Consider the following 57,671-nt stretch of genomic DNA (forward strand, 5'->3'; position numbering starts at 1 on the left):
GAAACTCATTTCCCGAGAAATCTGAAGATGAGATTAAAGAGATAAGAAAAAAGTTCTACCTTAATTTTTCAGATTATCTGGTAGAGACTATAAAATCTTTCAGCATTTCGGAGACAGAGGCCCGGGTGAGAATGCAGCATATCAACCAGGATCTTTTTCATGAAGCCAAAAAGGAAGGTAAAAATATTATCTTGCTGGCAGGGCATGTGTTTAATTGGGAGTGGATCAATGCATTGGCAAAGATTGTTCCCCAGGCTCACTGCCATCCCGTATACAGAAAGGTAAATAACGATTTTTGGGAAAATCAGATGAAGCAGGTCCGAAACAAATTCGGAAATGAAGCATTGGAAGCCAATGAAGTTATTCTGAATATTTTCAGATCTAAAAATAACGGAGATTCTGCTTATATGTTTGTAGCAGACCAAACTCCTCATCACGCCCATGTTACCTACGGATTAGAATTTTTGAATCAGCGCACTCCTGCTTTTATAGGATATGATAAACTGGCAACAAGAATGGATCTTGTCTTTATCTATTGTGAGATGAAAAAGGTGAAACGCGGTTATTATCAGGTTAATTATCATAGAATATATCCGGATAATGAAAAATTCACAGAAAATGAGGTCGTGAGAAAATTTCATAAATTATTGGAAAATACGCTACACAAAAATCCTGACAACTACCTTTGGTCACACAGAAAATGGAAATATCAGAACTCTATCAAAAATTTTGATTCTGAAAAAAAATAGATTGACATGCAGAAAAAACTGGCAGTTGCCATCTTAAACTGGAACGGCAGAAACTGGCTTGAGAAATTTCTTCCGGGTGTGGTTCAATTTTCCCAGAATACCGATATCTATGTGATAGACAATCTTTCTACAGATGATTCCATTGAGTTTCTAGAAAAGAATTTCCCAACGGTAAACATTATTAAAAATGATGAAAACTATGGGTTTGCAGGCGGTTATAATGAAGGATTAAAATCCATCAAGAATGAATATTACTGTCTTCTCAACTCTGATGTAGAAGTTACTGAGAACTGGACGGCACCTGTATTGGAATTATTGGAAAACAACTCTTCCATTTCAGCCATACAGCCTAAAGTTTTATCTTATCATAACAGAAACTATTTCGAATTTGCGGGTGCTGCCGGAGGATTGATAGACAACCTTGGATATCCGTATTGCAGAGGAAGAGTTTTTGATGATCTGGAAGAAGATAAAGGTCAGTATAATGACCAAACAGAGATTTTCTGGGCCTCAGGCTGCTGTTTTTTTATCCGTTCAAAAGATTTTTGGGACCAGAATGGCTTTGATGCAAGATTTTTTGCCCATCAGGAAGAAATTGATCTGTGCTGGAGGCTTATCAACGCTGGCAAGAAGATTTATTATACCGGAAAATCAAGTGTTTATCATGTAGGGGGTGGAACGCTCAACAAACAGAGTGCTCAGAAGACTTATTTAAACATCAGAAATAATCTTTCTATGATGCTTAAAAACCTTCCTTTTCCTCAATTGATCTGGCTCATCTTTTTCAGGTTATGTCTGGATAGTGTTGCCGGAATTTATTTTGGATTAAAGCATGGTTTCCCACATCTTTGGGCTGTTGTAAGAGCTCATTTTGGGTTTTATGCTCAGCTTCCGGGAACATGGAAACTTCGTCAGAAACACCAGAAGAATGACTTCTACCAATCAAAATGGTTGATTTTTAAACACTTTTTGGGCGGAAGGTGATAGGTGGCAGATGATGGGTAATAGGTTGCAGGGATTAGGGATTAGGGATTAGGGATTAGGGATTAGGGATTAGGGATTAGGGATTAGGGATTAGGGAAAATTACTACTTTCTATACTTATTTTGAACTAAGACTCATTAGAGTAAAATTCCATTACTTCAATTAACCTTAAACTTTAAACCAAAAACCTTGAAAATCAAATTCTAAACAAGAGAACCAGTAACCAGTAACCAGCAGCAATAACAACCAAGCAACCAGCAACAACTAACAACTTATAATTTAAAACAATGGATTTCTGTGCAATAGATTTTGAAACGGCCACTCACGAGAAAAGTTCAGCTTGTGAGATGGGAATTTGTGTGGTACAGGATTCTAAAATTGTTGAAACAAAAACCTGGCTGATAAAACCTCCGAGTTTTCCTTATTTCAGTAAATTCAATATTGCAGTGCATGGGATTCTTCCTGAGGATGTGAAAGATGCTCCTACTTTTGATGAAATATGGCATGAAGCTCAGGAAATGATGTACGGTAGCCTTATGATTGCTCATAATGCGGGTTTCGATGCTTCTGTTTTAAGAGGATGTCTGGAGCATTACGGGATGTTCACCCCAAAATTAAATTATTTGTGCAGTATTCAGCTTGCTAAGAAATCATGGAATTATCTTCCGAAATACGGACTGAAACCATTAGCTGAATATCATAAGATTGATTTTACCCACCACAGAGCAGGAGCTGATGCTGAAGTATGTGCCAAGATTTCTTTATTGGCATTTGAGAAACTCTTCCTCACCAGTAATGATGAAGTTAACGATTATATGAAAGCAAAAATCAAAAAGCTTTAATAGCAGACTATTGACCCCGGGTTCTTGGTCTGCAATCTATATCAATCATTAATTACTCAACACTTCAGACAGGAGATTGAATTTTGGAATATCAATCTCAAAAGTCTCTTGTGTTTCCAGGTTTTTAACCAGGTATTTTCCGCTCATATTTCCTACTCCGGAACGAAGCATTACATTTGAGAAGTAAGCGAAATTTTCGCCTGTTCCAATCTCAGGGGTCAATCCGATTACTCCATCGCCTATAATTTCTGTGTATCCGAATCCGACATCGAAGATCAGCCATTTTCTTTTTAATACTTTGATAGGAAAGCTTCCGTCATTTTCTATCGTAATATTGTATTTAAAAACGTAACGGTTTTCGGATGGATAACTGTTTTTACTATCATATTCAGGTATAACTGAAACTTTGATATTGGAAGTCATTTTTGAAAACATCATTGTAGCATTTTCTTAATAAATACAAAAATCTCGCCTTTTTTGAGGCGAGATTATATATTATGTTATAATTTCATTAAAAACTATAATCCAAGGCCTTTTCTTTCGTCACCTCCCATTAGTATTTCAACAGGATTGTCGATACCTTCTTTTACCGCTACAAGGAATCCTACAGATTCTTTACCATCGATAATTCTGTGGTCATAAGACATTGCTACATACATCATTGGTCTGATTACTACCTGTCCATCAACAGCTACTGGTCTCTGGATGATGTTGTGCATTCCTAAGATTGCAGATTGTGGAGGGTTGATGATTGGAGTAGACATCATAGATCCGAAAGTACCACCATTGGTAATTGTGAAAGTACCACCAGTCATTTCATCAACAGTAATTTTACCGTCTCTTACTTTTACAGCAAGATCTTTGATGTTGGCTTCAACTCCTGCAAAAGACATATTTTCAGCGTTTCTCAATACCGGAACCATTAATCCTTTAGGACCTGAAACCGCAATTGAGATATCACAGAAGTCATAGTTTACTTTGAAGTCTCCGTCAATAGATGCGTTTACATCCGGATACATTTGTAATGCTCTTGTCACTGCTTTTGTAAAGAAAGACATGAAACCAAGTCCTACTCCGTGTTTTTGAGCAAATTCTTCTTTATATTGTTTTCTTAATCTGAAGATTTCAGACATATCCACTTCGTTGAAAGTCGTCAACATTGCCGTTTCATTTTTTACAGAAACCAGTCTTTGAGCGATTTTTCTTCTTAAAACTGAAAGTTTAGTAGTAGTGGTAGTTCTTGCACCTGTAGCTGTCATAGGGCTTCCTCCTAATGCAGGAACCGCTGCTAATTCAGCATCAGTTTTAGTGATTCTTCCGTCTCTTCCTGTCCCTGAAACCTGAGCAGCATCCATTCCTTTTTCGTCAAGGATTTTCTTAGCAGCCGGAGATGGAGCTCCTGTTGCATAAGTTTGTGGTGCCGCTACCGGAGCAGCAGCTTTCGGAGCTTCTTGTTTAGCAGGTTCAGCAGCTTTTGGAGCTTCTTCCTGTTTTGGAGCTTCAGCAGCAGGTGCAGCACCTTCTGGTCTTGCAGCATCCATATCAATTAAACAAACTACCTGACCTACTTGTACTACATCACCTTCTTCTGCTTTTAAAGTGATAATACCACTTTGTTCTGCAGGCAATTCAAGAGTTGCTTTATCTGAATCCACTTCGGCGATAGGTTGATCTTTTTCTACATAATCACCATCTTTTACAAGCCAAGTTGCAATTTCAACTTCTGTAATTGATTCGCCCGGGGAAGGAACTTTCATTTCTAAAACTGACATATCGAGTATTTTTTATTTTTTAATTGGATATTATTTAAATTAAGCTGTAACTGGTCTTTTTGCAGGAGCATCATCTCTGTCGAAAACTCTGTTGATCACTGCATTTTGGTTTTTCTCAAACATTTTGTGGCTACCTGGAGCCGGAGCACCACTTGGTACCGGAGCAACTACCTGGATTCCTGTATCTCTGAAGTTTCTCAGGATATAAGACCAAGCCCCCATGTTTTCAGGTTCTTCCTGAGCCCATACTAATTGTTTTCTGTTTTCGTATTTGTTGAAGATGGCTTCAATAGCATCTGCCTGTAGCGGATATAACTGCTCAAATCTTACTAATGCGATATTTTCACAGTTTAGCTCTTCTTTCTTCGCTAGCAATTCGAAATACAGTTTACCTGAACAAAGAACTACTTTTTCTACTTTTTTAGGATCTGCTGTTGGATCGTCCAATACTGGCTGGAATACACCGTTTGCAAAATCTTCAAGCGGAGAAACCACTTTAGGATGTCTCAATAGAGATTTAGGACTCATTACAATCAATGGTTTTCTAAATGCCCATTTCAACTGTCTTCTTAATAAATGGAAGTAGTTGGCAGGTGAAGTAATATTCGCTACCACCATGTTTTCGTTAGCACAAAGGGTAAGGAATCTCTCCAATCTTGCTGAAGAGTGCTCTGCACCCTGCCCTTCTGAACCGTGAGGCAATAACATTACCAATCCGTCCTGGATTTTCCATTTTTCTTCTGCCGCAGCTAAATACTGGTCAACGATAATCTGAGCACCGTTCACGAAATCTCCGAACTGAGCTTCCCAGATTGTCAATGTATTTGGAGAAGCCATTGCATATCCGTAATCGAAACCTAGAACACCATATTCTGAAAGGTGAGAGTTGAATACATCAAATCTGCTTTCAGAAACGTGTCTTAATGGGATATATTCTTCTTCTGTATCTTCAGTTTTTACCACAGCATGTCTGTGAGAGAATGTTCCTCTTTCAACATCTTCCCCTGAGATTCTTACATTGTGACCTTCTACAAGAAGTGTTGCATAAGCTAACCACTCTCCTAGCGCCCAGTCTAATGAGTTTCCATCAATAGCTTTGATACGGTTATCGAAAAGTCTTGTAATTTTATTGATGAACTTTTTATCAGCTGGAAGTGTTGACATTTTAAGCGCCAATTCTTTCAGCTTCGCTAAGTCATATTTTGTATCTACCGGTAACTGAACAGCTCCTCTCTTACCAATTGGATAATTTACCCAATCTTCAGCCATGAACACATCCATTACGTTTTTCTCAATCTCTTTAGAAGCATCAAAATCTTTATCTAAGAGCGCTTTGAATTCCGTTTCCATTTTAGCAATTACATCGTTGGAAGTAATGCTGTCTTTAAGCAATTTATCTTTATAAATTTCTCTTGGATTCGGGTGTTTTGAAATGGTTTTATATAGATTAGGCTGAGTGAATCTTGGTTCATCACCTTCGTTGTGACCATATTTTCTATATCCTAAAAGATCGATATACACATCTTTTCCGAATTTTGCTCTGAAATCAGCAGCAAAGTGGATGGCGTGAACAACCGCTTCAGCATCGTCAGCATTTACGTGCATTACAGGAGATTCTGTAACTTTTGCAATGTCTGTACAGTACGTTGAAGATCTTGCATCCATGTAGTTCGTAGTAAATGAAACCTGGTTGTTTACAACGATATGAACGGTACCTCCTGTTCTGTATCCTTCCAATGTCATCATCTGAGCCACTTCATAAGCAATACCTTGTCCAGCAATAGCACCATCACCGTGGATGATGATTGGCAATACTTTAGAATAATCTTTGTATTTGTCATCTACTTTTGCACGGCAGATACCTTCTACAAGGGCAGCTACTGTTTCAAGGTGAGATGGGTTTGGCGTAAGGTTGATGCAAACTTCTTCTCCTGAAGCCGTTTTGATTTTTTTAGATGATCCTAAGTGATATTTAACATCTCCTGAGAATACATCTTCTTCGAATTCTTTTCCTTCAAATTCTGAGAAGATCTGCTTGTAAGATTTTCCGAAGATATTCGTCAGTACATTTAGTCTACCTCTGTGAGCCATTCCTAATACCACTTCATCTACTCCTAACTGAGAAGATCTTGAGATCAGCTGATCTAAAGCAGGGATTAATGTTTCACCACCTTCCAATGAGAATCTTTTTTGTCCTACAAATTTTGTGTGAAGATAGTTTTCAAAAGCAACCGCCTGGTTTAATTTTAATAAGATTTCTGTTTTTTCGTTTGCAGAAAGGCTTGGGTGGTTTTCATTTACCTGAAGCCATCTTTTAATAAAATCTTTTTCTTCAACATTGTTGATGTACGTATATTCTACTCCGATAGAATCACAGTAGATGCTTTCAAGGTGTTTGATCAAATCTGCTAAAGTAGCAGGTTCTTTCATTCCTGTTTCTACAGCACAGTTGAATTTTGTATTTAAATCTTCTTTAGAAAGACCGAAGTTTTCGATGTCTAAAGTAGGTGTATAGTGTCTTCTTTCTCTAACTGGGTTAGTCTTTGTAAAAAGGTGCCCTCTTGTTCTGTAAGCCTCAATAAGGTTTACTACTTTAAATTCTTTCTTGATATGTTCAGGAACTTCTCCGTTTGATACTGCCTGAGAAATCTGTTGTTGTACTGCCGGGGCAGCGTTGGCCGGAGCCTGAATAAACTGAATGTTATCGTCATCTCCGTAGTTCTCCAAAGCAAAATCGAAGCCTTGAAAGAAAGCTTTCCATGATGGTTCTAGAGAGTCCGGGAATTTTAAGTACTGTTGGTATAAATCCTCAATTAACTGAGAATGAGCTGCGTTTAGGAATGAAAATCTGTCCATTATTACAGTTTATCTATTTATTAAAATTTATTTGTAGAATTAATCTTCAAATTTAATAAAAAAAACCGAGTTAGAACAGTCTGAAACCGTTAAAAAAACTTAAGAAAAAATAAATTAAGAAAAAATTACTTATACACTGATAATGAGAGTTTAACATTCACCTCCTGTCCTTCCATCGGACGTTCAATAAAGGTCTGACGGATATCTCCGAAGCGCATCTCATCTTTTTTGGCTTTCTGAATCAGTTGCTGGATTGCCCGAATTCGTCCCTCATAGTTCCCTTTGTAGTACATTACGTAATTTTGAGACGGATTTACGGACCTAAAATTGAAATTATTGTCAGACACTCCAATTTTCTTAGAAAGTGGAATTCCGAGGAAATAAGAAACCTCTTTGTCTTTGTAATTATCTGCGTCTGTAATCAGAATAGGATATCCGAATTCATCATCTCTTTTTCCAAGGTCCATCGTTACGAAATTATATACTTTGTTATAATTCATCACAATATTTTTGTAGAGCGCATCTTTTTTATTCGAAGTACTTACATTGATTCCCAGCAACAGTTTGTCTTCTTCATTTTCTACCATGAGACTGTCGTACTTAATAGCCGCCATTTGGTTATCTTTTTCTACTTTATTTTCTAAAGAGTTTTTAAGGTTCGCCATACTTTTATTGATATTCTCAGCAAAACGGTCTTCAGTCCAGAAGTTTTCCACCCTTTTCCAGACAGAAAGTTTCGGGGTGTGTACGTACCAGATGATCTTTGTTTTTTCTGCAGAAACCGGCTTAAATTTAACGTCAACTAATGTTGGATTTTCATTTTCATCCTCAAACAGCTGATATTTCAATGTTTTATTGAGGTTCTCATACCTGATGAACATTTCTCCATCGGTATTATTTTTAGGATCTACATAACTGATGGCACTTCCCTGCCCTTCATAAGGCGTATAATAATCAATATCTATAGAAGATGAGCTGGTAAAAAAGTTATTCCATCTCGTAAAATTCTGAAGGTTATTAAACTGAACAAAAACCTTCTCCACCGGATAATCGATCTCTTTTTCTATGGTAAAGTTTTTACTTTCATCCACAAAATAATACATGGAAGCAGCATAAGCTCCTCCCAAAAGAATAATAATTACCGCTAAAATTTTAAAAATACGCATCGCACAAAAATAATACAAATAAAAAGAGTGAACAATATACAGATTGTTTTGAAAAAAAATAATGCATTAAAAAATATTGATTTAATGATTAATATCAAATAATCTGTGGTATGTATGGTATGCATATTGTTTTTTGGAACGCCTTAATTTTATTTTTATGAAGAAGTTATGTACATTTCCATTGGTTTTGTTATCATCAGTTGTATTTTCCCAATACTCAATTTCTGAAATCCCACAGGATGGATACCTGAAAGACTTTGATATCGCAGTTGACATCATTCAGAAACAGCATCCAAATCCTTACAGATTCCACAGCAAGGAAATTATTGACAAAAAAATAGATTCTCTCCGTAATATTGTTAAAAAAGATCCAGGCTATATCAGCCTGCTTATGAACAATCCTGCGAGAATCATTGGGGACGGACACAGTTCCTTCAGTGCAGATTCCAATTATTTTGAAAACATTCTAAGTTCTCTTTATTTTTTTCCTCTGCAGACTTACGTACAGAATGGCCAACTATTTGTGAATGGATCCAACCCTTATGCTATTGAAGTGGGAAGCGAGATTATTGAGATTAATAATACAAGTTCTTCAGAGCTTTTAAAGGCTGTTCCTAAAGCTGCGGACGGAAATATTAAAGTGGAAGATGTAGATATGTCTTTTTACATTCCTTTTGTCTTAAAAAACCAGACCAATGATTTCACCTTGACATACAAAACACTTAAAGGAGAACAGAAAACTGCAAAAGTGAAAGGAATTAAGTATCCGAGATACTATTATGAAAGCAGGCATTCTGTATTGCCTGTTGATCTGATTTCAGAAAGCTATGGAATTTATGGTTATTCCATTGATTCTGAAACGTACTATTTGTCTGTAAAATCTTTTTCTTATGATGAAAGCTTTTTATATGAAAGGCTAAAGAAATTTTTCCAGGAAATGAAGGATCTGAAAGCTAAAAAACTCATCATAGACATCCGTAATAATTCGGGTGGAGCTATCAGCAATGTCCCTTTGCTGTATTCGTTCATTGCTAAAGATAAAACATTCAATAATGAATATCAGTACGGAACTAAGGTTGTTGACATCAATTACAAAGATTATCTGGTAGATCCTCAAACCAGCCGTTATTATTCTGATAAAGATATTGCGGATCAGAATAATTTCATGAGACAGCGATTTGACAAAGCAGAAAAAGGAGATTATTATTTTGGAAACTCAAGGCTTGATAATACGTATATAAAAAGTTACCCGAGAGACGGAATATTTTTTGACGGGAAAATTATTTTACTGATCAATAACCGTACTTTCTCTGCAGCCACTTATTTTGCATCGTTATTTAAAAGTGAAAAAAGAGGGAAAATTATAGGAAAGGAAACCGGCTCTTGCAGCAATTTCACTACAGCCGCATGGTTTCTTACCTACAGACTACCCAATACCAAGTCTGTTATTTCTATTCCAAGAACGGAAATCTTCTTTAACAGTAATGATAAAGAGAATGTTGCCAAATGTACAGGTGTAATTCCTGATCATGCCGTTAGTACCAGCTTTTTCTTAGAATCGTTAAAAGAGCAAAAAGATCCTGAATTAGAATACTCATTGACTTTGTTTTCCAAATAGAAATACTTAGCAAAAAAAAGAAACCAATTTAGGTTTCTTTTTTTTGCTTTTTGGTTAAAAGTTTCACCACTTAATCAGAAAATCTTTCTCTGATTCTTTGCTTTTCTTATCCAATATGTGTTCCCGGAGCAATCACAGCTCCTTTTTTTACAACGACAATCCCATCCTGTACGGAATAAGTACCATAATCTCCGTCCGGAATATGTTTTCCGCCTATGATTTTGACATTGTCACCAATGTAACAGTTTTTATCAAGGATTGCTTTTTCTATATAGCAATATTTCCCAATTCCCATATTAGGGCGGCCGCCTCTGTCATTCAGGACGATTTCCGTTGTGTTTTGGTAGAAATCAGCTCCCATGACGTAAGAGTTTACGATGGTACTTCCTTTATCAATTCTTGTTCTGTTTCCGATCACGGAATTTTCAATTTTATCTGCCATGATAATACATCCGTCTCCAAAAACAGCCTTACTTACATAGGAACCGTTGATTTTTGATGGCGGAAGCATCCTTGCTCTGGTATAAATAGGAGAAGAAGAAAAAAGGTTAAACTGTGGCAGATCCAGACAAAGATCTAGATTCGCCTCGTAGAATGACTCTATGGTTCCGATATCCGTCCAGTAGCCTTCATACTGATAGCTTAATGTCTTATATTTTCCAATAGAACTTGGGATGATATCTTTTCCGAAATCATCGCCAGCACCTTCATCAAACATCTTTTTAAGGATATTTTTGGTGAAAATATAGATTCCCATAGAAGCCAGAAACTCTTTTCCGGTGTTTTTATTTTCATCTGAAACTTCAGATTTCATACCTTCCAGCATATCATAACCCGGCTTTTCATAGAAAGAGGTAATATTTCCTTCGTCGTCGGATTTTAAGATCCCAAAACCTGTGGCATCTTTTGCATTCACCGGAATGGTAGCAATAGTAAGATCGCCTCCGTTTTCAATATGAAAGTCGAGCATTTCCCTGAAATCCATTTGATACAGCTGATCTCCTGAAAGAATAAGAATATAGTCATAATCATATTTTTCAAGATGTTTCATCGACTGGCGTACAGCATCTGCAGTTCCCTGGTACCAGCTTTCATTTTCCACGTTCTGTTCGGCTGCGAGAATATCCACGAAACCTTTGCTGAAGATATCAAAATGATAAGAGTTCTTAATATGTGAATTGAGAGAAGCAGAATTAAACTGCGTTAAAACCAAAATTTTATTTAGTCCTGAATTCAGGCAGTTTGAAATAGGAATATCAACCAGTCTGTATTTTCCTGCGATAGGAACAGCCGGTTTTGATCTGGAATATGTTAACGGGAATAGTCTTGTCCCTCTGCCTCCTCCTAAAACAATGGAGATTACATTTCGATTCATAAATATCTTGCGTTTTTTATTTTATTAAGTTTACGGTTCTGTTTTTAGTGTTTACTGCTAATTTAAAGCATTCTTTATTTTCATATTTCAGATTTGAATTGATCACTACCACTTCATACTCTCCCTGATCATTCAGTTCTTTAACCTGTTTATCCACATCATCAATCGGAATGTTATAGTCTCTCAACTTGCTCCTGAATAATTTGTTTACAATCAGAACATCCATTACATCTGCACTTTTCATAACAAAATTTTCTAAATCCTGATGATATTTTGCTTCCCAGCCTTTACCATATTTCTTTGTGATAGCAGCCAGTGTTTTTTTATTGGCTCTGTTTATCTTTTTTTCCAATTCATCATTAATAATACATCCTCCGGCATGCACTGTTTTTATTTTCCATTTCTCAGAAATACCATAAGCTGCTTCTTCGCCATACCTATCTTTAAGACCGGATCCGTACAGCCAGAAATAGCCATTACGAAGTCCGTCATCTTCTTTTTTACAGGAAGAAATTAGCATTATGATGAGTAGAAAGAAAAAAAACTTTCTCATATTTAGCTATTATATAAAGCTATGTATTTTTCTGCAGATTTCTCCCATGCAAAGTCAAAATTCATGTTGGCATGGATAAGATCTTCCATGACCCCTTTTTGATTATAAATCGCCATTGCCCTGTTCATCGCATGTACAACATCATCTACACCGGGATAAGTAAAGTTAAGCCCCGCTCCTCCTGTTGAAATATCTTCCACAGTATCTCTGAGTCCTCCTGTATATCTTACCACCGGCACAGTTCCGTATCTCATGGAATACATTTGATTCAGCCCGCAAGGTTCTACTCTGGAAGGCATCAGAAGAAAGTCTGCCGAGGCATATATCTTATGGGAAAGATGTTCTTTATATCCCAGATCCAGGGCAAAATTGGTATATGTATAGTCGTATTCTTTCAGTTTATTTTCAATATACGTATTTCCTGAACCCAGGATCATTATATTTAAAGCTCCATAGCTTTGCTTTATACTTCGCCATACAACATCCGGCAGCAGGTCTGCTCCTTTTTCCGTGGCAAATCTTCCGATAAAAGCAAATAAAGGAAGTTCGGGTTTCAATCCATATTCCTTACAGAGTTTTTCTTTATTTTTTTTCTTCTGAGCAACAGCATTTTTACTGTTAAAATTAAAATCCAGCATCGGATCGGTTTCCGGATTCCAGACTTCAGTATCAATACCGTTGATGATTCCATATGCTTTTCCGAATTCCTGACGAACCAGACTTTCCAGTCCGCGGAAGCTGATGAAAAGTTCTTCAAGATATCCTTCGGAAACGGTGGTAAAAGCATCGGCACATTTAATCATACTTGCCAGAGGATTCATGAATCCGTTCCAATCCATCAGTCCCCATTTGTAATGATCAAAAGAAGGCATATAATTGGCCATTCCCCAGCTCATCATTCCCTGATATTCTCCGTTATGAATGGTTCCTATTGTTTTTACGCCTTTTAAGAATCTGAATTCGGAACAGTTTTCTACCATAAAAGGCACTAATCCTGTATGATAATCATGACAGTGCAGTACATCCGGACGAATCTCCATCGCACACAACCAATGGAGCACTCCATGCTGAAAAGCCATAAACTGGAAGCTCTCATCCTGATAGCCGTAAGGATTATCCCGGTCTAATAATCCGGGAACTCTTACCATATAGAGTTCAAATCCCAAAACATTGGTCTTTTCTTTCAACACCTGAACCTGCAGCATATTCGTACCCTGATGGATAAACCCATCAAAAACCACATCGAATTCGTGATCATGAACAAAAGGTTTATTGTAATAAGGCATCACTACTTTTGCCTCTATTCCTTTTATTTTATTCTGATACTTTGGTAACGCTCCGACTACATCTGCCAGGCCACCTACTTTTGCTACAGGATAACATTCTGTACTTAAATGATAAACAACCATTCTTTATCTCTTGTGTTTAATTCTATGTAATTTATACTTTTTATCTTTCTTCTGCCGTAAAATAATTCCTGCCAATGGAGGTAACTTTACCGTCATTGTCTTCGGATGCCCTCTCCATTCTTCATATTTCTCTTCCAATATTTCAGGTTCTACTCCGCTTCCGCTAAATATTTCATCATCGGAACTTAAAACAACTTCCCAGTGTGTGCCTGCAGGAATCCCGATTTTATAATCCAATACTTTTGGGGCAAGGTTTAAGGCAACCATCATCACATCATCTCTCTTTTTACCTTTCCTTAAATATACATATACTGAGTTTTCCAGATCGTCTGCTTCTACCCATTCAAAACCATGCTTATCAAACTGATTTTCATAAAAGGCTGTTTCTGACCTGTACAGGTGATTAAGTTCTTTAACAATCTCCTGCATTCCTTTATGAACAGGATATTTCAATAAATGCCAGTCGAGGCTTTTGGTAAAATTCCACTCACTGGTCTGCCCGAATTCATCCCCCATAAAAAGCAGCTTGGCTCCTGGATGGGTATACATATATACATACAAGGTCCGCAGATTGGCAAATTTCTGCCATTCATCGCCTTTCATTTTATAGATCAGACTTGCTTTTCCGTGTACGACTTCATCGTGTGACAAAGGCATCATATAATTTTCATTATACATATACATAGAAGCAAATGTTAGTTTATGGTGATGGAATTTACGGTTTGGAAAGTCTTCTTTGAAATAATCCAGTGTATCATGCATCCAGCCCATCATCCATTTCATTCCAAATCCTACACCACCATCATGAACAGGTTTTGTAAGCATAGGAAAATCTGAACTTTCTTCTGCGATTGTCATGATATTATTTCCAAATTCTTTGTAAACTGCTGTATTGAACTCCTGCAGAAAAGCTTTTGCTTCCAGATTTACATTAGTTCCATATATATTAGGCTCCCATTCGCCTTCATTTCTTGAATAGTCTAAATGAAGCATTGAGGTTACCGCATCCACGCGTAATCCGTCTGCATGATAACGATCCAGCCAGAACATGGCATTTGAAATCAGAAAAGACTTGACTTCGTTTCTTCCGTAATTGAAAATATGTGACTTCCAATCGGGATGAAATCCTTTTCTCGGATCTTCATGTTCATAGAGGTATGATCCGTCAAAGCGGTGAAGCCCGTTAGCATCTCCCGGAAAATGGGACGGAACCCAATCCAGAATAACACCTATTTCATTGTTATGAAGTTCATCAATGAGAAACATGAGATCCTGTGGAGAACCAAAGCGAGAAGTTGCTGCATAAAATCCTGTAATCTGATATCCCCAGCTTGGCTCGTAAGGATACTCCATTACGGGCATAAATTCTACATGGGTAAATCCCATTTCTTTTATATAAGGCACCAGCTTTTTAGCAATGTCCCGGTAGTTCAGAAAACGGTCAGGATAATCACCGTCTCTGACCCATGAACCAAGGTGCAGTTCATATACGGATATAGGAGCATCCAGCTTATTTCTTTCCCAACGGGAGTTCATCCATTCCTGATCCTTCCATTCATACCAAGTGGTAGAAACCAGAGAAGCTGCCTGAATATTTTGTTCCCAGCTCAATGCATAGGGATCACTTTTTTCCAGAATTTCGCCTCCTTCTGTTTCAATAGCATATTTGTATAATGTTCCCCAGGTTAATCCTTCAATAAACCCTTCCCAAATCCCTGATTCATCCCATCGGGGAAACAGAATATGATCTTTATGATTCCAGTTATTAAAATTTCCGATCACGGAAACTTTTTTTGCATTGGGTGCCCAAACTGAAAAATACACTCCCTTTACGCCATCTTTTTCTGCAGAATGTGCTCCAAATTTACCATACAGTTTATAATGCCTACCTTCTTTGAAAAGATATACATCATGATCGGTAAAAAGCGTGTAGGTCTTAACAGAATTCATCAAGATTGGTTGGTATTTATATTTTTCTTGAAACTACGAAAAATACTGACAATAGCGATGAATTATTCATCAAATAATTGTCAATTTCATTTCGTGTTTTGTCTATCTATCAAATATATCATTTTTTACCTCATATTTTTATGATTTCAAAACAATCTTTTTTATAAATTTAACCTCAACATTTTATTAAACACACACGATGAGGTTTGAAATTCATACAGAAGAAAAAGACGACAGACCGGTATTTATCACCGGAAATTTCAACAGCTGGAATCCCAAAGATTACGGTTTTCAGCTTAAAAAAATTGATCAGGCCAATTATTTTATAGAAATTGATGACCAGGCTCTTCCAGATGATATTGAGTACAAATTCACAAAGGGTGGATGGGAGAATGTAGAACTGGATCAATATGGAAATATCACTCCCAACCGGAAAGCAAAAAAATCGGCGGGTAAAACTTCTGATTCCGTAGAAAAATGGAGATTAAACTGGGGACCCTTCAAAGAAGAATATTACCCCACTGCAGAAGTAATTTCCGAAAACTTTTATATTCCACAGCTGGACCGTTACCGTAAAGTCTGGGCTCTCCTTCCTTACGATTATCATACAACTGATAAACGATATCCTGTTTTATACCTTCAGGATGCACAAAATTTATTCAATGAAGGAAGCGGTTTCGGAAATTGGGAAATTGACAAAAAACTATCTATCCTTGCAGAATATGGGCGTGGTGACCTTATTATCATCGCCATAGAGCATGGCAGTGAGGAAAGAATTAAAGAATATATTTTTGATAATGACCATGTAGCTAACGGTTCTGAAGGAAAAAAATACATCCGCTTTATTGCAGATACTTTAAAACCATTCGTGGATGAAAATTACAGGACTAAAAAAGACCGTGACAATACGGGAATCGGAGGCAGTTCATTAGGCGCACTGATCAGCATCTATAGTGGTTTTCTATATCCTGAGGTCTATTCTAAGCTATTAATCTTCTCTCCTTCTCTTTGGGTAGAACCGAATAACAACTTCCCTATGATGAATTTCCGGGTTCCTTTTAAGACAAAAATTTATCTTTATGGAGGAGGTCAGGAAGGATCCAAAATGGTCAAAAGGATTCATATTTTTGAAGAGTACCTGAAAAAATGGGAAGAGAAAAAGTTGTTTGATTTTGAATTTAAAACCAATATCAATCCTGAAGGTACCCATAATGAATTTTACTGGTCGCAGGAGTTTCCAAGGGCTATCGAATGGCTGTTCTATGACAATACAGAAAATCCTGTGGAAGTAAAGCCACAACAGCAAAGCATTAAAAACTAAACATATTAAAACCGCTGTAGAAAACTTTCTGCCGAACAGGAACACAATGAAGACAGCAGCCTATATGAATTTTAGAAAATATAACATCTATTTATGAAACTAATCAATAAAAAAAACAAAAATTACACTCAGATTTTTCACTTATTTACAGAAGAAGAGTGGACGAAAACGAGTAAAAATTTCAATAAAAATATTTCCACTTTTTTCACAGGAAAGAAGTATGAAGTCTTTGTGAATGCTCATGAAGAAGGAATTACGTATTTCATCGGATTAGGAAAATCTACCTTACAAAATTTCGAAATTCAGCAGGTAGCGGCCAAGTTTTCACAGACTCAGAAAGAAAAACTTCAGACCGTTCCTACGTTAACACTCGCTGATTTCTTGAATGAAAAGCAGTTCGAAGAATTTGTAAAAGGGCTGTTAATAGGAACTTACAACTACCCTTTTGATAAAAAACATGCTTTCTGGAATGCTAAATTTGAATTACACTTTGAAAATTTAAGTCAGAAAAAATTAGATCATATCAGCCAGAAAGCAGAAGCATTGGTTAACGGACAGACTGCCTGCCAGGACTGGCTCAACAAACCAGCCAATCTTAAAAAACCGGATATCTTAAGTGCGTACCTTAAAAATCTGGCCAAAAAATATGAATTAAAATACACTGCATTCAACAGAAAAAAATGTGAAGAACTTGGGTTAGGTGCTTATCTTTCCGTTAATCAAGGAAGTGCCTATGATGCAGCTTTCACTATTCTGGAATATAAAACTACAGTTAAAAATGCCAAAACTTTCGGTCTGGTAGGAAAATGCATTCTGTTTGATACGGGAGGAATATCAATAAAAAGCTCTGCCAACCTGCATTATATGAAATCCGATATGGGAGGTGCTACAGCTGTTTTGGGAACATTAATTTATGCTGCTGAAATGAAGCTTCCGGTGAACATCATCGCTGTTCTTCCTATTACCGATAATGCTGTTTCTGAAAAAGCCCTGCTTCCAAGTGATGTCATCACAGCCTACAACGGAAAAACCATTGAAGTGCTTGATACCGATGCGGAAGGCAGACTGATTCTTGCAGACGGATTGTCTTACCTTTCCAAAAACTACAAAACAGATTTCCTGATTGACCTGGCTACTTTAACGGGAAGCTCTGTAAGAATGTTTGGAGATACCTGTGCCGCAATGTTCTCCAATAATGAAGAGTTAAAAAATAACCTGATCAAAACCGGAGACCAAACCCATCAGAGAGTATGGAATCTTCCTTTATGGGATGTCTGGAAAGACGATATTCAGTCTGATGTAGCTGACATGAAAAACATCTCCCTAAAACCTGTAGGAGATTGTATTATCGCCGCGAAATTCTTAGAGCAATTCATTGAAGATCACCCTAAATGGGCGCATCTGGATATTGCCGGAGTAGCCTTTGGAAGTGTAGGATATGCTAAAGAAAAAGCAGCAACAGGTTTTGGAGTTCAACTCCTTGTGAATTTAATTGAAAATTATCACTAAAAATTAGTTTTTTACAAAAAAACTCTGTATAATTGATTAGTGGATTTTCAAAACCATACAATATTTTATTTTTTTCTATTAATAAAATAATAAATAAATGCTTTTATTTTTGAAAATTCACTAAATCTTAAAAAACATTATATGGAGAAGAAAATCATTGTGTGTATTTCGTGCTATTACAAAGGCTACGATTTTATGGACGAAATGAAGAAGCTCGGTAATAAAATCATCCTTGTAACCTCCGAAAACCTCAAAGAAAAAAACTGGCCTTGGCATGCTATTGATGAGGTATTCTATATGCCTGAGCTAAAACCTTCCGTCTGGAATCTGGATCATCTGATCCAGGGGTTTTCCCACCTAATGAAAACCAGAAAAGTGGATGCTGTGGTAGCCTTAGATGATTATGATGTAGAAAAAGCTGCATTGATCAGAGAAACCTTCCGTATTCCCGGAATGGGACAAACGACACACCGTTATTTCAGAGATAAGCTTGCCATGAGACAAAAAGCGAAGGATTCCGGAATCAATGTTCCTGAATTTACAGCTATATTCAATGATAACGAAGTTGATGAATTTACAGACCGTATTTCGGCACCATGGGTTCTGAAACCCCGTTCAGAAGCCTCTGCATCCGGAATCAAGAAAATAACTTCCAAAGAGCAGCTGTATGAGGCATTGGAAACATTAGGAGAAGAACGTCATCTTTTCTTACTGGAAAGTTTTAAACCCGGAGACGTTTATCATGTAGACAGTCTTACTTTTAATAAAAAAATTGTCTTTACTTCCGCTTCAAAATATCTGGCTCCTCCTATGCAGGTTTCCCATGAAGGCGGAGTATTCCGGTCCAAAACTTTAGGAAGATACTCAGAAGATTTTAAAGCACTGGAAGAAATAAATGCCAGAGTTCTTTCCAATTTCGGACTGATTAACGGGGCCACCCATACAGAATTTATCCGTGGGAAAGAAGATGGAAAATGGTATTTCCTTGAAACCTCATCACGAGTTGGCGGTGCTCATATTCCAGATTTGGTAGAAGCTTCAAGCAGCATTAATATCTGGAGAGAATGGGCCAAAATTGAAGATGCCCTTCTGAGAGGAAATGATTACAGTGTTTCTCCGCCTACAGGATACTACTCTGGACTGATTGTCGCCCTGATCAAAGATAAAGAACCCAACTACAGCAGTTTTGAGTGTGAAGAGGTGGTAAAATTCCTTCCGATAGACTATCATGTAGGAATTGTTTATAAATCCGGAGATGCTTCCGTTGTACAGGACAGATTAGATTCAGCCGCCGAAATAATTCATGCAGATATGCTGAACATCCTTCCCCCCAAAAGCAATAAATTGAGTTCCTAAAGAATCAAGCGTGACATTGATATTCAAAATGTTATTGAATTCATAATATACAATCTGCCTGAAGATTCCATGCTAAAATGTAATTTAGAGAGCATAAGTTCTGGAAAATGGCAAAACATATTATCGGTTCGTAGATAAAGCACAATATTAAAACCAAACAAGGAAAAATGCCTCACATAGAACATACAGAGTATTATTCAAATATATTGGGAACAAGTCTCAAGGTAGAAGTGACCGGGCATTACGGCCATCCTATCATTATGTTTCCAACTTCCCAGGGACAATACACCCAGAATCATGATTTTCATCTTAACGGAAGTATCAACTGGTTTATAGAACAGGGAAAAGTAAAACTTTACAATGTACAGACCATCGACAGCTGGAGTTTTTATGATGATAAGATATCTCCTCAACAAAGGATAAGAAACTATGAACGATATGTACAGTTCCTGATCAAGGAATTTGTTCCTTACATACAGAAGCTTCACAAGACCCATCGCGTAGCTGTTGCAGGAGCTAGTTTTGGAGGGTATCATGCCGCCAATTTTGCTTTCAGGTTTCCCGATGTGGTTTCCCATCTGTTTTGCCTTTCAGGAGCGTTCACCATAAGAAATTTTATGGAGGGTTATTCTGATGATCTGGTCTACTTCAACTGTCCAAGAGAGTTTATAAGAAACGACGAAGCCTGGAAATACAAACATATGCATATAGTACTCAGCACTTCTGATCAGGATATATGCAAAGATAAAAATATTGAAATGGCTGAAATCCTGAGAGTAAAAGGCATAGAATTCTGGTATGATGAAAGAAAATGGATCGGCCACGACTGGCCGCTGTGGAGAATGGTCTTCCCTACATTTATAGGAACATTTTTCTCTTAAAAACAATAAAAAAACAAATAGAAAAAATAACACCCACCTTAAAAACAAAAATTATGACAAAAAAAGTAGGAATTCTTTTCGGTATGGAAGACACTTTTCCCTGGGCATTGATAGACAAAGTAAATGAACTGGGAGGTGGAGACATCATAGCTGAGCCCGTTAACATTGACAAACTGGAGCAGGGAGCAGATTATGGCTATGCAGTGATCATCGACAGAATTTCGCAGGACGTTCCCTTTTACAGAGCTTACCTGAAAAATGCAGCTCTTAACGGCACTTATGTAATTAACAATCCTTTTTGGTGGAGTGCTGACGAGAAATTCTTCAACAATGCCCTGATGTCCAAACTTGGCATTCCGCTTCCTAAAACGGTGCTGCTTCCGTCTCATGAAAGACCGGATAATACATCTGAAACTTCATTCAGAAACCTGAAATTTCCTCATGACTGGGAATATATATTCAATTATGTAGGATTTCCTGCGTATATGAAACCTCATGACGGAGGTGGCTGGAAAAACGTTTACAGAGTAGAAAATCCGGATGATCTTTGGAACAAACTAGGGGAAACAGAACAGCTGGTGATGATGGTACAGGAAGAAATCATCTTTGATGATTATTACAGAGTGTATTGCCTGGGCAGGAAATATGTTCACATCATGCCTTATGAACCCAGAAATGCCCCTCATCTGAGATATGCCACTACGCATCAGACTCAAGGTGAAGAACTTGAAAAGCTATTGAAAACCATTCATGATTACACCATTACTATGAATGAGGCCCTTGGATATGATTTTAATACGGTAGAATTTGCTGTAAGAGACGGTATTCCTTATGCCATTGACTTCTGCAACCCTGCTCCGGATGCAGACCGAAATTCTGTAGGAGAAGAAAATTTTGCCTGGATCATAGAGCACGCCGCAAAACTGGCTATTGAAAAAGCTAAAGAATATGTTCCGGGGAAACCTAATATTACTTGGGGAACCTTTGTGAAAAATTCCATAAAATAACATTGAAAAAGAATTAAAAAAACACAAAAAATGCATCAGTTTACTATTGGAATTGAAGAAGAATATCAGATCATCGATGTGGAAAGCAGAGATCTGGTTTCTCACGTTTCAAAAATCATTGAGGGTGGCAAGGCGGTTTTAAGTGAAAATTTAAAACATGAAATGCATGAATCCATGATTGAAATGGAAACAGGAATTTGTCAGAATATTCAGGAAGCCAGAGCAGAATTAACAAATTTAAGGCGTCATCTCATCAATATCGCCCATGAGCAGGGACTTCGTGTTTCCGGAGGAGGCACACACCCTTTTTCACACTGGTCTGATAACAATATCACCCAGGGAGAAAGATATATAAAAATCGTAGATGATATGGGAGATGTAGCCCGTGAAAATCTTATTTTCGGACTGCATGTTCATATTGGAATTCCCAACCGCGAAGAAGGGGTAAGAATTCAGAATGTCATGCGTTATTTTCTTCCTCACGTATATGCACTTTCCACCAATTCACCTTTCTGGATTGGAAGATATACAGGCTTTAAATCTTACAGACAGGAAATTTTTGTAAAATTCCCGAGAACCGGTATCCCGAGTTATTTTAACTCTCTGGCAGAATTCGACAGTTATGTAGATCTTCTGGTAAAAACGGGAACCATCGACAATGCCAAGAAAATCTGGTGGGATTTACGTGTACATCCATTCTATCCAACAATCGAATTCAGAATCTGCGATATGCCTTTAAGAATTGATGAAACCGTATGTCTTGCTGCCATCATGCAGAGTCTCGTTGCTAAAATTTATAAACTTCATCAGCAAAACCTAAGTTTCAGAAGCTATAGAAGATTGCTGCTGAACGAAAATAAATGGCGGGCCTCCAAAAGTGGTATCGAAGCTCATCTGATCGATTTCGGAAAAGAAGAATCCGTTCCTTATCCTCATTTATTGAAAGAACTTTTAGAGTTTATTGATGATGTGGTAGACGATTTGGGATGTCGTCATGAAGTGGAATATGCATGGAAAATTCTTGAAAACGGAACCGGTGCAGACAGGCAGCTTCAGATCTTTAAAGAAACAGGCGATCTTACAAAAGTCGTTGATTATATGATCTCTGAAACGGAGTACGGCATTACCCATGGCGAACCCGCTTCATAATTTTTTGGTAACTTTACAAAAAATATGATGTAATGAAAGATATTCGAATTGCTCTGCTGGACATGAACAATAATCATGTGAACCAAGGTTTTAGAAACATTAAAGAAATTTCTGAATCTTTTCAGCAGAACTCTGAAGAAAATGTTGTGATCAAAACATTTGATGTAAGATTTAAAGATGAAATGCCGGAGATCGGAGATTTTGACATTTTCATTTCTTCGGGCGGACCTGGAAATCCACATCGGGAAGGTCTTGCCTGGGAAGACAGATTTGCTTCTTTTTTAGATGCAGTTCTTGAGCATAACAAATACAATGAAGATAAAAAATATCTTTTCCTGATCTGCCATTCATTCCAGCTGGCAAGTATTCACTGGAAGCTGGGCAATATCTGCAAAAGAAAGTCTTATTCCTTCGGGGTAATGCCTGTTCACAAAACCGATGAAGGCAGAGAAGAGTTTTTATTCAAAAATCTTAAGGATCCTTTTTATGCCGTAGATTCCAGAGCCTATCAGTTTATCGAACCGGATCATCAGCGTTTCGAAGAGCTTGGAATGACCATCATGGCGATTGAAAAATTCAGACCTCATATCAATCTTGAAAGAGCCGTAATGGCGGTTCGTTTTTCGGAGGAAATATTCGGAACACAGTTTCACCCCGAAGCTAATCCTGAATCTTTAATTGAAAACCTGAAGGATGAAAAAAACAGAGAAGCCATGATTGAAAACTTCGGAATGGAAAAATATCTTGAAACCATGGACAGAATAGATGATGAAGACAAAATCATTCTGACCAGACATCAAATTCTTCCGAGATTTCTTCAGTTTGCAAAAAAAAACATTTTGAAAAAAGCTGAAACTTTGGCTTAAAAAGCTGGAAGCTGGAAGAAGGATGCCGGAAGTTATTATCGGTTAAGGCTGCATATTTTAGAACACCTACTATAGATTATCGGCCTTGAAGACTTCCCTCTACCAGCTCCCAGCTACCTATAACAATCGGGCAGAAATGTTCGATTTTTTAACATCACAAAGAAAAAAAATATGATTCCAAAATACAGAAAACAGTACAATCAGGCGTTTTCGGATGAAAAATACAATCAACTAAAAGGTATATTGGCTGAAAAAGGCGGAATAGAACCTACGTTCAGAGTTTCAGAAAGTCCTATTTTCCTTACTAAAGAGTTTGAAGCAAAACTTATTGATGCCAGCGAAAGTATCATCAGCCAGATTAAAGCAATGCCCGCAGAATTACTTCAAAAAGCCATTCCTGATAACTGCCGGGTTCCCAATGATACAGATCAGCCTCATTTTTTCACAATAGATTTTGGAGTCTGCAAAAGCGAAAACGGAGCAATAGAACCTCAGCTGATAGAGCTTCAGGCATTTCCCTCTTTGTATGCTTTTCAAAAAGTATATGAAGAGACGTACTGCGAGGTCTATCCTTTCCTTTCAGAAATCAAAAATCCGATGTCTCATGAGACATTTAAGAACTATTTGAAAGAACTGATTGTAGGAGATGAAGATCCTGAAAATGTAATTCTCCTTGAAATCTTTCCGGAAAAACAAAAAACTGCGATTGATTTTGCTCTGACAGAAAAATTATTAGGAATTAAAACAGTATGTCTGACGAAAGTGAAGAAAGAAGGACGAAAGCTGTATTACGAAAATAATGGTAAGCTTACTGAAATCAAAAGAATCTATAACCGTGTTATATTTGACGAACTGGACAATATTCCTGATCTTACCCCTGAATTTAATTTCCGGGAGGAAGTAGATGTCAAATGGATCACTCACCCCAATTGGTTCTTTAAAATCTCAAAGTTCCTTTTACCTTTACTTCAGCATCAGTTTGTTCCAAAGAGTTATTTCCTGCATGAATTCCCGGAAAATGAAAACCTTGAAGATTTTGTATTAAAGCCTTTATTTTCGTTCGCTGGAAGTGGTGTTAATTTAAATCCTACAAAAGAAATTACAGACTCTATTCAGGATAAAGAAAACTATATTTTGCAGAGAAAAGTGTACTATGAGCCTATTTTTGAAGATATCAACGGAGATTATTCAAAAGCAGAGATCCGTTTGTTGTATATTTGGCGGGAAAATGATGAACGCCCTATCCTATTGGAAAATCTTGGAAGAATGACTAAAGCCGCCATGGTAAATGTAGATTTCAATAAAAAAGATGCCATCTGGATCGGAAGTTCAAATGCTTTTTTTGGATAAAAACTTATAAAACTAATACTACATGGAAGAAAAGCCAACCGCTTTTGCAGAATTTGAAAACCACAGTTTAACACGAAGAAGGAACTTATTACCCACCTGGATTAAAATTTTCTTATGGATCTTTTTAATCGGAGGCGCACTAGCTGCCATTTTTATGATGGCAGGCTCTCTGATGACTCATATCTCTTTATCATTATATGGGATGGATGCTAATCATCCTTATTCCATGACAGGGTTTTTGATCTGCACCCTATTCATTTTCAAAGGTATTGTTGCCTATGGACTTTGGTTTGAACAAGACTGGGCAGCACAGGCAGCAATCATTGATGCCATTATAGGAATTGCTATCTGTCTCATTATGATGGCGATTATTCCGTTTGTTAATCCAGCAATCAGCTTTACCCTCAGATTAGAACTCATTCCTTTGTATTTCTATCTTGTGAAAATGCAAAAAATAAAGAAAACCTGGGAAAACTTATAAATACAAACCTCCGAAATTTCGGGGGTTTTACTTTTTATTCCTGAAGACTTTCATCATTCATAATAAAAAATCCCCCAACAAAGGAGGACATTAAAAAAACTTGACTTGTACTTTTAGTTTATACAAACGCTGTAAATATACGGAGAGACTGTAGGTATACTCTACGGGAAACCGTAAGGATTAACTTTAATTGTTTGTACAATAGTCATCGCAGATATAGCCTCTGTTTTTAATCAAACAAATTTCGATCTGCTACAGCACAATAGATACAAAAATTGCAATACGTTTTTTGTTCCGTATTGCAATTTTAATAAGTTTTATAAAGATATCTTTACAGGTTTTTATCATCTTCCAGTAATTCCTTGGTCTGGTATTCCTGAACCAGATCAATAGCATTGGAAATAACATCACTTAAAGCCGTGATAAATGTTCCTTCTTCGGCCATTCCAATAGCATGCTTCAAGGCTTCAATTTCTTTAGGAATGATTTCATAGCTGACATCTCTGCCTGCAGCATTAATTCCATCAATAATCAACCCATTGATTTCATCTTCGGTTCTTCCGCGAAGATGTTTCTCATTTCGGATGATAATATAATCAAACATTCTTCCGGCAATCTTCCCGCACTCTCTGATATCATTATCTCTTCGGTCTCCAACACCGGATATAATACCAATCTTCTTTGTAGATTCCACATTTTTCAGATAATCTTCAATGGCTTCATATCCTGAAGGATTGTGGGCAAAGTCAATCAGTACTTTAAAATTTTTGAATTTAAAAACATTCAGTCTTCCCGGAGTAAGCTGTGCACTTGGAATAAAGGTTCTTAAAGAATTAGAAATATCCTCAATTCCGAATCCGTAAAGATAACTTGCCAAACTAGCGGCCAATACGTTTTCAATCATAAACCGGGCTTTTCCTTCCATCGTAATCGGGAAATCTTTGGCTTTTCCTATTCTGATTTTCCAGTCTCCTTTTTTGATGGTGACAAAACCTTCTTCATACACGCAGGTAATTCTTCCTTCTTTTGCAAATTTTACGATATGAGGATTGTTTTCATCCATACTGAAAATAGCTACACTGGAATCAAGATCATTCACAATCTTCATCGAATATTCATTATCTGCATTCAATACACTCCATCCGCTCTTTTTAACGCTATCCAGTACGACCCGTTTTACTTTGGTAAGATCTTTTAAGCTGTGAATATCATTCATCCCCAGATGATCTTCCTCAATATTGGTAAGAACTCCAATATCACATTGCGAAAACCCAAGTCCTGAACGTAAGATTCCTCCTCTGGCAGTCTCCAGAACCGCAAATTCTACTGTAGGATCTTTTAGAATGAATTCTGCAGAAAGCGGCCCTGTTGTATCTCCTTTTGACAACATGGTATTCTGAATATAAATTCCATCCGAAGTGGTAAATCCTACCCTGTAGCCATTACTTTTTACGATATGGGAAATAAGTCTCGTTGTTGTTGTTTTTCCATTGGTCCCCGTTACGGCAATGATCGGAATGGTAAAAGGTTTCCCCTGAGGATACAGCATATCTACCACCGGTGCAGCAACGTTTCTTGGCAACCCTTCACTTGGAGCAAGGTGCATTCTGAATCCAGGGGCTGCATTCACTTCAATAATAGCTCCACCACTTTCCTTCAAAGGCTGTGTAAGGTTCTCCGCCATCACATCAATACCGCAGACATCCAGTCCGATAATTCTGGAAACTCTTTCCGCCATGGTGATATTTTCCGGATGTATCATATCCGTAACATCAATGGAAGTTCCTCCGGTTGAAAGATTGGCTGTGGATTTCAAATAAACCACTTCTCCTCTCTGAGGAATTGTTTCCAGCGTATACTGGAGCTTTTCAAGAAGTTCTAAGGTATCTTTATCCACCTCAATCTCAGTAAGGACATTTTCATGACCATAGCCTCTTCTTGGATCTTTGTTTTCTTTCTCAATCAGTTGCTGAAGATTGAGTTCTCCATCCCCTACAACATGAGCAGGAACTCTTCTTGCAGCAGCCACCATTTTATTGTTAATCACCAGTATACGAAAATCGTAGCCCGTGATATATTTCTCAACAATGACTTTTCTTGAGTATTTCTGAGCATGTTCCATACCTACTTTAGCAGCATCCCAGTCGTTGACATTAATGGAAGAACCTTTTCCATGGTTTCCATCCAAAGGTTTTAAAACAATGGGATACCCAATTTTTTTGATCACAGCGTTTAAGCCATCTTCATCAACTACCAGATCACCTATTGGAACCGGAATGGCAGCATCGTGAAGCATTCTCTTGGTTAATTCTTTATTACAGGCAATATCTACAGCGATAGAACTTGTATTCCCCGTAATAGTAGCCTGAAATCTTTGCTGATTCACTCCATACCCCAGCTGTACCAATGAATTGGTTCCCAATCTGATCCATGGAATTCTTCTGGAAGCTGCTTCCTCCACAATACTTCCGGTAGAAGGACCAAGACGGACGCGCTCCCTGATTTCTTTTAATTTATGGATACATACATTCAAATCATAATCTTTGCTTTCAATCAGTGCTTCTGCAATCTTTACGGCTTCTTCTGCAGCAAAAATTCCGGCATTTTCTTCAATATAATTAAATACTACATTATATACTCCCGGAGTTTTTGTTTCACGGGTTCTTCCAAACCCTACATCCATTCCTGCCAGGGTCTGTATTTCCAAAGCAATATGCTCAATGACGTGTCCCATCCAGGTTCCCGTTTCCACCCTATGGAAAAAACCTCCTTCCACTCCTTCCGAGCAGCGGTGTGTGATTAATGAGGGTAGTAATTTTTCTATTCTTTCCCGGAATCCCTCAATTTTATTGGTAGGATAATTCTCCATTTCTTCTAAGTCCAACCTCATCTGTATCAGCTTCTTTCTTCTGATGCTCCAGATGTTAGGACCTCTTAGTGCCTGAATCTTTTCGATTTTCATAGTCTATTGGCATTTTAACAGTTAACAATAACTCCTTTCAAAACCAAAGATAATGTAAAACCCTAAACGAAACTATACCACATTTAAAGATTCGTTAAAAAAAAATTAATTTTAATTAACATTTCTAAAACATTAAAAATCAACTAAAGATGGCACGAATTTCGTCAAAGAATGTTAATTATTTTTTAATTTTGCACTATGATGAAACCTGTTGGAAAATTAATCGTTATCGGAGGAGCTGTAAACAAAGGAAGTTTTGCTGAAACCGACTATGATCAGAATATTGAAAAAAACCTTAATTTTTTTGAACGTGGGATCTTAAGAAAGATCATCAACGAATCAAAACTTAAAGAGAACTCTGTGATTGAAATCGTCACCACCGCTTCTCAAATTCCTCAGATCGTAGGTTCTGAATACAAAAAAGCATTTGAGTTTCTGGGGGCTAAAAATGTAAATGTTCTTGACATTCACAACCGGGAAGAAGCTAATTCTGATGCAATGGTAGCAAGAGCCAACGCTGCTGATGTTATGATGTTTACCGGTGGAGACCAGCTGAGATTGACTTCTATTCTTGGAGGAACAAGATTTCACGATACCATTTTATTAAAATATCAGGAACAGGATTTTATTTATTCCGGAACTTCTGCAGGTGCTGCAGCAGCTTCTGAAAACATGATCTACCAGGGAAGCAGTTCTGAAGCCCTTCTAAAAGGAGAAATCAAAACTACTCAAGGATTAGGGTTAATAGATAACGTTATTATTGATACTCACTTTGTACAGCGAGGCAGAATCGGGCGTCTTTTCCAGGCAGTAGTGAACAATCCGAGAACATTAGGAATCGGACTGGGAGAAGACACCGGACTTTTCATCCATAATGATGTCATGACAGCTGTAGGTTCCGGCCTTGTTATCTTAGTTGACGGAAGATTTATTAAAGATACCAACCTTACGAATATCAACCTTGGAGAACCTATTTCTATTGATAACTTAACGGTACATGTGATGTCTATGAATGACCATTATGATCTTACAACAAAGAAACTGACCATTGAAAATTCTCAATTTAATCCAATACCGCAGGATAAATAAATTGATGTAGTCAAAAAATATACTATTAATCATCATAAAAATGGAACTTCGGTTTCATTTTTTTTGTTTAAAGTTTAAGGTTCAATGTTTAATTAGAATTTATAAATTAACTTCGTAAAAGAATATCATTTATCAATCATCATCTATAATTTTATGAAAGTAATTATCCACGGAGGGTTTTTCTCTGAAAGCGATCAAAGCCACGAAATAAAAACAGCAAAACAGAATTCTTTAAAAGAAATTGCAAAAAAAGCATTTGACTATCTTAAAACCCATTCGGCTTTTGATACCGTTGCCTATGCCGTATCATTACTGGAGGATGATCCGTTATACAATGCAGGCATCGGTTCTCAAATCCAGAGTGATGGCGTTATTCGTATGAGTGCTGCCATTATGAACGGAAATACTCAGAGACTAAGTGGTGTGATTAATATTCAAAATGTACAGAACCCTATTTTTGTAGCTAAAGATCTTATCAATGAAGACGACAGGGTTTTAGGAGGAAATGGTGCTAAGATTTATGCTACGGAAAATGGTTTTGAAAATTTTTCTACAGAAATTCCTCAAAGAAGAAAAGAATACGAAGCTAAACTTGCCAATGGTGGCAAAGGAACTGTAGGTTGTGTAGCGATTGATCAGGAAGGAAAACTTGCTGTGGCAACATCTACGGGAGGGAAAGGTTTTGAAATTCCCGGAAGGATTTCAGACTCTGCCACTGTGGCCGGGAATTATGCCAATGCTGTATGTGCCGTGAGCTGTACCGGCGTTGGAGAAGATATTGTCAGCAATGCTACTGCAGCAAAAATTGTAACAAGAGTTACAGATGGGATGAATCTTCAACAGGCCTTCAGCAAGACATTTGATGAACTTAAAACTATTGATGGATTCGCAGGTGCCATTGCTATTGATAAAGAGGGAAATGTTTATCATCAGGACTCCTATCCTACTATGGTTTTCGCCAGTTTTGACGGTGAAAATTTCGAAGTCTTCTCTTAAATTTAACATTTTTTTATAGGTCAATTTATTTTTTTGGCACGTATTTTACATTATTCATAACAACAAATTTTAATATTAATACATAAAAAAATAGAAATCATGGGAAACAAAGCAAAAGGATTATTAGCTTTATTAGGTTTAGGTGCATTAGCTTATTGGAAATATAAGAATTCAAGCCCTGAAGATCAACAAGCTGTAAAAGATAAAATCAATACTGCAAAAGACAATCTTAATAAATGGGGAAATGACCTTAAAAGCAAAGCCAATGATGTTGCTTCCCAAGTTCAGAATAAAGTGGACGAAGCGAAAACAAAGGCTGAAGATTCTCTTAGCTAACCAACATAGAGCAGTTTTTTTTAACATTCATATATAGGAAAAAGTCATCGTAGTTTTAATTACGATGACTTTTTATTTTAAGTAACGATCAAGATTTTATTTTTTCTCTGCTGCCAGCGCAAATACCAACGGAATTTTATTTCCAAACTGTGGAATTCTCCATTTCCCCTTCTCAAATTCTTCTACATGTCTGAAACAAGCATATGGAGACCAGTCAAATTCTCTGAAAGTATTCAATTGTAGATCTTTTTCAATCAAATTATTGAGAACTTCAGATAAGGAATGGTTCCACATGACATATTCCTGAACAATAGGCGCAGACTGGTCCGCATACGTTCCTTCATATGTTTCTACTATAGGTTTTTCATTGAAATAGTTGTAGGCAACTTTTGTAAAGTCATCGTCAAACATCCAGACCACAGGGTGAAACTCTGCCATAATGAACTTTCCTCCCGGCTTTAGAAAATGATCGATAATACCAGCCCACTTTTCAAGGTCAGGAAGCCATCCTATCGTACCATAACTTGTGTAAACGATATCAAATTTTTGATCCAGAATATCAGGCAGATTATACACATCCGAACAGATAAACGCTGTGTCTGTTTCACATTGCTGTGCCAGATCTCTGGCTGTATCAATTGCTTTATCAGAAAGGTCTATTCCCGTAACCTTAGCTCCCATTCTTGAAAGAGAAATAGAGTCCTGACCGAAATGACATTGAAGGTGCAGAATACTTTTCCCTTTTATATCTCCAAGAAGATCCAGTTCTATTGAGTTCAGAGAAGTTCTTCCTTTTAAAAACTCATCTACAAAGTAGAAATCCGATTTCAGGTGTGATTCTACTTTTGCATTCCAAGATTTTTTATTAATTTCTAAGTAATTTTCCATGATTTTAGTTTAAAATAATATAAGTTCAGCCGGCAAATTTTCATTATCCAGCATATCGTGATTATAGCTTCTCCATCAATTTTTTCTTTTGCTCCAGAAATTCTTCTTCACTTAAAACTCCGGATTCTTTTAATCTTCCAAGCTGTTCGAGTTGGTCTAAAACACTGGGCTCCGATTTGATTTGAAAGGATTTTTCAGGTTGAGACATGAAATCCCTTACTTTTTCACAAAACAGCTCAGCATGGTACTTTCCTACTCCATCAATTTCTACAATATCATCGGTAACCTGAATATCTATGGAAGCCAGTAAAAATGCAGTTTCATATTGTATAGAGCTTATCTTGCTGTAAGAAAAATCCTCAACTTTCAATCCATACATGAATTCTTTATCTACAAAAATCAGCCTTCTGTCTGTAGCAACTAAAATGATATGATGATTGTTCAGTTTATTTCTGCCTTCTACGAGGTATACAATTCTTTCGTCTGATGAAAGGATATCCGGCAATTCATGAATTTCTTTTCGGGCAAATATAGTAGGACTGATATCCAGGCTTTTAAGTTCATCTCTTATTTCGTCAAGTCTTGATCTTTCACTCATAGCTTTAGTTTATGGATCTAAATTACTATTTATTAATTTGATTCAATAAAAAATTATTCCTCTGAAGGAATCACAACAGAAGTATGGAGGCAATACATCTTCCAGCCTAAAGTTTCATACAATAGTTTTCCTTCTTCTGTAGCCACTAAAAGGTTATTTGAAAAGCCCTTTGACAAAGCGATCTTCTCCAGTTCTTTCAATAAGAAACTAGCGAGTCCTTTCCTTTGATGATTTTTTTCAGTGATAATCCTGTCATAAACAGCAACATCATCTATAAGAGAAACACGGCCTATAGAAGCCTGCTCACCATTTTCTGCTACAACTCGGACAACAAAAGTAGTATTGTACTCAGAAAATTCTAAATGATAGCCTTCTGCAAGACTAATTTCCGGAAAATTCATTGGCTGAAAACAGGTCATCAGATATCCTTGTGGCTGTAATTTCCATCTTGCAGGTATTTTTCCTGTAAATTCATCGGGAGACGTTGATATTTTCAGATAAACCCACGGCTCATCAATAGAGTTTGCAAGTTCGAAAAAATCATCATTAAGTTCAGGAAATACAAAACGTTCTTTTTGTTTTTCATCTCCTACAAACACTCTAAATCCGGATTTATAGGGAACAGGAAAAGATACTTCTCTTGAAAGACACCATCCTTTAAGCCATTTTTCTACTATTTTTGCCAATACTTTATCTTTCATGATTGGGTGTTAAAAGTTTTATTGTAATTGTTCCAGCAATTTCTTTTTTTGCTCTGCAAATTCTGCATCGGTCAAAATCCCGTTTTCTCTCAGTTTTCCTAATTTCTCAAGTTGATTAAAAATGTCTTCTGATGAAACCGGAATATTTTTGTTTACAGAACCAATTTGTTTTGAAGACTGTTCCCGAGGACTATTATAAATAGCTTTTATCCTGTCGTAGAATTTCTCAGCATCCTCTTTATCCATGAAACATTCAAACTCTACCATTCTTTCATCAAGATGTAACTTGATAATAGGCGATCTGGAATCTGTTACAAAACTTACAGCCTTAATACTTTCATTCGGATAATCATTGATTTTTGCTGCCCCAAACATTCCTTTTGAAACAGATATCATTCTTTTGGGTGTTGCTACCAATACTCCTGCGGCCAATGTATTAACGAACTGAGCATCCGTGATCGCAATGATCTGTTCTTCTTCGGAGATCAGATAAGGAAGTTCTTTTATTTCTCCTTTGGTAAAGATGGAAAGGTTAGCATTCAACATTTCCAGTTCACTCTTTATTTTCTGATGTCTTCGTTTATAAACCTCTTTTGAGATTTGATGGGAGCCAAAATCTATAGCTGCGGGAAGATTCTGTTCTGCAATTACCACGGCCGGAACGGCTTCAGGTTTGTCTGCACTCAGCATTTTATTAATATCATCAATGCTGAATTTATTAAGATTGTACAGCAATTCATCATTGACATCACTTACTTTATTTAAACATTTATTGCATAAAACATTGCCGTCTGAAAGTATATTAGCTCCCAAAAGTGTATCCATAGATGTCAATTCTGCGTTACACAATGCACAATTATTGTTCATTTCTTTTTTACTCAAAAGTATTTAAATCTTCTCACCAATCAAAAAAAACAACCACTGAAAATATTTCCAGTGGTTGTTTTTTTTGATTGATATACTTTAGAATAAATCTGCTTTATTATTCTCCTAAGAATTCCTCTAAAGAAACAGTTTTCTGTTCCCCTGCCGCAAGGTCTTTATAGGTAACCCTATTATTTTTAATTTCTTCTTCACCCAAGAAGACAAGATTCTTTATGCCTTTCTTCTCTGCATAGGTAAACTGCTTATTAATCTTTGAATTTTCAGGATACAGTTCTGCAGAAATACCTTTTGCTCTTAGTTGTATGATCAGCTTTAAAGCTTCTGTTACTCCTTCTCCACCGAAGTTTGCAAAAAGATATTCTATTTTAGCAGAAGCCTCATCAGGAAATAGGTTCAATTCTTCCATCACCAGATAAATTCTGTCTAATCCAAATGAAATTCCTATTCCCGGAATGTTTTTCACCCCAAAAACTTCAGTCAGATTATCATATCTACCGCCACCTCCAATGGAACCCATGGCCACTTCATCTGCCTTCACTTCGAAGATAGCTCCGGTATAATAATCTAATCCTCTCGCCAGAGTAATATTGAATACCAGGTTTTGAATATCAACACCAAGATTCAGAGATTGGGTAAGAACATATTCAAGTTCTTCTACTCCTTTCAGTCCGATTTCGTTTCCTGCAAATTTCTCTTTCAGTTGAAGGAGGTTTTCCAATGCATCGTCAGACTGGCTGAATAAGAAGTCTAATTTTTCAATAGATTCCTGAGAGATTTCTCTTTCCAATAGTTCTTTAACAACTCCGTCTTTACCAATTTTATCCAGTTTATCCAATGCTACAGTAAAGTCAATCAGCTTATCTGTGATTCCTGCATATTCTGCCAATCCGGAAAGAATCTTTCTGTTGTTCATATGAATCGTTACAGGAACTTTCAGATCTGCAAATGATTTCAAATACAACTGAACCAATTCTACCTCTTGTAATAAACTTTCACTTCCTACAACATCGGCATCGCACTGATAAAATTCTCTGAATCTTCCTTTCTGAGGTCTGTCTGCCCTCCAAACCGGCTGGATTTGAGAACGTTTAAATGGAAATATCAGTTTCCCATGATTCATTGCCACGAATCTTGCAAAAGGTACAGTAAGATCATAACGAAGCGCTTTATCTGTAAGACTTTCCGCACTGAAAGGTTTTTCTAATGCTCTTTGAAAATCATGAAGCATCTGGTTCTTTTTCTCTTCTTTTGCTTCGTTGATACTTGAATTTAAAATTTTAAAAATCAAGCGGTCACCCTCTTCTCCGTATTTTCCTGTCAGTGTAGACAGATTTTCAAAACTTGGAGTTTCCAGTGGCTGAAACCCGAATAATTCGAAATTATTCTGTAAAATATTGATGATATATTTTCTTCTGGAAACTTCCTGTGCCGTAAAATCTCTCGTCCCTTTTGCTAAACTTGGCTTCATTTCTTATATGTCATTTTGATAAATGCAAAAGTACGGAATTGCATGGACTTTACACAGCATAAAAGCTGAAGAAACAATCTTCCCCAGCTTTTTGCTGTTGTATAATCAATTATTCTGAAAAATCAGACACTTTCTAGAATTTCAAGAATCTCTTCACCATAATTTTCAATCTTATGCTTTCCAAACCCTTTGATCTCCAGCAATTCTTCTTTTCTGGCAGGCTTATACTTGGCTACAGATAGCAGCTCTTTATTGCTGGCGATGAAATAAGTGGGAAGATTCTGCTCCCGGGCTTTTTCTGATCGCCAGAGTTTCAGTGCATCCAGTATCTTTTCTTCATCTGTATTCAGGAAATCATTCTCTGCAGAATATTTGACTGTCTTTGGTTCTTTTACCGTATTTTTTGCAGGCTTTGCATCTTCAAAATACAATATTACAGACCAATACCGTTCTTCACTTACAAAAGCGGTTTCCACTTTCATAATCTCGTTGACTTCCAGAAAATCATCCAGCATTTTCTGGTCTTTGTAGAGAAACTCTTCAGGAAGCCTGATTTTAAAAACTTTTACTTTCATCATTTGTGTTTTTAGAATTATTTACCGCCTAATAACAGGATCTCCTCTACACGAATTTCTGTCACATACCGCTTCACTCCGTCTTTATCATCATATGATCTGTAGGTAAGCTTTCCTTCGATGGCAATTTCTTTTCCTTTGGGAACATATTTTTCAAAAATCTCTGCTGTTTTCCCAAATGCAATAAGATTGTGCCATTGGGTTTCCTCTACCTTTTCTCCTTTGGCATTCGTGTAATGATCACTGGTAGCTAAGGATACACTGGCTTTTACATTTCCGTTATCGAAGTTTACCATTTCAACTTCTTTTCCTGTGTAACCAATTAAGGTTACTTTGTTTCTTAGTGACATAATTTTTAGATTTTAAAGATTAATAATTCAGATCAGAGACGTTCACTGTTTTCTCAAATCTCTGTTGCAAAGATTGTGATGTTACCCAATCACAGTCGGTTATAAACTATTTAAATCCGTTTGTAGTCGTTTGTAAACGGATAAAGAAATAAATAGAATTCTGTGTAAAACAATATTTATAAAGATTTAAAAGCATTAATTATCATTTTTAAAGTAAAAATTAAATGATGAAAAGCCCTATCATAAAATAAAATTCTTTTTAAAAAACATTGAAAAATAGGTGTATTACAAGGATTTTTTTTGTCTTTAATTTAATTTTTTTTTGCAAATTTGTAAAAATGTCTGATATGCAAAAAGAAAAACTTCGTACAGTAAGAAAGATGAAAGGTTTCACTCAGCAGCAAATGGCTGAAGTGATCCCTACCGATGTCTCCAACTATAGCAGAAAAGAAAGCGGTGCTGTATCTATAACACAGACAGAATGGGACAAACTTGCCCAATATTTAGAGGTTCCTGTTGAAGAAATCTACGAAGAAGAGGAAGCAAAATTCATCTTCGAGAATCCTGTATTTAATGATAGCCCAGGTTCAAACGTCGGTAATATCACCGCCAATAATGTTGGAAATATTACTAATGAATTAAGCATAGAGATTATTAAAACGATGCAGGAATATATAGGTCTGCTAAAAGAAGAAATCGAAAGACTTAAAAAATAACAGTATAAAAGTTAATTACTAAAAAAACTATCAACAGAGTTTTTTAATCTCTCTTTTTACAGTAAACAAGATAAAAAAGCGCTCAGCAAAATTGCTGAGCGCTTCCTACTTAATCATGCAACTAAAAATAAAAATTGAAATTTATATTTTTCACATTCAACAATGCTTTTTGCCTCTGTTCCGATATGAATAAGCATGGTAAACTGTAATCCTGCTTTTTCAATGATCATTTATAACCCGGTATAAGTTTTTTCATGGGATTCTGTTTCTTCAGCAAGTTTGGATATCGTCTTTGGACCAGAAGCCAGCAAATCTGCAATATTGAGTTCAGCTGCTGTTTTTACGCATCCGGTTAGCCATAAACTACCTAATATTTCAAACATTTTAAAAGTAAATTCTGGTTTAACGGGTTGTTTTTCCATGGTAAGCATTTTAATAGAGTATTTGATTGACTTTATTGGGCATACAATGATATGTACATCATGAAAACAAGAACAAACCCGATAAGTTTGTTCTTGTGTGACATGTGTCAAGTTGAAAATAAGCTTTAGTAATGAGATTAATCTTTGGCTTGGGAAATCCTTGTTATACTATCAATAGTAGCATCCAATGTGGTATCAGACTTTATTTTAATAAGATACCCGCTACCTATAGATAAAGGATCGGCAACACTTACCAGGTAAAATACCAGATTTCCGGATGTTACCCCATTGGGAGCAACTGCAGTCTGATCAATGGAAAATGTTGAAGGAGGGAGTGGATTGGAAAGATTGACCGTCACAAAGGCTACAGAACCATTATTCTTATTGGAATAACTGACAATGACTCTCCACATATGAACCTGCCCGGCAATAGGGTTTTCCAAAAAATGTCCTGTAGTAGGATTGTATATATCTCCGGGCACAGGACTGATAATATTTTCCGGCCATGTGGTTGTGGGAGGAGCAGCAAAGTCTGTGACAATATTCATCGGTGTTTGGTAAACAATATTTTGATAAGTCATTAACGGGACACCTCCGGAAGATTTAAATGCAAATGTGGGTTTCACTCCTGCTCCGCTATTCAGCTTAACAACTCCTTCATTGGCCGTTGTTAATGTCTGCGAAGAAATGACGGTACTCCAAACGGTTCCGTTATAATACCTTAGGGTCTTATTGGTGGAATCATAGATAATCATTCCTGCCGTGGGTGCAGGTACATTGGCTGGCGGGTTCGCATTTCTGGAGAGTACAACGGCTGAATTAGCTGAGGTAACATCTAGAACTCCTTGTGGAGAAGTCGTGTTAATCCCAACCTGTCCAAATACAAATGAGGAACACAGAATACTGATCAATAAATTGGATTTTTTCATGGTTTGTTTTTTTGAATCTTTATCTCAAAATTACAAAAAAAAACACAATACAGTGAAATAAAAATCGTATTTATTTACTGAAAATAAGACAGTTACATAAACAATAAAACTTTATGATTAAAAAAACAATGCAAAATGCCGACAAATACTAAATTTTTCAAAACAAAGAGAATTAAACAGAATTTCTTTTTATAATATTAATTTTTTAATCAATGAATCTTCTTCTATTGAAAAAAAACAATATTTAAACAAAACTTTCCAGAATGAGTTTATTTCCAGATAATACATGAATAATTTATTATGTTTCAGGGCTAAATAATCATTTCATTCTAAGAATAGATTTATTCCAATAAAATGATCTCCCTCTCTCGCAGCTATCCATTTACAAACGGATAATTCCGTATCTTTGTGAAAATTCATCTATGAAAAGGAACATCAATATTTTTGAGTTTCCTCTCAATTTAGGACTTACAAAGAAAGGACATGAGACAGAACCCGGAGTTCGAAAACTTCCGGATTGGCTCAGAAAATTTGATTTTCATAGCAGAATTAATCCTAGTGCCGTTTTTAGACTGGAAGCTCCGGCGTATTCTATGGACTTTGATCAAGAATCAAAAGTCAGAAATGCAGACCAGATTATTGAGTATGCTAAACAGCAGGCCGACTGTATTCTCCGCAATTATGAAAAGAATACATTTAATATTATTCTTGGAGGCGACTGCAGTATTCTCATAGGAAATGCTGTAGCTCTGAAAAAGCTGGGAAATTTCGGACTATTTTATCTTGACGGACACACCGATTTTATCCCACCCGAACTGTCTGAAACCGGAGGCGCAGCAGGAATGGATCTCGCAATCATTACCGGCACCGGACACGAAAAGCTAACCCATATTAATGGTTTAAAACCCTATCTATCTGAAGAAAATATTTTCTGTTGTGGCAATGCGGAAACAGATGATGAAGAATATGTTGCCCAAATTATCAATTCAGGTATTCATTATTTTGATCTTTATCAACTCAGAGAAAATGGTTTCAGGAAAACAGCTGAAGATTTTCTGAAAATGGTGAATGATAAAGGGTTGGATGGATTTTTCATTCATTTTGATGTTGATATCCTGAAAGATGAGATTATGCCTGCCGTAGACAGCAGAATGGAAGACGGAATCGGTTATGATGATCTCAGGGAAATATTGAATCCTTTATTGGAAGATCCATTGTGTTTTGGAATAGAGATTACCATTTTGGATCCTGATTATGATGAAAACGGAACGTATACCCGTCCATTTGTAGAAAATTTAATTCAAATTATAAAAAATAAAGAAGAATAAATGAAGAAGACTATCAAAAGAACATTCAGAGTTTCAAAATATGTGATCTACAAAGAAACGCTTGTTGATTACAAGGAGCATTTCTGGTCATTTCTGGGAGCATTTTTTGGAATTGGGATCATTGCATTTATCCAATCCCACACTTTGGCAGAAACTGAAAATATCTTCCTGATCGGTTCTTTTGGAGCATCAAGTGTTCTTATTTATGGGGCCATCCAGAGTCCTCTGGCTCAACCCAGAAATCTTATAGGCGGACATGTTCTGTCAGCATTGGTAGGCGTCACCGTTTATCAGTTTGTACCGGATATCATCTGGCTTTCCGCTCCTTTGGCGGTAGCATTTTCCATTGTACTGATGCAGTATACAAAGACTTTGCATCCACCAGGCGGAGCTACAGCCCTGATTGCGGTAAGTTCTACAGGAAAAATTCCGGAACTGGGATATTGGTACGTTCTCTCCCCTGTTCTTTCAGGATGCATCATCCTGCTTCTTGTAGCCCTGTTTTTTAATAACATTACCCCAAACAGAAGCTACCCTAACCACAGCATGTTCAAAAAACTGTTGAAAAAAAGACACACCCATCATTTAAAATAAAAATCATGAATTGCCTGGAATGTGGCGAGAAAATCATCGGAAGATCAGATAAAAAATTCTGCAACGATGCCTGCCGGAACGCCTACAACAATAAGCAGAATAAGGATTCTAACAATTTAATGCGGAATGTTAATAACAAACTCCGTAAGAATTACCGCATCCTGATGGAAATCAATACCGATGGTAAAACAAAAGTTTTAAAATCCAAACTGGATGGCTTAGGTTTTGATTTCGATTATTTTACCAATCTGAAAGTTTATAAAAACGGCTCTGAATACAAGTTTATTTATGATTACGGATATAAACTTCTGGAAGATGACTTTATACTGATTGTAAAAAATCAGGCATAACCCACACCCCACAAGTATAATATTATGAAAGAAGTTGTTCTCATCACCGGAGCCAGCGGCATGATCGCTAAAGAGCTGGCAAAAAAAATAGGTAAGGAATACGAGATTAGGTTTCTGACCCGAAAAAAAGTGCATGACTATGAGTATGAATGGGACCTCACAAAAGGAATAATGGATGAAACCGCTCTGGAAAATGTTTCTCACATCATTCATCTTGCAGGTGCCAATATTTCAGAAAAACGCTGGACTCCCGAAAGAAAAAAAGAATTGATCTCCAGCCGAATTGATTCCGCAGAATTACTCCGAACGGCTTTAAGAAAGAATAAGATAAAGCTTAAGTCTTTTATTTCAGCTTCAGGAATCAATTTTTATGGTACAGAAACTTCAGAAAAGATTTATTCAGAAAATGATCCTCCAGGTAATGACTTTCTCAGTGAAGTGGTCGTTTTATGGGAAAGAGCAGCTGATGACTTTAAAGAACAGGATCTGGCAGAAAGGGTGGTCAAAATACGAACTGCCGTTGTTCTTTCTGAAAAAGACGGCGCTTTAAAAAAAATGGTACCTCCTATTCAATATGGTATCGGATCTCCGCTGGGAAGTGGCCAGCAATATATGCCATGGGTTCATATTGAAGACATTTGTTCTATTTATGAATTTGCTTTAAAAAATCCTGAAATGGACGGAGCGTATAATGCTGTATCTCCACAACATGCCACCAATAAAGAACTGACAAAAAAAATTGCCCAGGTACTTGAAAAACCTTTGTTCATGCCTAATGTTCCGGGATTTGTTCTGAAATTGTTGTTCGGAGAGCTTGCTACTGCTATTCTGGAAGGTTCCAGAGCTTCTTCAAAGAAACTTCAGGACACTGGGTTCCACTTCAAATTTCCGGATCTGGAGAATGCTTTAAAGGATTTATTAAAGAAGCAGCCGTAGAAAAGATAGAATCTTTTAATTAAAAAATATTTATAACACCCATTGATTATAACACAGAAAATATTCTAATGAAAAACCCCAATATTACCCTATTAAACACAGAAATTCTTTCAGATAACTGGTATATTTTAAACAAAGTCACTTATTCAGTATCGAAAAAGGACGGAACCACAGAAACTCAGAGCAGAGAAGCCTACGACCGGGGAAACGGAACCGTTATCCTTCTTTATAATACAGCCTTAAACACGGTTATTCTCACCAGACAATTCAGATTACCCACATACATCAATGGAAATTCTACAGGCATGCTTATTGAAGCCTGCGCCGGACTGCTGGATAATGATAATCCGGAAGATTGTATAAAACGGGAAACTGAAGAAGAAACCGGATATAAAATCTCCAAAGTTGAAAAAATATTTGAGGCCTATATGTCGCCCGGATCTGTAACGGAAATTCTTTATTTCTTCATTGCAGAATATTCTCATGAAATGAAAATCAATGACGGAGGCGGATTGGAAGAAGAAGGTGAAAATATAGAAGTTCTGGAATTATCGTTTGAAGAAAGCCTGAAAATGATTGATACAGGAGAAATCAAAGATGCAAAAACAATCATGCTTTTACAACACTTGCGAATCAAAGGAATCATGTAGAAATCAATGATGATTGATAAATGATGAGTAAAATATTATTCATAACTTCTAATTTATAATTAAATAAAATGCTTCAAGATCATATTACAGTTCAGAACCGTTATAAAGACTTTATCAGGAAAATCAGCGAAACGGAAGTAGTGTATGCGTTAAAAGATGATAAAGGATATGCAACCTCCTACTCCAACGAAGCAGAATACGAAGATGGCGAAGAAGTACAGATTATCTGTTTCTGGTCTGATGCTGCAAGAGCAAAATCATGCATAGAAAACGAATGGAATCAGTACGAACCTTCTCCTGTTCCTCTTAATGAATTTGTAGAAAACTGGTGCCTGGGTATGAATAGTGACGGATTATTAGTGGGAACTAATTTTGACAGCAATCTGTTGGGTTATGAAGCTGAACCTTTGGAAATTATCCTTGACATTATTGAAGAACTTAAAGCTTCAGAAAAATCATTGGAACTGAGAAAGTTTAAAGACATGGAAGATCTGGAAAAACAGATCAGAGAAGTATAGGAAGAGTAATCGTTGATATAAAATGAAGGTTTTGGGAAAAAAGATCATTAAAATAACCGCTTTATTTTTAGTTCTTCTTTTCAGTATTTTAATGCTGAAAACTATTTCCCAGTACACTTCTCTTGAAAAAAATATCGGGTTTCTTGCCTTTAAGCAACAGGTTGTAAATAATCCGTACTGGATGGCTTTTTTCTATATTCATATCTTTTCCATAACGCTTTGTCTTCTGGCCGGTCTTACGCAGTTTTCAAGTCGGTTTTTGGATGAAAACAGAGATCTTCATAAGATTATTGGGAAAATATATGTTTACAATATTCTGATCATTAATGTTCCGGCATGTTTTGTACTTGGACTTTTTTCCAATGGAGGAATAATCGGAATTACAGGATTTCTGATACAGGATGTGCTCTGGGCATATTTCACCATTGCTGCCGTACTTTTTATCAAAAAGGGGAATATCAGTAAGCATAGAACGTATATGGTTTTAAGCTATGCCGTAACCACCACAGCTATTACTTTCAGAATCGTTAAGAATCTGTTTTATAATGAAACCCGCCATGATTACGAGCTTTTTTATGGATTGAATGTCTGGGCAGCCCTTTTTATCAACCTTTTGATGGCTTACTTAATTCTCAGAAAAGATTTACTGCTACCTGGAAAAATCAACAGTGGAAAAGAAAATATACAGGCTAAGAAAAGAAATCAGAAAAAATGAGGCGATAAATATTAAGGTATTAAAAAGTACTGCATATTTATTATTCCTCGTCCATTTACCAAAAAAGCGCATAATCAGATAAGAAATACCTCCAAAAAGAGCAATAATAAAAAGAAGGAAAAAATAATATATCATGGTTTCGTGTTAATTCATGTAAATCTATCATTTTAAATCTAAAAAAACAATCCATAACAGGATCACAGCTTTATAAACAGCCTTAATTCTGATGAAAATTGTTGTTAATCATTAATTTATGAAAATAAAGAACCTTGACCACCTTGTCTTAACAGTGGCAGATATTGATAAAACTATAGAATTTTATACGCATATTATGGGATTTGAAGTGGTTGTTTTTAGGAAAGACAGAAAAGCACTCCTCTTTGGAAATCAAAAAATTAATCTGCATCAGAAAGGTCATGAATTTGAGCCTAAAGCAGAGCTGCCAACCTGTGGTTCTGCTGATCTTTGCTTTATTGCAGAGACCGATATTCATGAGGTGATGGAAGAGCTAAAGCAGAAAAATGTAAACATCATTGAAGGGATTGTAGAGAGAACCGGAGCTGCAGGTAAAATCAAATCGGTTTATTTCCGTGATCCGGATCAGAATCTTATTGAAGTAAGCAATTATTATTAATAAAAACACCTCTATATCAGCTTTTTACTATTCAATTTTCAGGATTTAACGGACTGGGATTTTTAAAATACAAAGACAGCAGTATAAAATCCATATAAAATTTGCAAAAACCATTGAGAAAATCTATTTAATCCTTTATATTTTGAATTTAAAGCCTTAATTTTGCATAGAAATTCAGAAAATTCGGATTCTTTCAACAATTTATGTGCATGAAAAAAATGATGATTGGGCTTGCTTTGGCCTTATCCATTACAATCTGGGGACAAAAAACTCCTGCAAAAGCAAATAACCTGACTCCTTACAGCTATCAGACTTTTAATTGTGACAATAAGGGGTATTTTGATTCGGCTAAATATAAAAAAGAAGAAATAGACGGAATTAATAAACTTTTGTATCAGTTCAATGGCGTTGTATTTGACACCCAGCCTGTTTTTAAAATTGCCCAGCTTGAAGAAATCCGTAAAAACAGAGAAACTTATCTACAGGAGCTTGAAAAGCAGTATGAAGAAAAGAAAAAGGAATTATACAGCCTTAAAGTAATTGATCTTCCCAAATGGAAAAAATTAATGGAAGAAACCATTGATTCTTTTGAGAATGAATACCAGCTCAATAAAGAAGAAATCCTTGCTTATTCTGATCCTTCTACGCTAAGAAACAGTAAATATTATACTACCTGCAGAGAACAGATTGATGCAATATCTTCTCCCGACAGAGAAAAGATGTTTGCTGCATGGAGAAATTATACGGAGCTTAAAAGCAGAAATAATGCAGATCCAAAAGGAGTAATGGCAAGATTTGATGCCAAAATGAATGATCCCCAAAAAGAAGATTATGCATTAATTGATATGATTGGTCTTGGTTTTCACAACTGTGCCAACAGCAGTTTCAGACAGAAACGTAATGATGAAGATACCTCTTACAAAGATTTTGATAAGATCTTTACAAAACTGAAGAGAACTTGTGATGAACCCTAGGATGATTAAAAAATTGAAAGATTTAATTATTGAAAAATACAATAGCAGCACTCGGATTGAGTGCTGTTTTTTTTTATTTTAGATTGAATAAAAAATTGCACAGAGGGCTTAATGAGCTGTAAAAGTTAATTTTACATATTCAATGATTTTCATCTTTATTATTTTCTCTACTTCTTAAACCCAAATAAATTAAAAATGAATAAGTTATGATTTTGTGGATTTAATTTCTTAATTTTGCACCCCGAAAATAAGGATTAGAGATATGAAAAAAATTGGTGAGCACAGAACACTTCTTGGAGTAGATAAAAATGTTACTTTAAAAGAATTAAAGACGATTTACAGAAATGTGATGAAAGATACGCATCCTGATAAATTTATTAATGATGAAGCCGGAAAACTGGAAGCTGAAGAAAAAAGTAAATCTGTAATTGAAGCCTATCATTTTTTGGTAAGTATTAATTCTGAAACACAGGAAAAGTACAAAGAAGAATATACTGAAACCATTACAAAATCTAATATTCAGGATTTTTATCTTGAAAAATCAATTTTAACGGTTCAGCACCTGAACGGAAATATGTATGAGTATATGGGAGTTCCTAAAAACACTTACATTAAAATGATCAACGCTGATTCACCAAGCCGTTTTGCAAGAAGACACATCTACGGAAACTTCGTGTACAGAAAGTCCGGAGAAGCGATGGCAGATTAATTTTTTACATTACAATATATAAGAGCTTTCAGTTTTTGCTGGAAGCTTTTTTATTGCCAAAAAACGGAATGTTATGTTTTGGCTAAAGCCGAATGATGAATAGTATAATAGATTTAAGCGGGCTTTAGCCCGCTCCTATTGAATATTTTCTTAATGCGCAATAATCATCATCAATAGAAATGGGCTTTAGTCCATTTACAATAACAAATAGTATCCAACGGCTTTAACCAAAACCCATATAACCCAATTTTAAATCATCAAATATCAACAAAAAAGCGCCTCAGAAAATCTGAGGCGCTTTCGGTTAATTAAAGGTTTAATTTTATTTATCTATATGTTTCGAAGTAAATCCATCTTCACTTAGCTCTCTATGTACATATTCAGCTTTCATTTCAGCTTCATAATCCACTTTTTCATGTTTACCCATTCTTCTTAAGATAGAGTCAAATATTGAATAAACTACCGGTACAATAATTAGGGTCAGGAATAATGACGATGTCAAACCACCGATAATTACCCAGGCTAATCCATTGTTCATTTCTGCTCCGGCACCTTTTGCAATTGCAATCGGGATCATACCGAAGATCATCGCGATAGTAGTCATCAAGATCGGACGAAGACGTGCGTGGTTTGCCTGAATTAAAGCATCATGCGTACTTGCACCAGCCGCTTTCCTCATATTCGCAAAGTCGACAATCATAATTGCGTTCTTCGCTACCAAACCAATCAACATGATCATCCCCAGCATCGTAAATATGTTCAATGAATTTCCTGTGATGGCAAGAATAACCATTACCCCGATCAATGCCAGAGGAATAGAAAATAATACCACGAAAGGATATACAAATGAGTCATATAATGAAACCATTACCAGGTAAACCAATACAATAGCAGCCATTAATGCAATTCCTAAAGTACCGAAACCTTCAGTCTGGTTTTCCATATCACCACTCCAGATGTAGCTTACTCCGGCCGGTTTAGTCTTTTCGTTATCCATAAATTTAGCAGCCCATTCATTGGCTACATCCCCTACAGGACGGCCTACTACTTTAGATTTTACCTTTACAGAAGGTGCTTTATCTCTACGCTCCAACAAACTTGGTCCTGAACCCATTTTTACTTCTGCAAACTGGCTGAGTCTTACCTGTTCTCCTTTAGGATTGGTAAACATAAGATTTCTTACATCTTCAATAGACTTTCTGTTTGCATCACCAAAACGGATATTAATATCATATTCATATTCTCCGGCTCTGAATTTCCCATCTGTATTTCCGTTAAATGCAGTTTGCATTGTTTGTCCTACACTAGAAAGATTTAAGCCTAAAGAAGCCATTTTATCTCTGTCAATATTCACCTGTACTTCAGGACTTCCAGAGTCAGTTGATAATTCTGCATCTACAGCACCAGGAACTTTTTTAAGTAACTCAAGAATTCTGTTTGCTTCTTTATTGGCTGTTTCGTTATCCTGAGCTGTCACTACCATTTCAATTGGTGCATTGTCTGCTCCCATTAATCCAATTGGTGCTGTTTTAAATTCAACTCCAGTGAACTTTTCTTCTAAAGCTCTCTTGATTCTTGCGGACTTGATATCTGTGCTCTCATTACGTTCAGATTTATCTACCAAAATCACCTGAATCTCTGACTGATACAATGTAGCCTGCGCTCCACCAAAACCTGATGACTGCTGACCAACTGTTGTGATCATATCTACAACATCTTTGTCTTCTCTCAGATATTTTTCAACAGCAAGAGTAATCTGGTTGGTTTTTTCTACAGATGCATCCTTTGGTAACTCCATCTGAACAAGGAACTGTCCTCTATCCATTTTAGGGAAGAATTCACCTCCAATAAATCCAAATGCAACCAACATAAATGAAGAGATCAAAATGATAAATGTTACAATAACCGTCATTACTCTTCTTAATGTCGTTTTCAAGCACCATTCTAAAATTCCTGTGATCCAGTGTGTGAATTTTTCCAGTTGCTTTTCGAACCAAAGAATAAATTTCTCAAAAGGATTTTTACCTGAAAGGTGTACCAATTTACCATATCTTGAAGATAGCCAAGGAATAATAGTAAATGAGGCCAATAATGAAAGCATTGTCGCAATAACTACGGTAACGCAGAACTGTGCCAGGATATCAGCAACCAATCCTGAGCTCATTGCAATCGGTAAGAATACCACCACAATTACCAATGTAATCGCCGTTACGGTAAATCCAATTTCCGATGCACCATCATATGCCGCACGAATTCTGCTTTTCCCCATCTCCATGTGACGATAAACGTTCTCCAAAACTACAATTGCATCATCCACAAGAATACCAACAACTAATGAAAGTCCAAGTAAACTCATCAGGTTTAAGGTATATCCCATAAGATACATTCCAATCACCGTTGCAATCAATGACATCGGAATAGAAACCATAACGATAAACGCGTTTCTGATGTTATGAAGGAAGAGTAACATTACTACTGCTACCAGAATAATCGCTAAGAATAAATCGAAAATTACATGGTCTGCAGCTTCAAGCGTAAAGTCTGTTGTATCATCTACAATATTTATTTTAATCCCCTGAGTTTTGTAATTATTCTGAACATCAGCGATTGTTTTCTTAACTAAATCTGAAACGGAAACCGCATTGGCATCAGATTGTTTTTTAACCTGAAGTAAAATCGTTGAATTCTGGTTATATCTTGCCACTTTCTCCACATCTTTCTGTGTATCAAAAACGGTTGCAATATCAGATAAACGCACCTGAGCTCCATCTTTATTGGAAACTACAAGATTATTCATTTCAGCAACATTTTTATACTTTCCAGAAAGTCTGATCGTAGATCTGGAAGTTCTCGTTTTCAAAGCTCCCGTTGGGAAATCCAAGTTTGAAGAAAGAATTGCCTGCTGTACATCTGCAATGGCAAGACCGTATCCCTGCATTTTCTTTTCATCTAAACTTACCTGAATTTCTCTTTCCTGCCCACCTACAAGGTCTACCTGGGCAACACCGTTTACACGGGAAAAAATAGGCTCGATTTTTTTATCTAAAAGATCGTAAAGATCTTTATTATTCAGTTTATCACTGGCAATACTCAAAGTCATGATCGGAAGATCATCCAGTGAGAACTTTTGCAAAGAAGGAGGATCTGCATCGTCGGGAAGATCTGCCAAAATAGCATTTACTTTTCTCTGTGCATCATTCAAAGCATAGTTTACATCGGCACCGGTATTCAGCTGCACCATAATAACCGATAAACTTTCGTAAGATGAAGATTCTACTTTTTTCACGTTTTCCAAAGAACCAACAGCATCTTCAATTTTTCGGGTTACCGAAGTTTCCACCTCAGCAGGCGAAGCTCCCGGATATACCGTAGAAATGGTTACCATATTGGTTTCAAACTTTGGAATCAACTCATACCCCATCATGGAGTAACTTAATAAGCCACCCAGCGTAAGTATCGTAAATAAAACGATAACCAGCGATGGCCTTTTAATGGATATTTCTGCTAACTTCATCTTCTGCTTACTTTACGATATTGATTTTTGAACCGTTATCAAGATTAATCTGCCCGCTGGTAATTACCTGTTCGCCTCCATTCAGTCCGCTTAAGATCTGAACTTTGTCACCGTATACTTTACCAGTCTGAACTTTAATTAATTTAGCAGTACCATTATTTACAATAAATAACTGTCCTGAACTTACTCCGTTTACAAAAGCTTCTGCAGGAACAGTCAGCATATTTTGGGTTTCAGCACCGTGATTTGTTTTAAATGTAGCAGTGGCATACATCCCTGCTTTTAAGTTTCCTTTATTCTGAACTTCAATTTCAACCGGGAAATTTAAAGTAGCATCACTTTTAGGAGCAATGAATGTAATTCTACCGCTGAAAGAGTCTTCCGGTAAAACATTAACATTAATTGAAACTTCCTGACCGAGCGCAATTCTGCCAACCTGGCTTTCGTCTACCAACACAGAAAGTTTAAGACTGTTGATATTAACAATTTCAAACATGGAAGTCCCTACAGAAACCACTGTTCCCGGCTCAACCATTTTCTTATTGATGGTACCACTGATACCTGCACGAATGCTGGTGTCATTCACTCTTACTCCCTGAGCTTTCACAGCGGCCTGTGCATTTTTCAGCTGAAGTCTTGAGTTATCAACCTGCTGTTTTGTAACACCTCCTGTTTTAAAAGCATTTTCGTAACGCTGATTATCGATAATCGCATTTTGCAAATTATTCTGAGCCTGTGTAACATCCACTTCGATGGCATCTCTCTTGATCGTTGCCAGCACCTGTCCTGCACTCACTCTTGAACCTTCTTTTACCAAAACGCTTACAATACGTCCTGAGATTTCAGAAGACTGGTTCATTTCCTGCTTAGGAATGAAAGTCCCGTTGGCAGAGTAATCTGTATCAATATTTTCTCTTGTAACAGTTACAATATTAACGTTGATTTTATCTACCTGCTTGGCAACTTCTTTTACTTCCTGTGTCTGCTTTTCTTTGTTCCCGGCAATCTTGTAAGCGGCTAAACCTATCAGTACTGCTGCTACGATGATATATATTAAAGTTTTTTTCATTTTAGTTTATTATAAGTTTTGTAGTGTGTTTAGTTCACCCTTAGCTTTTATCAGCTTGATCTCGGCCTGTTTGTAATCCAGTAATGCATTAGAATAGTTCTGTTTCGCCTGTGTCAATGCATTTTCAGAATCCAGCACCTCAGTAAGGGTTGCTAACCCGTATTGATAATTTGACTGGGTATTTTTCTGAACCCTTTCTGCCAATCCTACATTATCTTTCATGCTTTCGATATTAATCAATGCATTTTCCATGTTGGTGACTGCATTTTTATAATCTAAACTTAAGCTCAACTGAGTGTTTTCAATGTCAACATCAAGATCCTGAATATCAATTTCTGCCTGATTGATCTTTGCTTTTGTAGCTCCTCCTGTGAAAATAGGAATATTTACATTCAAACCAATTGCTGAATAATCACTCCAAAGAACCCCTTTACTAAGACCGTTTGTTAACGGGAATTTTGCTCCGTTTGCTCCCCATCCGTAGTTCGCAGTAAGATTTACTGATGGATAAAGATAAGCTTCGGTTGCTTTTTTATTGAAAACCAAAAGTTCCCTGTTTTTATTCAAAACTTTGATCTCTGTACGGTCATTAAGATTGACATTGCTCGCAATCAGCTCAGGTTTTGGTTGAATTTCTTTTTCTTCAAGCTCGATGTCTGTAGAAATCGGGATTCCCATATAAAACTTCAGAGCATTTTTTGAAAGTTCAACAGAGTTGATTAGAGTCTGCTTATTGGAACCAATATTCGTAAGCTGAACATTTGTCCTGTCTAAATCGATGGACTTTGCCAAACCATTATCAACAAGGCTTTTAATAACATTTCTTACTTTTTCAGTATTGGCATAGCTGGCTGTTACCGTTTTAAGATTTTCCTCCTGTACAAACACCTGATAATAAGCGGTTGCTACATTTTCAATAATCTGTTCATTGGTTAACTGAGCATTCAGTACATAAAACTCTCTTGTAGATTTTGCCGCTTTAAGTCCTGTAAATACTCTTTGGTCAAAAATCGCCTGCTGAAGTTGTACAGAAGCTGTTGAACCCCAAGGCTGGCCAAACTGAGCCCTGATTTTTTCTCCTCCAAATTCCAGCAAAGATTCCTGAATAATCGGATTATAGGTTAAACCCGCCGTAGCAGTGACCTGTGGCAAAGCACCGGCTCTGGCTTCATCAATCTTATATTCGGCTTTTTTGACCTGTAAAGCAGCTTTTTTAGCTTCTGCCTTATTTTGAAGTGCCTGTTTTATAGCTTCCTGCAGGGAAACCTGCTGCTGGGCAGACATCAATGTTGAGCCGAAAATCATAAATGCTGAAGCTATCCCAATTTTTAGCTTTGTAGCAGTTATACGTTTTCTATTCATAATTTTATACTTCGTTTATTTTTTATTTAATTTTCAGTCATTATTTACTTCTAATTGACGAATCATTTTCAGAAATACTTTAGTTTTTTTTAGTTTTTGAACAACATATTGATAATAATCTCTTTTCGTTCAGAAATAATCTTATCATATTCTTCATCATTAATTAATAAATTCTCCATAAACAATGGTCTTATGGCGCTTGGAAATACTAATAGAGCAACCATATTAAGAATAAACTGAACAGGTGCCATTTTCTCAATATTTCCCAATTCCATTTCTTTTTCGATATCCTTGTACATATCATTCAGGATATCTTCTTCAATTTCTCTTTGATGGCAGGTTCCTTTATTAATCTGTGATACGATATACGTTTCCAGATACGGATACTGAAGACTGGTAGAAAGGCTGCTTTCTATGAATTGGCTGATCTTTTCTTTAAAAGGCAGATCAGAATTCTGAATGATCTTCGATTTTTCCTGTTCTACTCTTTGCGCTTCATCAAAGATGATCTGGATCAGCTTATCCCTTGAACGGAAATAGTAATTAATAAGGGTTCTGTTCACTCCAGCTTCATCTGCAATCTCCTGCGTAGTAGCATCAAATTTTCCTTTCACAAAGAACAAATTCTTCGCTGTCTCCTTGATCAATTCCTGTGTTTGGTCTTTTTTTGCTTGATTTGACATTTTTGTTAAACAAATTTGTGCAAATTTATAGTAAAATTTATTTTTGACAAAATTGTTAAACAAAAAAATTAAACAAAAATGTCATGACATCCATCATGTTTCTTGATTGAAGTTTGCAATTATTTATCATTTAACAAGAGGCCTATTTTTATATCTTTGCCGCAAAAATTAATAACCGATGAAGAAAATCCTTTCGCTGTTCATGGTTTTGAACGCGGTACTTCTATTTTCACAAAATCTGCTTTGGCATTTTCAGACGACAAGTCCTATCATAGAATCTCAGCATAATATTGCTTTTAGCGGTACAGACTCACAAGGAAATATTTATGTTGGAGGGAAATATGGTCATTATGCATTTCCCAGCATCAATAGTATCACATTCGATAATATTACCAAAACTACCAGTGTGGATGAGGATTCAAGGGCTGTTATTGCAAAGTTCGACAAAAACAAAAATGTAATATGGGTAAAAGAAATCAGGTCAAAATATTCTTCATCAATTACTTCCTTAGTAGTAGATAAACAAGACAATCTGGTATTTACAGGATATACAGATGGGCATGATTTAAAATTAAACCCTAACTCAGAAACTATTTTTAATACAGGAATTAACTCTGGTAGTGCATTTATGGTAAAACTGGATGTTAATGGAAATTTTGTCTTTGGAAATATTTATAATTATGTGTATAACATGACCTGTACTATTGATTCTAATAACAATATAATCTCGACAGGAAATTATGCTAATTATCCACCTTTATTTATTACTGATCTGAATCCGGATCCTAATGTTGTATTTAATTTACCTGCTCCAAACGGTTTATTTGTTATGAAGAATACTCCTGCCGGAGCTTTTTCATGGGCCCGTCCAATTCATGCTCATAATACCCCGACAATTCATACCGTAAAGACAGACCAAAACAATAGTATCGTTATTCTTGGCCACTTTGAAGCAGGTTTGAAAATCGATAATAATAATTTCCCTTCCAATAATAGTAGTTACAATCAGGCCTTTTTAGCAAAATTCAATACGAATGGAAACTTCACCTGGTATCAGCCATTGACCTATTCAAGTATATATCTTGGAACAGCGAACTCAAAGATTGAAATTGACAATGCCGGTAATATTTATACCGCCAGCACTTATAATCAGCCGCAAAATATTGTCTTTCCAAACACAACAATCAATGCTCCTGTGGAGGGGCGTACAATGATCTATAAAATAAACTCGAATGGTCATTTGGTATGGAATTCTCTCATCAAAGGAGATGGCAGCTATGACTTTCTCTCTATTAAAATGAATGCTGACAATACGCTAAATTTTTTTGTGCGTTATACGGATAATATGATTAAGGTTGTCAATGGAAATAACAATACTGAGGAGATTGTAAAAAGAATGGATATAGGCCTTAATTATAGCTATTTGACCAACGATGCTCAAACCTATTATTTAAAATTCAGAAATGACGGCAAATTAATATTCAACAAAAGTGATTTCTCTTCTTATACTTTTGACCAAAACATAGATTATGAAGGGAATATTATTCTTACCGGAAATTACGATGGATATCAGGACTTCAATCCTGATCAGGATATTAAAGAAATAAAATATACCAATAGCGATGTAAACTCTTTTGTTCAAAAATTTGGAAAATGCTATAATGGAACTCCCGATGGAGACAAGATACAGACGTTTTGTTCATTAATAAATCCAACAATACATGATTTACATCCTAATACATCCTACACTACCTGGTATGATTCTTTAACTTCTACTACTCCTTTAAGCAGCACTACTCCGCTACAGCATAATACTATTTATTATGCTTCTGTTCAGGACGAGTCCTGCCCTTATAATAATAAAAGATTGGCGGTAAAAGTGATCATCAAAAATTCTCCACCCACATTAACTGTAAATGACTTTTATTTTTGCAGTAATGTGAATCAAATGACTTTATCCCAACTGAACATTAATAATAACCAAAATATCAGGTTTTATAATGCTGCCGGCAACCTGATGAACAGTAGTGCGTATATTATTGAAGGTGCTCAGTATTATGTTACTCAATACAGTGCGGAATGTGAGAGTGATAAAGCTCCTTTTAAAGTATTTTCAATACAAGGTGTTACCCCTACAGGAAACACCCAACAAACCTTCTGTGCTACCAGCAACCCAAAGATTTCTGATATTCAGGTTACAGGACAGAATATAAAATGGTATGATGCAGCAGGAAATATTTTACCTGCAACAACTGCTCTTGCCAATGGGCAAACCTATTATGCTACTCAAACCATTAATGGATGTGAGAGTAATAAAATAGCTATTCAGGTGACCGTAAATACTACACCTAAACCTACAGCCAATGCCAATCAGGATTTCTGTGCGTCTGCCAATCCTACATTAGAAAAAATTGTTGTAACAGGTACATCGCTTACGTTTTATAATGCTGCAGGAAATGTTATCCCAATGACAACTCCGCTTGTAAACGGACAAACATATTTTGTAACCCAGACATTAAACAACTGTGAATCTGAAAAACTGGCAATTACTGTAACGCTGTCCACAGATAATGTACCAGCAAAGGATATTACACAGGTACAATGTAATACAACTACGGCAAACTCAATGGTTGTGAATCTTCACTCTTATGAAGCCAGCATTATTAATAATCCAGGAAATTATATCTTCACGTATACTGATACTGCAGGAAATCCTATTTCCAATCCCTCGGGTTATGTTTTAAATGTGGGAACAACGCTTATCCATGTAAGAGTTGCAACTCCAGATGGGTGTTTTAAAGTGGTAAGATTAAACCTTACACTGAATCCTAAACCTATTGTTCAGCTTCCTGATACACTTGATTTCTGTGAAGGAAAATCCGTTGTACTGGATGCAGGATCTGGATTTAAGTCTTACGAATGGAATACCGGAGCAACCACCCAAACCATTACAGTAGCCACTCCGGGAACTTATACAGTGAAAGTAACCAACATTTTCGGATGCGAAAGTACAAGTTCTACTCAGGTGAGTTATTCTGTTTTAGCGCATATTGTTTCCGTGAATATTACCAACAATACAGCTACAGTTATTCTTTCTCAGAGCGGGAATTATGAGTTTTCTTTAGACAATTTCACATGGCAGGATTCCAATATATTCACCCACTTACAAATGGGAGAATATACCGTATATGTGAGAACAAAATCCGGATGTACGATCGGAAAGAAAAACTTCTCTATATTCAACATTCCTAATGCTATTAGCCCTAACGGTGATGGAATCAATGATACCTGGAGAATTGCAGGATTGGAAAACTATCCGGGTACTGAAGTCAGCTTATATGACAGAAGAGGTGCTATGGTATATAAAGAAATTATTAAAAACCGACCTTTCCAATGGGATGGAAGATATGAATCACATGCTGTCTCTACAGGAAATTACTGGTATACCATAAAAGTTTCTGACGGAAGAATCTATAACGGATGGCTTCTGATCAAGAACAGAGAGTAACAAAAAACGAGCAGAAATTTCTGCTCGTTTTTTTATGTTATAATAATTTGATTTTATCCTCTGAGATATCGATGATTTTATCTTTATAAAGTCCTCCGATTGCCTTTTTAAAGTTCTTCTTACTCATCTGAAGCTCATTCTTGATTTCTTCAGGAGAAGACTTATCTGATACATACAGAAGTCCGTAATTTTCCTCCAGCTTGTCCAGAATCTTCTGCTTAAACTCATCAATATTTTCAAAACCTTCCGGTTGTAAAGAAATATCTATCTTCCCGTCTTCACGTATTGTTTTGATGTATCCACTTTCTTCTGACAGCGGATATAGCTTTTTGAAAACATCGGAAACATAGATCAATCCAATATATTGTTTGTTGATAATCACGTTCCAACCCAGCTCACTTTCGTTCATCATAATCAGATCTACTTTGTCTCCTTTTTTGAACGGAAGCTCTTCATACTGTGGATTTCTCTTAAACTTTGTAGTCCCTGTAATCAGTTCCATATCTTCATCTACATACAGATAAACCAGATATCTTTTTCCTTCGATGATTTTGGTTTTCTGCTGCTTGTAAGGGATAAATAAATCTTTAATAATTCCCCAATCCATAAAAGCTCCACTTGGAAGACTTTGTACACAGCTCATCACCGCAAATTCACCTACTTCAGCCAATGGAATTTCAGTAGTAGCTTTCAATTTATCATCATCCTGATAGACAAAAACTTCAACCTCCTCACCTATTTCTTTTTCATCCTGAATAAAGATTTTAGGCAGAAAAGCCTTTTCACCGGATTCATCTACGAGGATCCATCCTGAATTAATTTTTTCTGAAATTGTTAAAGTTTGAGTTTTTCCGAGTTGCATTGATGATAAAATTAGCTGACAAAGGTACGGAAATTTGAAGATGCCATCCTAGTCAATACCGTTATAATTCTTTTGAAGACTTATTTTAGCCTTTCATAAAGACTGTAAAACGCTTACATTTGAATAAAAAAACAATCATGAAAAAGTATTTCATCCTACCTTTTTTCCTTTCGGTTATCTTTTCAAATGCTCAACTGCTGGAGAAAACAGCGGTGAATATTTCATATCGATATACCGGAAGAAATGTTGTGCAGGCCGGATTAGAATACAGATTTGGAGAAAGCTACGAAGGTTCTATTATTGCGGGCCCCTCTTTGCTTTATACCCGTGTTAATGAAACAGATAAATTGATTCCCGAAATGAATATCAATTTTCTCCGTGCCGGATTGTTGATTGGGGTTTCCGCCAACCCCTATTCAGTGGAACCAAGAATAGGGGTTTCACTATTTAATGCTGTATTTCTCAATACCGGATATGCTTTTCCTATTCACAGAGATAAATATTTTAAAGGAATAACCTTTGGAATACAGCTTAATATCGCTCCGAAACATTCTAAGTTTTATGATAACCTGAAAATAATGTAATCAAAAACATAGGTTTTGGCTGAAGCCAATGGAAATCCTATAAAAAATAAAAACGAGCTAAAGCTCGTTCTTATTGAATATTATAAATTAGAAATATAATCCATCAGTTCCCGTTTGCTGCTTTCAAAATCAAAGGCATCATACACCATGAAATATCTTTCTTTATCGGCACAATTTCGGTACATAGACTTCGCCAATGCCAATTTTTTATTATCAAAACTAAGGGCTTTTACCAGATCTCTTATTTGTGCAGAAGTAAACATAGAAGTACGCATCTGCTGATTGATCATGGCTACTTTCCCGTCATCAAACTTTTCATTTCTCATCATCATATCAAAAAACTGGCGGAAAGAATTGTTATCCATAACATTTCCTTGGTTATACCAGTCATCCGATTGATTTCCGTAAGGATTATTCCAGATGTCATTCCAATCATTAAATCCATATTGATTCTGAACAGGGTAAGAATCCAATAAATAGAGACCTTCATTGGTGAAAAAATCAAGTACCACTCTATTGTTATTACGAAGCATCAACGTTGTTCTGTACACCAAGAAACCACTTTCATAAATT

General features: G+C 36.4%; 53 protein-coding genes (2 of these 53 cut by a window edge). 29 read left to right on the plus strand and 24 right to left on the minus strand.

Annotated elements, in window-relative coordinates:
* The 3 genes from ODR02_RS19435 to ODR02_RS19445 form a co-directional block, all read left to right on the plus strand.
* On the plus strand, nt 1-749 hold the 3' portion of the coding sequence (locus tag ODR02_RS19435; protein WP_209784245.1) for a lysophospholipid acyltransferase family protein. 136 nt of this gene lie to the left of the window's left edge; 749 of the gene's 885 nt are visible here — the last part of the coding sequence; the start codon falls outside the window, past its left edge; the stop codon is at nt 747-749.
* A 6-nt stretch (nt 750-755) separates the two neighbouring features.
* Nucleotides 756-1,733: a glycosyltransferase family 2 protein gene (locus ODR02_RS19440; RefSeq protein WP_209784244.1), complete on the plus strand. Its 978-nt coding sequence runs from the start codon at nt 756-758 to the stop codon at nt 1,731-1,733.
* 286 nt (nt 1,734-2,019) lie between these two features.
* Nucleotides 2,020-2,574, plus strand: a complete 555-nt coding sequence (locus ODR02_RS19445) for a 3'-5' exonuclease (RefSeq protein WP_309513206.1) — start codon at nt 2,020-2,022, stop codon at nt 2,572-2,574.
* 48 nt (nt 2,575-2,622) lie between these two features.
* On the opposite strand, the gene apaG is transcribed toward ODR02_RS19445, so the two are convergent.
* The 4 genes from apaG to ODR02_RS19465 form a co-directional block, all read right to left on the minus strand.
* Nucleotides 2,623-3,012, minus strand: a complete 390-nt coding sequence (gene apaG / locus ODR02_RS19450; RefSeq protein ID WP_065398091.1) for a Co2+/Mg2+ efflux protein ApaG — start codon at nt 3,010-3,012, stop codon at nt 2,623-2,625.
* An 80-nt stretch (nt 3,013-3,092) separates the two neighbouring features.
* Nucleotides 3,093-4,346: a 2-oxoglutarate dehydrogenase complex dihydrolipoyllysine-residue succinyltransferase gene (odhB, locus tag ODR02_RS19455; protein ID WP_105682114.1), complete on the minus strand. Its 1,254-nt coding sequence runs from the start codon at nt 4,344-4,346 to the stop codon at nt 3,093-3,095.
* A 39-nt stretch (nt 4,347-4,385) separates the two neighbouring features.
* The gene (locus tag ODR02_RS19460; RefSeq protein WP_309513207.1) at nt 4,386-7,202 is read right to left on the minus strand and encodes a 2-oxoglutarate dehydrogenase E1 component; all 2,817 of its coding nucleotides are present in this window, start codon (nt 7,200-7,202) and stop codon (nt 4,386-4,388) included.
* Between the two features lie 125 nt (nt 7,203-7,327).
* Nucleotides 7,328-8,368, minus strand: a complete 1,041-nt coding sequence (locus ODR02_RS19465; protein WP_209784241.1) for an SRPBCC domain-containing protein — start codon at nt 8,366-8,368, stop codon at nt 7,328-7,330.
* A 157-nt stretch (nt 8,369-8,525) separates the two neighbouring features.
* Here ODR02_RS19465 and ODR02_RS19470 point away from each other — a divergent pair, with 157 nt between their 5' ends.
* Nucleotides 8,526-9,986 (plus strand): S41 family peptidase, encoded by a 1,461-nt coding sequence (locus tag ODR02_RS19470; protein WP_309513208.1) that lies wholly within the window; start codon nt 8,526-8,528, stop codon nt 9,984-9,986.
* 106 nt (nt 9,987-10,092) lie between these two features.
* Here the strand turns inward: ODR02_RS19470 and ODR02_RS19475 are convergent, their stop codons facing one another.
* From ODR02_RS19475 to glgB, 4 genes are read right to left on the minus strand one after another with little or no spacing between them, the layout of a single operon-like run.
* Nucleotides 10,093-11,361, minus strand: a complete 1,269-nt coding sequence (locus ODR02_RS19475) for a glucose-1-phosphate adenylyltransferase (RefSeq protein WP_309513209.1) — start codon at nt 11,359-11,361, stop codon at nt 10,093-10,095.
* A 16-nt stretch (nt 11,362-11,377) separates the two neighbouring features.
* Nucleotides 11,378-11,914 carry an FEKKY domain-containing protein gene (locus ODR02_RS19480; RefSeq protein ID WP_209784238.1) on the minus strand — a complete coding sequence of 179 codons (537 nt, stop codon included), beginning with the start codon at nt 11,912-11,914 and terminating at the stop codon, nt 11,378-11,380.
* Between the two features lie 2 nt (nt 11,915-11,916).
* Nucleotides 11,917-13,323, minus strand: a complete 1,407-nt coding sequence (locus ODR02_RS19485) for a glycogen synthase (protein ID WP_209784237.1) — start codon at nt 13,321-13,323, stop codon at nt 11,917-11,919.
* Nucleotides 13,324-13,326: 3 nt separating this feature from the next.
* A complete protein-coding gene (gene glgB, locus ODR02_RS19490) occupies nt 13,327-15,273 on the minus strand; it encodes a 1,4-alpha-glucan branching protein GlgB (RefSeq protein ID WP_209784236.1) in 1,947 nt (648 codons plus the stop codon).
* Between the two features lie 199 nt (nt 15,274-15,472).
* Between glgB and ODR02_RS19495 the strand changes: the two genes are divergently transcribed.
* The 9 genes from ODR02_RS19495 (at nt 15,473) to ODR02_RS19535 (ending at nt 25,193) form a co-directional block, all read left to right on the plus strand.
* Nucleotides 15,473-16,594, plus strand: coding sequence for an alpha/beta hydrolase (locus ODR02_RS19495; protein ID WP_209784235.1), 1,122 nt, complete (start codon nt 15,473-15,475; stop codon nt 16,592-16,594).
* A 93-nt stretch (nt 16,595-16,687) separates the two neighbouring features.
* Nucleotides 16,688-18,103: a leucyl aminopeptidase family protein gene (locus ODR02_RS19500; protein ID WP_209784234.1), complete on the plus strand. Its 1,416-nt coding sequence runs from the start codon at nt 16,688-16,690 to the stop codon at nt 18,101-18,103.
* A gap of 141 nt (nt 18,104-18,244) precedes the next feature.
* Nucleotides 18,245-19,459: an ATP-grasp domain-containing protein gene (locus tag ODR02_RS19505; protein WP_209784233.1), complete on the plus strand. Its 1,215-nt coding sequence runs from the start codon at nt 18,245-18,247 to the stop codon at nt 19,457-19,459.
* Nucleotides 19,460-19,626: 167 nt separating this feature from the next.
* Entirely contained in the window at nt 19,627-20,340 is a 714-nt protein-coding gene (locus ODR02_RS19510) for an alpha/beta hydrolase-fold protein (protein ID WP_209784232.1), read from the plus strand.
* Between the two features lie 53 nt (nt 20,341-20,393).
* A complete protein-coding gene (locus tag ODR02_RS19515) occupies nt 20,394-21,347 on the plus strand; it encodes an ATP-grasp domain-containing protein (protein ID WP_209784231.1) in 954 nt (317 codons plus the stop codon).
* Between the two features lie 30 nt (nt 21,348-21,377).
* Nucleotides 21,378-22,496 carry a carboxylate-amine ligase gene (locus ODR02_RS19520; protein ID WP_047374342.1) on the plus strand — a complete coding sequence of 373 codons (1,119 nt, stop codon included), beginning with the start codon at nt 21,378-21,380 and terminating at the stop codon, nt 22,494-22,496.
* 32 nt (nt 22,497-22,528) lie between these two features.
* Nucleotides 22,529-23,362: a type 1 glutamine amidotransferase gene (locus tag ODR02_RS19525; protein ID WP_209784230.1), complete on the plus strand. Its 834-nt coding sequence runs from the start codon at nt 22,529-22,531 to the stop codon at nt 23,360-23,362.
* A 171-nt stretch (nt 23,363-23,533) separates the two neighbouring features.
* Nucleotides 23,534-24,712: a hypothetical protein gene (locus tag ODR02_RS19530; RefSeq protein WP_309513210.1), complete on the plus strand. Its 1,179-nt coding sequence runs from the start codon at nt 23,534-23,536 to the stop codon at nt 24,710-24,712.
* 22 nt (nt 24,713-24,734) lie between these two features.
* Nucleotides 24,735-25,193 (plus strand): hypothetical protein, encoded by a 459-nt coding sequence (locus ODR02_RS19535; RefSeq protein ID WP_209784228.1) that lies wholly within the window; start codon nt 24,735-24,737, stop codon nt 25,191-25,193.
* Nucleotides 25,194-25,524: 331 nt separating this feature from the next.
* On the opposite strand, the gene cphA is transcribed toward ODR02_RS19535, so the two are convergent.
* Nucleotides 25,525-28,155: a cyanophycin synthetase gene (cphA, locus tag ODR02_RS19540; RefSeq protein ID WP_309513211.1), complete on the minus strand. Its 2,631-nt coding sequence runs from the start codon at nt 28,153-28,155 to the stop codon at nt 25,525-25,527.
* A gap of 201 nt (nt 28,156-28,356) precedes the next feature.
* On the opposite strand from cphA, the gene ODR02_RS19545 reads away from it, so the two are divergent.
* From ODR02_RS19545 to ODR02_RS19555, 3 genes are all read left to right on the plus strand, one after another.
* A complete protein-coding gene (locus tag ODR02_RS19545; RefSeq protein ID WP_209789057.1) occupies nt 28,357-29,244 on the plus strand; it encodes a cyanophycinase in 888 nt (295 codons plus the stop codon).
* A gap of 153 nt (nt 29,245-29,397) precedes the next feature.
* The gene (locus tag ODR02_RS19550) at nt 29,398-30,240 is read left to right on the plus strand and encodes an isoaspartyl peptidase/L-asparaginase (RefSeq protein ID WP_209784226.1); all 843 of its coding nucleotides are present in this window, start codon (nt 29,398-29,400) and stop codon (nt 30,238-30,240) included.
* 99 nt (nt 30,241-30,339) lie between these two features.
* Nucleotides 30,340-30,576 (plus strand): YtxH domain-containing protein, encoded by a 237-nt coding sequence (locus ODR02_RS19555; protein ID WP_105682092.1) that lies wholly within the window; start codon nt 30,340-30,342, stop codon nt 30,574-30,576.
* Nucleotides 30,577-30,672: 96 nt separating this feature from the next.
* Here ODR02_RS19555 and ODR02_RS19560 read toward each other — a convergent pair whose 3' ends face one another.
* The 7 genes from ODR02_RS19560 to ODR02_RS19590 form a co-directional block, all read right to left on the minus strand.
* Nucleotides 30,673-31,464 carry a class I SAM-dependent methyltransferase gene (locus tag ODR02_RS19560; RefSeq protein ID WP_309513212.1) on the minus strand — a complete coding sequence of 264 codons (792 nt, stop codon included), beginning with the start codon at nt 31,462-31,464 and terminating at the stop codon, nt 30,673-30,675.
* A gap of 61 nt (nt 31,465-31,525) precedes the next feature.
* Nucleotides 31,526-32,062, minus strand: coding sequence for a PH domain-containing protein (locus ODR02_RS19565; RefSeq protein WP_209789055.1), 537 nt, complete (start codon nt 32,060-32,062; stop codon nt 31,526-31,528).
* A 53-nt stretch (nt 32,063-32,115) separates the two neighbouring features.
* Nucleotides 32,116-32,763 carry a GNAT family N-acetyltransferase gene (locus ODR02_RS19570; RefSeq protein WP_309513213.1) on the minus strand — a complete coding sequence of 216 codons (648 nt, stop codon included), beginning with the start codon at nt 32,761-32,763 and terminating at the stop codon, nt 32,116-32,118.
* A gap of 18 nt (nt 32,764-32,781) precedes the next feature.
* A complete protein-coding gene (locus tag ODR02_RS19575) occupies nt 32,782-33,588 on the minus strand; it encodes a PH domain-containing protein (protein ID WP_309513214.1) in 807 nt (268 codons plus the stop codon).
* A gap of 157 nt (nt 33,589-33,745) precedes the next feature.
* Nucleotides 33,746-35,116 carry a histidine--tRNA ligase gene (gene hisS / locus ODR02_RS19580; RefSeq protein ID WP_309513215.1) on the minus strand — a complete coding sequence of 457 codons (1,371 nt, stop codon included), beginning with the start codon at nt 35,114-35,116 and terminating at the stop codon, nt 33,746-33,748.
* A 122-nt stretch (nt 35,117-35,238) separates the two neighbouring features.
* Nucleotides 35,239-35,694, minus strand: a complete 456-nt coding sequence (locus ODR02_RS19585; protein WP_245169686.1) for an HRDC domain-containing protein — start codon at nt 35,692-35,694, stop codon at nt 35,239-35,241.
* 14 nt (nt 35,695-35,708) lie between these two features.
* Nucleotides 35,709-36,041, minus strand: a complete 333-nt coding sequence (locus ODR02_RS19590) for a single-stranded DNA-binding protein (protein WP_309513216.1) — start codon at nt 36,039-36,041, stop codon at nt 35,709-35,711.
* Between the two features lie 347 nt (nt 36,042-36,388).
* Here ODR02_RS19590 and ODR02_RS19595 point away from each other — a divergent pair, with 347 nt between their 5' ends.
* Nucleotides 36,389-36,757, plus strand: coding sequence for a helix-turn-helix domain-containing protein (locus ODR02_RS19595; protein ID WP_209784221.1), 369 nt, complete (start codon nt 36,389-36,391; stop codon nt 36,755-36,757).
* A 230-nt stretch (nt 36,758-36,987) separates the two neighbouring features.
* Here ODR02_RS19595 and ODR02_RS19600 read toward each other — a convergent pair whose 3' ends face one another.
* Together ODR02_RS19600 and ODR02_RS19605 are read right to left on the minus strand one after the other, a co-directional pair.
* Nucleotides 36,988-37,179 carry a methyltransferase family protein gene (locus ODR02_RS19600; RefSeq protein ID WP_309513217.1) on the minus strand — a complete coding sequence of 64 codons (192 nt, stop codon included), beginning with the start codon at nt 37,177-37,179 and terminating at the stop codon, nt 36,988-36,990.
* 137 nt (nt 37,180-37,316) lie between these two features.
* On the minus strand, nt 37,317-38,108 hold the full coding sequence (locus ODR02_RS19605) for a hypothetical protein (RefSeq protein WP_309513218.1): 792 nt from the start codon (nt 38,106-38,108) through the stop codon (nt 37,317-37,319).
* 422 nt (nt 38,109-38,530) lie between these two features.
* On the opposite strand from ODR02_RS19605, the gene ODR02_RS19610 reads away from it, so the two are divergent.
* From ODR02_RS19610 to ODR02_RS19655, 10 genes are all read left to right on the plus strand, one after another.
* Nucleotides 38,531-39,436, plus strand: coding sequence for an arginase family protein (locus ODR02_RS19610; RefSeq protein WP_309513219.1), 906 nt, complete (start codon nt 38,531-38,533; stop codon nt 39,434-39,436).
* Nucleotides 39,437-40,030 (plus strand): HPP family protein, encoded by a 594-nt coding sequence (locus ODR02_RS19615; RefSeq protein ID WP_309513220.1) that lies wholly within the window; start codon nt 39,437-39,439, stop codon nt 40,028-40,030.
* 5 nt (nt 40,031-40,035) lie between these two features.
* The gene (locus tag ODR02_RS19620) at nt 40,036-40,380 is read left to right on the plus strand and encodes a DUF2116 family Zn-ribbon domain-containing protein (protein ID WP_209784217.1); all 345 of its coding nucleotides are present in this window, start codon (nt 40,036-40,038) and stop codon (nt 40,378-40,380) included.
* A gap of 24 nt (nt 40,381-40,404) precedes the next feature.
* Entirely contained in the window at nt 40,405-41,316 is a 912-nt protein-coding gene (locus ODR02_RS19625) for a TIGR01777 family oxidoreductase (RefSeq protein ID WP_309513221.1), read from the plus strand.
* A gap of 68 nt (nt 41,317-41,384) precedes the next feature.
* Nucleotides 41,385-41,966, plus strand: coding sequence for a GDP-mannose pyrophosphatase NudK (gene nudK, locus ODR02_RS19630; protein ID WP_309513222.1), 582 nt, complete (start codon nt 41,385-41,387; stop codon nt 41,964-41,966).
* Nucleotides 41,967-42,034: 68 nt separating this feature from the next.
* Nucleotides 42,035-42,484: a DUF2750 domain-containing protein gene (locus ODR02_RS19635; protein WP_309513223.1), complete on the plus strand. Its 450-nt coding sequence runs from the start codon at nt 42,035-42,037 to the stop codon at nt 42,482-42,484.
* Nucleotides 42,485-42,515: 31 nt separating this feature from the next.
* A complete protein-coding gene (locus ODR02_RS19640) occupies nt 42,516-43,199 on the plus strand; it encodes a DUF2306 domain-containing protein (protein ID WP_309513224.1) in 684 nt (227 codons plus the stop codon).
* A 253-nt stretch (nt 43,200-43,452) separates the two neighbouring features.
* A complete protein-coding gene (locus ODR02_RS19645) occupies nt 43,453-43,833 on the plus strand; it encodes a VOC family protein (protein ID WP_309513225.1) in 381 nt (126 codons plus the stop codon).
* 209 nt (nt 43,834-44,042) lie between these two features.
* Nucleotides 44,043-44,807 carry a hypothetical protein gene (locus tag ODR02_RS19650; RefSeq protein WP_209784211.1) on the plus strand — a complete coding sequence of 255 codons (765 nt, stop codon included), beginning with the start codon at nt 44,043-44,045 and terminating at the stop codon, nt 44,805-44,807.
* A gap of 262 nt (nt 44,808-45,069) precedes the next feature.
* A complete protein-coding gene (locus ODR02_RS19655) occupies nt 45,070-45,516 on the plus strand; it encodes a KTSC domain-containing protein (protein ID WP_076597776.1) in 447 nt (148 codons plus the stop codon).
* A gap of 322 nt (nt 45,517-45,838) precedes the next feature.
* On the opposite strand, the gene ODR02_RS19660 is transcribed toward ODR02_RS19655, so the two are convergent.
* From ODR02_RS19660 to ODR02_RS19675, 4 genes are all read right to left on the minus strand, one after another.
* The gene (locus ODR02_RS19660) at nt 45,839-49,030 is read right to left on the minus strand and encodes an efflux RND transporter permease subunit (RefSeq protein WP_309513226.1); all 3,192 of its coding nucleotides are present in this window, start codon (nt 49,028-49,030) and stop codon (nt 45,839-45,841) included.
* Nucleotides 49,031-49,037: 7 nt separating this feature from the next.
* A complete protein-coding gene (locus tag ODR02_RS19665; protein WP_209784208.1) occupies nt 49,038-50,099 on the minus strand; it encodes an efflux RND transporter periplasmic adaptor subunit in 1,062 nt (353 codons plus the stop codon).
* Between the two features lie 9 nt (nt 50,100-50,108).
* Nucleotides 50,109-51,461, minus strand: a complete 1,353-nt coding sequence (locus ODR02_RS19670; RefSeq protein WP_105682070.1) for a TolC family protein — start codon at nt 51,459-51,461, stop codon at nt 50,109-50,111.
* 89 nt (nt 51,462-51,550) lie between these two features.
* On the minus strand, nt 51,551-52,144 hold the full coding sequence (locus ODR02_RS19675) for a TetR/AcrR family transcriptional regulator (RefSeq protein ID WP_034695556.1): 594 nt from the start codon (nt 52,142-52,144) through the stop codon (nt 51,551-51,553).
* Nucleotides 52,145-52,322: 178 nt separating this feature from the next.
* Between ODR02_RS19675 and ODR02_RS19680 the strand changes: the two genes are divergently transcribed.
* Nucleotides 52,323-55,652, plus strand: coding sequence for a gliding motility-associated C-terminal domain-containing protein (locus ODR02_RS19680; protein WP_309513227.1), 3,330 nt, complete (start codon nt 52,323-52,325; stop codon nt 55,650-55,652).
* Nucleotides 55,653-55,689: 37 nt separating this feature from the next.
* On the opposite strand, the gene ODR02_RS19685 is transcribed toward ODR02_RS19680, so the two are convergent.
* Nucleotides 55,690-56,514, minus strand: a complete 825-nt coding sequence (locus tag ODR02_RS19685) for a CvfB family protein (protein WP_209784206.1) — start codon at nt 56,512-56,514, stop codon at nt 55,690-55,692.
* Between the two features lie 137 nt (nt 56,515-56,651).
* Here ODR02_RS19685 and ODR02_RS19690 point away from each other — a divergent pair, with 137 nt between their 5' ends.
* Complete coding sequence (locus ODR02_RS19690) at nt 56,652-57,098, plus strand: hypothetical protein (RefSeq protein ID WP_209784205.1); 447 nt, start codon at nt 56,652-56,654, stop codon at nt 57,096-57,098.
* Between the two features lie 80 nt (nt 57,099-57,178).
* Here the strand turns inward: ODR02_RS19690 and ODR02_RS19695 are convergent, their stop codons facing one another.
* Nucleotides 57,179-57,671, minus strand: partial view of a DUF4476 domain-containing protein gene (locus tag ODR02_RS19695; RefSeq protein ID WP_209784204.1) — the 3' portion only. It continues 362 nt past the right edge of the window; the window shows 493 of its 855 coding nt (coding positions 363-855); its start codon lies beyond the right edge, outside the window; it ends in the stop codon at nt 57,179-57,181.

The organism is Chryseobacterium sp. CFS2 (genome assembly GCF_036543225.1).
Lineage (GTDB): Bacteria > Bacteroidota > Bacteroidia > Flavobacteriales > Weeksellaceae > Chryseobacterium > Chryseobacterium culicis_A.

Coding starts and splice junctions, on each gene's coding strand:
- ODR02_RS19560 (WP_309513212.1), bottom strand. CDS start 31,464: ATGGAAAATTACTTAGAAATTAATAAAAAATCTTGGAATGCAAAAGTA.
- ODR02_RS19485 (WP_209784237.1), bottom strand. CDS start 13,323: ATGGTTGTTTATCATTTAAGTACAGAATGTTATCCTGTAGCAAAAGTA.
- ODR02_RS19645 (WP_309513225.1), top strand. CDS start 43,453: ATGAAAATAAAGAACCTTGACCACCTTGTCTTAACAGTGGCAGATATT.
- ODR02_RS19570 (WP_309513213.1), bottom strand. CDS start 32,763: ATGAAAGATAAAGTATTGGCAAAAATAGTAGAAAAATGGCTTAAAGGA.
- ODR02_RS19590 (WP_309513216.1), bottom strand. CDS start 36,041: ATGTCACTAAGAAACAAAGTAACCTTAATTGGTTACACAGGAAAAGAA.
- ODR02_RS19475 (WP_309513209.1), bottom strand. CDS start 11,361: ATGAATCGAAATGTAATCTCCATTGTTTTAGGAGGAGGCAGAGGGACA.
- ODR02_RS19680 (WP_309513227.1), top strand. CDS start 52,323: ATGAAGAAAATCCTTTCGCTGTTCATGGTTTTGAACGCGGTACTTCTA.
- ODR02_RS19545 (WP_209789057.1), top strand. CDS start 28,357: ATGAAACCTGTTGGAAAATTAATCGTTATCGGAGGAGCTGTAAACAAA.
- ODR02_RS19600 (WP_309513217.1), bottom strand. CDS start 37,179: ATGGAAAAACAACCCGTTAAACCAGAATTTACTTTTAAAATGTTTGAA.
- ODR02_RS19445 (WP_309513206.1), top strand. CDS start 2,020: ATGGATTTCTGTGCAATAGATTTTGAAACGGCCACTCACGAGAAAAGT.
- ODR02_RS19460 (WP_309513207.1), bottom strand. CDS start 7,202: ATGGACAGATTTTCATTCCTAAACGCAGCTCATTCTCAGTTAATTGAG.
- ODR02_RS19555 (WP_105682092.1), top strand. CDS start 30,340: ATGGGAAACAAAGCAAAAGGATTATTAGCTTTATTAGGTTTAGGTGCA.
- ODR02_RS19550 (WP_209784226.1), top strand. CDS start 29,398: ATGAAAGTAATTATCCACGGAGGGTTTTTCTCTGAAAGCGATCAAAGC.
- ODR02_RS19495 (WP_209784235.1), top strand. CDS start 15,473: ATGAGGTTTGAAATTCATACAGAAGAAAAAGACGACAGACCGGTATTT.
- glgB (WP_209784236.1), bottom strand. CDS start 15,273: ATGAATTCTGTTAAGACCTACACGCTTTTTACCGATCATGATGTATAT.
- ODR02_RS19610 (WP_309513219.1), top strand. CDS start 38,531: ATGAAAAGGAACATCAATATTTTTGAGTTTCCTCTCAATTTAGGACTT.
- ODR02_RS19565 (WP_209789055.1), bottom strand. CDS start 32,062: ATGAGTGAAAGATCAAGACTTGACGAAATAAGAGATGAACTTAAAAGC.
- ODR02_RS19665 (WP_209784208.1), bottom strand. CDS start 50,099: ATGAAAAAAACTTTAATATATATCATCGTAGCAGCAGTACTGATAGGT.
- ODR02_RS19505 (WP_209784233.1), top strand. CDS start 18,245: ATGGAGAAGAAAATCATTGTGTGTATTTCGTGCTATTACAAAGGCTAC.
- ODR02_RS19635 (WP_309513223.1), top strand. CDS start 42,035: ATGCTTCAAGATCATATTACAGTTCAGAACCGTTATAAAGACTTTATC.
- ODR02_RS19615 (WP_309513220.1), top strand. CDS start 39,437: ATGAAGAAGACTATCAAAAGAACATTCAGAGTTTCAAAATATGTGATC.
- ODR02_RS19500 (WP_209784234.1), top strand. CDS start 16,688: ATGAAACTAATCAATAAAAAAAACAAAAATTACACTCAGATTTTTCAC.
- ODR02_RS19465 (WP_209784241.1), bottom strand. CDS start 8,368: ATGCGTATTTTTAAAATTTTAGCGGTAATTATTATTCTTTTGGGAGGA.
- ODR02_RS19520 (WP_047374342.1), top strand. CDS start 21,378: ATGCATCAGTTTACTATTGGAATTGAAGAAGAATATCAGATCATCGAT.
- ODR02_RS19480 (WP_209784238.1), bottom strand. CDS start 11,914: ATGAGAAAGTTTTTTTTCTTTCTACTCATCATAATGCTAATTTCTTCC.
- nudK (WP_309513222.1), top strand. CDS start 41,385: ATGAAAAACCCCAATATTACCCTATTAAACACAGAAATTCTTTCAGAT.
- odhB (WP_105682114.1), bottom strand. CDS start 4,346: ATGTCAGTTTTAGAAATGAAAGTTCCTTCCCCGGGCGAATCAATTACA.
- ODR02_RS19655 (WP_076597776.1), top strand. CDS start 45,070: ATGAAAAAAATTGGTGAGCACAGAACACTTCTTGGAGTAGATAAAAAT.
- ODR02_RS19690 (WP_209784205.1), top strand. CDS start 56,652: ATGAAAAAGTATTTCATCCTACCTTTTTTCCTTTCGGTTATCTTTTCA.
- apaG (WP_065398091.1), bottom strand. CDS start 3,012: ATGATGTTTTCAAAAATGACTTCCAATATCAAAGTTTCAGTTATACCT.
- ODR02_RS19685 (WP_209784206.1), bottom strand. CDS start 56,514: ATGCAACTCGGAAAAACTCAAACTTTAACAATTTCAGAAAAAATTAAT.
- ODR02_RS19595 (WP_209784221.1), top strand. CDS start 36,389: ATGCAAAAAGAAAAACTTCGTACAGTAAGAAAGATGAAAGGTTTCACT.
- cphA (WP_309513211.1), bottom strand. CDS start 28,155: ATGAAAATCGAAAAGATTCAGGCACTAAGAGGTCCTAACATCTGGAGC.
- ODR02_RS19440 (WP_209784244.1), top strand. CDS start 756: ATGCAGAAAAAACTGGCAGTTGCCATCTTAAACTGGAACGGCAGAAAC.
- ODR02_RS19620 (WP_209784217.1), top strand. CDS start 40,036: ATGAATTGCCTGGAATGTGGCGAGAAAATCATCGGAAGATCAGATAAA.
- ODR02_RS19670 (WP_105682070.1), bottom strand. CDS start 51,461: ATGAATAGAAAACGTATAACTGCTACAAAGCTAAAAATTGGGATAGCT.
- ODR02_RS19605 (WP_309513218.1), bottom strand. CDS start 38,108: ATGAAAAAATCCAATTTATTGATCAGTATTCTGTGTTCCTCATTTGTA.
- ODR02_RS19470 (WP_309513208.1), top strand. CDS start 8,526: ATGAAGAAGTTATGTACATTTCCATTGGTTTTGTTATCATCAGTTGTA.
- ODR02_RS19530 (WP_309513210.1), top strand. CDS start 23,534: ATGATTCCAAAATACAGAAAACAGTACAATCAGGCGTTTTCGGATGAA.
- ODR02_RS19510 (WP_209784232.1), top strand. CDS start 19,627: ATGCCTCACATAGAACATACAGAGTATTATTCAAATATATTGGGAACA.
- ODR02_RS19535 (WP_209784228.1), top strand. CDS start 24,735: ATGGAAGAAAAGCCAACCGCTTTTGCAGAATTTGAAAACCACAGTTTA.
- ODR02_RS19515 (WP_209784231.1), top strand. CDS start 20,394: ATGACAAAAAAAGTAGGAATTCTTTTCGGTATGGAAGACACTTTTCCC.
- ODR02_RS19650 (WP_209784211.1), top strand. CDS start 44,043: ATGAAAAAAATGATGATTGGGCTTGCTTTGGCCTTATCCATTACAATC.
- ODR02_RS19660 (WP_309513226.1), bottom strand. CDS start 49,030: ATGAAGTTAGCAGAAATATCCATTAAAAGGCCATCGCTGGTTATCGTT.
- hisS (WP_309513215.1), bottom strand. CDS start 35,116: ATGAAGCCAAGTTTAGCAAAAGGGACGAGAGATTTTACGGCACAGGAA.
- ODR02_RS19675 (WP_034695556.1), bottom strand. CDS start 52,144: ATGTCAAATCAAGCAAAAAAAGACCAAACACAGGAATTGATCAAGGAG.
- ODR02_RS19525 (WP_209784230.1), top strand. CDS start 22,529: ATGAAAGATATTCGAATTGCTCTGCTGGACATGAACAATAATCATGTG.
- ODR02_RS19585 (WP_245169686.1), bottom strand. CDS start 35,694: ATGATGAAAGTAAAAGTTTTTAAAATCAGGCTTCCTGAAGAGTTTCTC.
- ODR02_RS19625 (WP_309513221.1), top strand. CDS start 40,405: ATGAAAGAAGTTGTTCTCATCACCGGAGCCAGCGGCATGATCGCTAAA.
- ODR02_RS19575 (WP_309513214.1), bottom strand. CDS start 33,588: ATGGATACACTTTTGGGAGCTAATATACTTTCAGACGGCAATGTTTTA.